Source organism: Roseateles sp. (assembly GCF_046300915.1).
Taxonomy (GTDB): Bacteria; Pseudomonadota; Gammaproteobacteria; order Burkholderiales; family Burkholderiaceae_C; genus Kinneretia.
The window spans coordinates 1-55,649 of record NZ_JBKCLH010000010.1 but is presented as its reverse complement, the minus strand read 5'-3'; the positions used below and the strand labels follow the sequence as shown (position 1 = coordinate 55,649).

Annotated in this window: 50 protein-coding genes, 2 tRNA genes and 1 riboswitch (1 of these 53 running past the window's edge); of the genes, 33 read left to right on the top strand and 19 right to left on the bottom strand. The window is 68.4% G+C overall.

The genetic code is table 11. From position 1 onward, the window contains the following. Positions 1-888, bottom strand: the 5' portion of a protein-coding gene (locus ACK5F2_RS00820) for an amino acid ABC transporter substrate-binding protein (protein WP_409862094.1). 3 nt of this gene lie to the left of the window's left edge; 888 of the gene's 891 nt are visible here — the first part of the coding sequence; the start codon lies at positions 886-888; the stop codon falls past the left edge of the window. A 246-nt stretch (positions 889-1,134) separates the two neighbouring features. Beyond that, the gene (locus tag ACK5F2_RS00815) at positions 1,135-2,061 is read right to left on the bottom strand and encodes a LysR substrate-binding domain-containing protein (RefSeq protein ID WP_409862093.1); all 927 of its coding nucleotides are present in this window, start codon (positions 2,059-2,061) and stop codon (positions 1,135-1,137) included. 173 nt (positions 2,062-2,234) lie between these two features. On the opposite strand from ACK5F2_RS00815, the gene ACK5F2_RS00810 reads away from it, so the two are divergent. Then, positions 2,235-2,882, top strand: coding sequence for a PEP-CTERM sorting domain-containing protein (locus ACK5F2_RS00810; protein ID WP_409862091.1), 648 nt, complete (start codon positions 2,235-2,237; stop codon positions 2,880-2,882). A 76-nt stretch (positions 2,883-2,958) separates the two neighbouring features. Here ACK5F2_RS00810 and ACK5F2_RS00805 read toward each other — a convergent pair whose 3' ends face one another. Then, positions 2,959-4,800, bottom strand: a complete 1,842-nt coding sequence (locus ACK5F2_RS00805) for an ABCB family ABC transporter ATP-binding protein/permease (protein ID WP_409862090.1) — start codon at positions 4,798-4,800, stop codon at positions 2,959-2,961. 189 nt (positions 4,801-4,989) lie between these two features. On the opposite strand from ACK5F2_RS00805, the gene ACK5F2_RS00800 reads away from it, so the two are divergent. Together ACK5F2_RS00800 and ACK5F2_RS00795 are read left to right on the top strand one after the other, a co-directional pair. After that, positions 4,990-5,427, top strand: a complete 438-nt coding sequence (locus ACK5F2_RS00800) for an acyl-CoA thioesterase (RefSeq protein ID WP_409862088.1) — start codon at positions 4,990-4,992, stop codon at positions 5,425-5,427. 4 nt (positions 5,428-5,431) lie between these two features. After that, on the top strand, positions 5,432-6,610 hold the full coding sequence (locus ACK5F2_RS00795; protein ID WP_409862087.1) for an NAD(P)/FAD-dependent oxidoreductase: 1,179 nt from the start codon (positions 5,432-5,434) through the stop codon (positions 6,608-6,610). Here the strand turns inward: ACK5F2_RS00795 and ACK5F2_RS00790 are convergent. From ACK5F2_RS00790 to ACK5F2_RS00755, 8 genes are read right to left on the bottom strand one after another with little or no spacing between them, the layout of a single operon-like run. Continuing rightward, positions 6,607-7,365, bottom strand: coding sequence for an SGNH/GDSL hydrolase family protein (locus tag ACK5F2_RS00790; RefSeq protein WP_409862086.1), 759 nt, complete (start codon positions 7,363-7,365; stop codon positions 6,607-6,609). The two genes, ACK5F2_RS00795 and ACK5F2_RS00790, sit on opposite strands and share 4 nt — an antisense overlap. Before the next feature lie 11 nt (positions 7,366-7,376). Continuing rightward, positions 7,377-8,141 carry an enoyl-CoA hydratase gene (locus tag ACK5F2_RS00785; protein ID WP_409862084.1) on the bottom strand — a complete coding sequence of 255 codons (765 nt, stop codon included), beginning with the start codon at positions 8,139-8,141 and terminating at the stop codon, positions 7,377-7,379. Positions 8,142-8,168: 27 nt separating this feature from the next. Beyond that, a complete protein-coding gene (locus ACK5F2_RS00780; protein ID WP_409862082.1) occupies positions 8,169-9,023 on the bottom strand; it encodes an alpha/beta fold hydrolase in 855 nt (284 codons plus the stop codon). A gap of 57 nt (positions 9,024-9,080) precedes the next feature. Then, positions 9,081-10,295, bottom strand: a complete 1,215-nt coding sequence (locus ACK5F2_RS00775) for an acetyl-CoA C-acyltransferase (RefSeq protein WP_409862081.1) — start codon at positions 10,293-10,295, stop codon at positions 9,081-9,083. Between the two features lie 27 nt (positions 10,296-10,322). Then, positions 10,323-12,719: a 3-hydroxyacyl-CoA dehydrogenase/enoyl-CoA hydratase family protein gene (locus ACK5F2_RS00770; RefSeq protein ID WP_409862079.1), complete on the bottom strand. Its 2,397-nt coding sequence runs from the start codon at positions 12,717-12,719 to the stop codon at positions 10,323-10,325. A gap of 36 nt (positions 12,720-12,755) precedes the next feature. Then, positions 12,756-13,196: a DUF2147 domain-containing protein gene (locus tag ACK5F2_RS00765; protein WP_409862077.1), complete on the bottom strand. Its 441-nt coding sequence runs from the start codon at positions 13,194-13,196 to the stop codon at positions 12,756-12,758. 44 nt (positions 13,197-13,240) lie between these two features. Continuing rightward, the gene (locus ACK5F2_RS00760) at positions 13,241-15,031 is read right to left on the bottom strand and encodes an acyl-CoA dehydrogenase C-terminal domain-containing protein (protein WP_409862075.1); all 1,791 of its coding nucleotides are present in this window, start codon (positions 15,029-15,031) and stop codon (positions 13,241-13,243) included. Between the two features lie 21 nt (positions 15,032-15,052). After that, a complete protein-coding gene (locus tag ACK5F2_RS00755) occupies positions 15,053-15,781 on the bottom strand; it encodes a TetR/AcrR family transcriptional regulator (protein WP_409862102.1) in 729 nt (242 codons plus the stop codon). A 270-nt stretch (positions 15,782-16,051) separates the two neighbouring features. Here ACK5F2_RS00755 and ACK5F2_RS00750 point away from each other — a divergent pair, with 270 nt between their 5' ends. From ACK5F2_RS00750 to ribA, 3 genes are all read left to right on the top strand, one after another. Beyond that, the gene (locus ACK5F2_RS00750; RefSeq protein WP_133603298.1) at positions 16,052-16,609 is read left to right on the top strand and encodes an HNH endonuclease; all 558 of its coding nucleotides are present in this window, start codon (positions 16,052-16,054) and stop codon (positions 16,607-16,609) included. Positions 16,610-16,728: 119 nt separating this feature from the next. Next, on the top strand, positions 16,729-17,220 hold the full coding sequence (locus ACK5F2_RS00745) for a glycine zipper 2TM domain-containing protein (protein WP_246030762.1): 492 nt from the start codon (positions 16,729-16,731) through the stop codon (positions 17,218-17,220). Between the two features lie 92 nt (positions 17,221-17,312). Further along, positions 17,313-17,948, top strand: coding sequence for a GTP cyclohydrolase II (gene ribA / locus ACK5F2_RS00740; RefSeq protein ID WP_409862073.1), 636 nt, complete (start codon positions 17,313-17,315; stop codon positions 17,946-17,948). A 36-nt stretch (positions 17,949-17,984) separates the two neighbouring features. Here the strand turns inward: ribA and ACK5F2_RS00735 are convergent, their stop codons facing one another. Continuing rightward, the gene (locus ACK5F2_RS00735) at positions 17,985-18,875 is read right to left on the bottom strand and encodes an acyltransferase (RefSeq protein ID WP_409862071.1); all 891 of its coding nucleotides are present in this window, start codon (positions 18,873-18,875) and stop codon (positions 17,985-17,987) included. A 426-nt stretch (positions 18,876-19,301) separates the two neighbouring features. Between ACK5F2_RS00735 and ACK5F2_RS00730 the strand changes: the two genes are divergently transcribed. From ACK5F2_RS00730 to ACK5F2_RS00715, 4 genes are read left to right on the top strand one after another with little or no spacing between them, the layout of a single operon-like run. Continuing rightward, on the top strand, positions 19,302-19,619 hold the full coding sequence (locus ACK5F2_RS00730; RefSeq protein ID WP_409862069.1) for a BON domain-containing protein: 318 nt from the start codon (positions 19,302-19,304) through the stop codon (positions 19,617-19,619). Between the two features lie 11 nt (positions 19,620-19,630). Then, positions 19,631-19,792, top strand: a complete 162-nt coding sequence (locus ACK5F2_RS00725; RefSeq protein WP_409862068.1) for a DUF1328 domain-containing protein — start codon at positions 19,631-19,633, stop codon at positions 19,790-19,792. A 24-nt stretch (positions 19,793-19,816) separates the two neighbouring features. Continuing rightward, complete coding sequence (locus ACK5F2_RS00720) at positions 19,817-20,008, top strand: hypothetical protein (protein ID WP_409862066.1); 192 nt, start codon at positions 19,817-19,819, stop codon at positions 20,006-20,008. Between the two features lie 16 nt (positions 20,009-20,024). Continuing rightward, a complete protein-coding gene (locus tag ACK5F2_RS00715) occupies positions 20,025-28,370 on the top strand; it encodes a GH36-type glycosyl hydrolase domain-containing protein (RefSeq protein WP_409862065.1) in 8,346 nt (2,781 codons plus the stop codon). Positions 28,371-28,386: 16 nt separating this feature from the next. Here the strand turns inward: ACK5F2_RS00715 and ACK5F2_RS00710 are convergent, their stop codons facing one another. From ACK5F2_RS00710 to ACK5F2_RS00700, 3 genes are all read right to left on the bottom strand, one after another. Further along, the gene (locus tag ACK5F2_RS00710; RefSeq protein WP_409862064.1) at positions 28,387-28,653 is read right to left on the bottom strand and encodes a BON domain-containing protein; all 267 of its coding nucleotides are present in this window, start codon (positions 28,651-28,653) and stop codon (positions 28,387-28,389) included. An 87-nt stretch (positions 28,654-28,740) separates the two neighbouring features. Further along, positions 28,741-29,448, bottom strand: coding sequence for a Crp/Fnr family transcriptional regulator (locus tag ACK5F2_RS00705; protein ID WP_409862063.1), 708 nt, complete (start codon positions 29,446-29,448; stop codon positions 28,741-28,743). 83 nt (positions 29,449-29,531) lie between these two features. Beyond that, entirely contained in the window at positions 29,532-29,909 is a 378-nt protein-coding gene (locus tag ACK5F2_RS00700) for a hypothetical protein (protein WP_409862062.1), read from the bottom strand. A gap of 347 nt (positions 29,910-30,256) precedes the next feature. Here ACK5F2_RS00700 and ACK5F2_RS00695 point away from each other — a divergent pair, with 347 nt between their 5' ends. The 3 genes from ACK5F2_RS00695 to ACK5F2_RS00685 all read left to right on the top strand — a co-directional run bounded on the left by ACK5F2_RS00695 (position 30,257) and on the right by ACK5F2_RS00685 (position 33,158). Next, on the top strand, positions 30,257-30,958 hold the full coding sequence (locus ACK5F2_RS00695; RefSeq protein WP_409862060.1) for a GGDEF domain-containing protein: 702 nt from the start codon (positions 30,257-30,259) through the stop codon (positions 30,956-30,958). A 254-nt stretch (positions 30,959-31,212) separates the two neighbouring features. Next, complete coding sequence (locus ACK5F2_RS00690; protein WP_409862059.1) at positions 31,213-31,935, top strand: Crp/Fnr family transcriptional regulator; 723 nt, start codon at positions 31,213-31,215, stop codon at positions 31,933-31,935. 266 nt (positions 31,936-32,201) lie between these two features. Then, entirely contained in the window at positions 32,202-33,158 is a 957-nt protein-coding gene (locus ACK5F2_RS00685) for a carbohydrate kinase family protein (RefSeq protein ID WP_409862058.1), read from the top strand. Positions 33,159-33,206: 48 nt separating this feature from the next. Here ACK5F2_RS00685 and ACK5F2_RS00680 read toward each other — a convergent pair. Both ACK5F2_RS00680 and hrcA read right to left on the bottom strand, forming a co-directional pair. Further along, positions 33,207-33,283 (bottom strand) — tRNA-Ile (locus ACK5F2_RS00680). Positions 33,284-33,336: 53 nt separating this feature from the next. Further along, positions 33,337-34,353 carry a heat-inducible transcriptional repressor HrcA gene (hrcA, locus tag ACK5F2_RS00675; RefSeq protein WP_409862057.1) on the bottom strand — a complete coding sequence of 339 codons (1,017 nt, stop codon included), beginning with the start codon at positions 34,351-34,353 and terminating at the stop codon, positions 33,337-33,339. Positions 34,354-34,427: 74 nt separating this feature from the next. Between hrcA and ACK5F2_RS00670 the strand changes: the two genes are divergently transcribed. The 3 genes from ACK5F2_RS00670 (at position 34,428) to rapZ (ending at position 38,072) form a co-directional block, all read left to right on the top strand. After that, entirely contained in the window at positions 34,428-35,312 is an 885-nt protein-coding gene (locus ACK5F2_RS00670; RefSeq protein ID WP_409862055.1) for an NAD kinase, read from the top strand. Positions 35,313-35,451: 139 nt separating this feature from the next. Next, complete coding sequence (gene recN / locus ACK5F2_RS00665) at positions 35,452-37,164, top strand: DNA repair protein RecN (RefSeq protein ID WP_409862054.1); 1,713 nt, start codon at positions 35,452-35,454, stop codon at positions 37,162-37,164. Continuing rightward, positions 37,161-38,072, top strand: a complete 912-nt coding sequence (gene rapZ / locus ACK5F2_RS00660; protein WP_409862053.1) for an RNase adapter RapZ — start codon at positions 37,161-37,163, stop codon at positions 38,070-38,072. The genes recN and rapZ overlap by 4 nt, the downstream gene beginning before the upstream one ends. A 23-nt stretch (positions 38,073-38,095) precedes the next feature. On the opposite strand, the gene mutY is transcribed toward rapZ, so the two are convergent. Then, positions 38,096-39,142 carry an A/G-specific adenine glycosylase gene (gene mutY, locus ACK5F2_RS00655; protein WP_409862052.1) on the bottom strand — a complete coding sequence of 349 codons (1,047 nt, stop codon included), beginning with the start codon at positions 39,140-39,142 and terminating at the stop codon, positions 38,096-38,098. Continuing rightward, positions 39,139-39,966, bottom strand: coding sequence for a bifunctional DNA-formamidopyrimidine glycosylase/DNA-(apurinic or apyrimidinic site) lyase (gene mutM / locus ACK5F2_RS00650; protein WP_409862050.1), 828 nt, complete (start codon positions 39,964-39,966; stop codon positions 39,139-39,141). Before mutM ends, mutY begins: the two co-directional genes overlap by 4 nt. A 123-nt stretch (positions 39,967-40,089) precedes the next feature. Here mutM and ACK5F2_RS00645 point away from each other — a divergent pair, with 123 nt between their 5' ends. The 17 genes from ACK5F2_RS00645 to ACK5F2_RS00565 form a co-directional block, all read left to right on the top strand. After that, on the top strand, positions 40,090-41,829 hold the full coding sequence (locus ACK5F2_RS00645; RefSeq protein WP_409862049.1) for a tetratricopeptide repeat protein: 1,740 nt from the start codon (positions 40,090-40,092) through the stop codon (positions 41,827-41,829). Next, positions 41,826-42,353 (top strand): outer membrane lipoprotein LolB, encoded by a 528-nt coding sequence (locus ACK5F2_RS00640; protein WP_409862048.1) that lies wholly within the window; start codon positions 41,826-41,828, stop codon positions 42,351-42,353. Before ACK5F2_RS00645 ends, ACK5F2_RS00640 begins: the two co-directional genes overlap by 4 nt. A gap of 17 nt (positions 42,354-42,370) precedes the next feature. Next, positions 42,371-43,339, top strand: a complete 969-nt coding sequence (gene ispE, locus ACK5F2_RS00635; protein ID WP_409862047.1) for a 4-(cytidine 5'-diphospho)-2-C-methyl-D-erythritol kinase — start codon at positions 42,371-42,373, stop codon at positions 43,337-43,339. A gap of 42 nt (positions 43,340-43,381) precedes the next feature. After that, positions 43,382-43,458: transfer RNA gene (locus ACK5F2_RS00630), tRNA-Gln, on the top strand. Between the two features lie 186 nt (positions 43,459-43,644). Beyond that, positions 43,645-44,607 carry a ribose-phosphate pyrophosphokinase gene (locus tag ACK5F2_RS00625; RefSeq protein WP_290296197.1) on the top strand — a complete coding sequence of 321 codons (963 nt, stop codon included), beginning with the start codon at positions 43,645-43,647 and terminating at the stop codon, positions 44,605-44,607. A gap of 134 nt (positions 44,608-44,741) precedes the next feature. Next, a complete protein-coding gene (locus ACK5F2_RS00620; RefSeq protein WP_409862046.1) occupies positions 44,742-45,365 on the top strand; it encodes a 50S ribosomal protein L25/general stress protein Ctc in 624 nt (207 codons plus the stop codon). A 108-nt stretch (positions 45,366-45,473) separates the two neighbouring features. Beyond that, on the top strand, positions 45,474-46,133 hold the full coding sequence (gene pth, locus ACK5F2_RS00615; protein ID WP_409862045.1) for an aminoacyl-tRNA hydrolase: 660 nt from the start codon (positions 45,474-45,476) through the stop codon (positions 46,131-46,133). Positions 46,134-46,154: 21 nt separating this feature from the next. Further along, positions 46,155-46,649, top strand: a complete 495-nt coding sequence (locus ACK5F2_RS00610; protein ID WP_409862043.1) for a hypothetical protein — start codon at positions 46,155-46,157, stop codon at positions 46,647-46,649. Continuing rightward, positions 46,645-46,895: riboswitch (cobalamin riboswitch) on the top strand. (Overlaps the previous gene by 5 nt.) Positions 46,896-46,967: 72 nt before the next feature. Continuing rightward, complete coding sequence (locus tag ACK5F2_RS00605; protein WP_409862041.1) at positions 46,968-48,917, top strand: TonB-dependent receptor domain-containing protein; 1,950 nt, start codon at positions 46,968-46,970, stop codon at positions 48,915-48,917. A gap of 20 nt (positions 48,918-48,937) precedes the next feature. Continuing rightward, entirely contained in the window at positions 48,938-49,495 is a 558-nt protein-coding gene (gene cobU / locus ACK5F2_RS00600) for a bifunctional adenosylcobinamide kinase/adenosylcobinamide-phosphate guanylyltransferase (RefSeq protein WP_409862040.1), read from the top strand. Then, complete coding sequence (locus ACK5F2_RS00595) at positions 49,492-50,415, top strand: ABC transporter substrate-binding protein (protein ID WP_409862039.1); 924 nt, start codon at positions 49,492-49,494, stop codon at positions 50,413-50,415. Before cobU ends, ACK5F2_RS00595 begins: the two co-directional genes overlap by 4 nt. Next, positions 50,415-51,422 carry a FecCD family ABC transporter permease gene (locus ACK5F2_RS00590; protein WP_409862038.1) on the top strand — a complete coding sequence of 336 codons (1,008 nt, stop codon included), beginning with the start codon at positions 50,415-50,417 and terminating at the stop codon, positions 51,420-51,422. Before ACK5F2_RS00595 ends, ACK5F2_RS00590 begins: the two co-directional genes overlap by 1 nt. After that, on the top strand, positions 51,419-52,204 hold the full coding sequence (locus tag ACK5F2_RS00585) for an ABC transporter ATP-binding protein (protein WP_409862037.1): 786 nt from the start codon (positions 51,419-51,421) through the stop codon (positions 52,202-52,204). The genes ACK5F2_RS00590 and ACK5F2_RS00585 overlap by 4 nt, the downstream gene beginning before the upstream one ends. A gap of 9 nt (positions 52,205-52,213) precedes the next feature. Then, positions 52,214-53,512 carry a cobyrinate a,c-diamide synthase gene (locus ACK5F2_RS00580; protein ID WP_409862035.1) on the top strand — a complete coding sequence of 433 codons (1,299 nt, stop codon included), beginning with the start codon at positions 52,214-52,216 and terminating at the stop codon, positions 53,510-53,512. 33 nt (positions 53,513-53,545) lie between these two features. Beyond that, the gene (gene cobO / locus ACK5F2_RS00575; RefSeq protein WP_409862033.1) at positions 53,546-54,115 is read left to right on the top strand and encodes a cob(I)yrinic acid a,c-diamide adenosyltransferase; all 570 of its coding nucleotides are present in this window, start codon (positions 53,546-53,548) and stop codon (positions 54,113-54,115) included. Positions 54,116-54,123: 8 nt separating this feature from the next. After that, complete coding sequence (cbiB, locus tag ACK5F2_RS00570; RefSeq protein WP_409862101.1) at positions 54,124-55,047, top strand: adenosylcobinamide-phosphate synthase CbiB; 924 nt, start codon at positions 54,124-54,126, stop codon at positions 55,045-55,047. 13 nt (positions 55,048-55,060) lie between these two features. Further along, on the top strand, positions 55,061-55,649 hold a 589-nt coding region (locus ACK5F2_RS00565), incomplete at its 3' end, for an aminotransferase class I/II-fold pyridoxal phosphate-dependent enzyme (protein WP_409862032.1).

Here is a 55,649-nt window from a genome sequence, read left to right as displayed (position 1 = left end):
CTTCTTGGCGTACTCTTCCATCGGCTTGTCGTTCGGGTTGGACCAGGCTGCCTTGGTGTTGTCGTTGGCAGCCATGCCGACCTTGGTGTTGGACGGCGGGATGGGCTGCTCGAACCACTTGGTCCACAGCTTGGCGATCTCGCCGGACTTCATCATGGCCTTGATGCTGTCGTCCACGGCCTTCTTGAAGGCGGGATCGTCCTTGCGCATCATGATGGCGATCGGCTCCACCGACAGCACCTCGCCCACGATCTTGAACTCGGCCGGATTCTTGGCCTTGGCGATATTGCCGGCCAGGATGGCACCGTCCATCACGAAGGCGTCGGCACGGCCCGACTCCAGCAGCAGGAAGCTGTCGGCATGGTCCTTGCCGAACACTTCCTTGAAGTCCACACCGGTGGCGCGCTCATGCTTGCGCAGAGTCTGCACCGAGGTGGTACCGGTGGTGGTGGCAACCGTCTTGCCATTGAGCTGGGCAATGTTGTTGATGCCGGCGTTGGCCTTGACGGCAATGCGCACTTCCTCCACGAAGGTGGTCACGGCAAAAGCCACGTCCTTCTGGCGGGTGGCATTGTTGGTGGTCGAGCCGCACTCGATGTCCACGGTGCCGTTCTGCACCAGGGGGATGCGGTTCTGCGAGGTCACGGGCTGGTACTTCACGTCCAGCTTGGCCAGGCCCAGCTGCTTCTGTACATCGGCCAGCACCTTCTGGCAGATTTCCACGTGGTAGCCGACGTACTTGCCGTCGCCCAGCGTGTAGGACAGAGCCCCGGAGGACTCGCGCACGCCCATGGTGACCGAGCCGCTGTCCTTGATCTTCTTCAGCGTGTCGGCATGCGCAACACCGGCAGCGGCAGCAACGGCCAGCACAAGCAATGTCTTCTTCATAAGAGCTCCTGGTTCAAGTTCAATCCCGAGGTTTGAAGCAGACCATGGGCCCGCTTCTTGCCAGGTACGCAGTTTTACGCATTTGAGCCTGAGCTTCACAACTTGCCGAAGATTTTTTCCGGCACAGCTCAGATCAGGCGGGCAACGAGAAACAAGCGCCGCACTCTAGCGACAGCATCAAGGGCCGCCCAATGCAGAAACTGCATCTCCGTCATGCCAAGCCAACATGACCGCCTGGGGAAAACACTAGCGCACCAACCCCGCCTGGAACAGAAAGTCCCAGAGCGACTGAGCAGCTGGTTTGCTGCGACGTGCCACCTCGGGACGCTCCCGGTAGATGCGCAGATCCATGCTCAGTTCAAAGGCGCCCGAAGGGGCTGCCTGAACCAAGCGGCGAGCTTTCAGCTCCTTCTTTACCGAACTCGCCGGCAGAAAGGCCAGACCATGCCCTTCCAGCGCCATTGCCTTGAGCCCCTCGGCCATATCCGTCTCGTAAATGGCGTCCAAATTCAGGGCCAGCGGCGCATCCTTGACGATCAGTTCCACCAAACGCCCCAGATAAGCACCCGAGGCATAGCTGAGAAACGGAATTTTCTGCCCTGGGTGCCCCGGCAAGTTGAAGAGGGGGTGGCCATTGGCATCGGCCTTGGCATAAGCAGCCAAGGTCTCGGTGCCCAGCGAGGCCATTTCGTAGCGTTCCGGGTCCAGCTGCAGAGGCTGGCTGGGATGATGGTAGGCCAGCAGCAGGTCGCAGTTGCCCTCACTGAGCTGCATCATGGCGTCATGCACATTCAGCGCATTGAGCCGGGTCTTGACGGCGCCGAAACGCTGGCGCAACTCCATCAGCCAGTGCGGGAAGAAGCTGAAGGCCAGGGAGTGTGGCACGGCGAACTCGATCATGTCCTGGCCGGCGGCCTGGTGGCTGCGCAGCATATTGCGCGTGGCCTGCAGACTACCCAGGATCTCAATGGCCTGATCCAGCAGGGTCTCGCCGGCGGCCGTGAGTCGGGTCGGATAGGAGGATCGATCCACCAGGTCCACCCCCGCCCAGGCTTCCAGCGCCTGGATGCGCCGCGAGAAGGCAGGTTGGGTCACATGCCGGAGCTGGGCCGAACGCGAGAAGCTGCGCGTTTCGGCCAAGCTGACGAAGTCTTCAAGCCACTTGGTTTCCACGCGGGCAGTGTAGCCCGCCCGGGCAAACCCCCATTTGCGGGCCTCCCACGCCCCAAGCACCCCCTGGATGGAGGGGGGCCAGGTCATGCTTTCTCGGAACGCTTGAGTACAGTCAACGCAGCTGGGTCAGGCTAGCGCAGACCGTCCAAACAACCCATCTCGGGGCATCTACCATGAAGCTCATCCAGGCCGCGATCGCAACCCTCACATTGGCAGGCGCCTCGGCCGCCATGTCCGCCCCGGTGCTCAACTTCGAGAACCTGATCACCGACTCGCCCAACAGCCTGCTGCGATTGAGCAATCAGTACGAAAGCAGCGGCGTGCTGTTCGAGAGTGACGGCTGGGTGCTGAACGCCCGCGGGGCCGGCGGCCTGGGCAACTTCAGCAATACGCCCTCGGGCATCGCGGCGGCCACCCTGATTTCGGACGCCATGAGCGGCCCGACCAGCCTGCTGGCGCGCGTCAAGGGCGGCTTCCAGAACAGCCTGACCCTGAGCTACACCACGGACCAGATCGATGTGGGCGTGAGCCTGCTGGACGAGAACAACAAGGTGCTGACGAGCTTCCTGCTCAATAGCGTGAGTCAGGCCGGCTGCCGCCCCTTGGACCTGTGCAACTGGAGCCGCGACACCAAGCTCAGCTTTGATGGCACGGCCTACGCCGTGCGCTTCAGCGGCGAGAGCGGCCAAGCCTTCTTCGACGACATCAGCTTCGGCAGCGGCGGCCACCAGACCGTGCCCGAACCCGCCAGCCTGGCCTTGTTGATGGCCGGCTTGGCCGCCGCCGGCTGCGCCCGCCGCCGCAGCGCCAGCGCCGCCTGAGCCTTCGCCGCTCCAGCCCAAGAGGCCACGCCATGCGTGGCCTTTTTCGTGGGCGTTCGCAGCCTAGCTGCCGCCCTCAGCCGCCCTCGCCCGACTGCTGCAGCTGCCACATCTGGGCATAGCGGCCCTGGCGCGCCAGCAACTCGGCATGGCGGCCGCGCTCGACGATGCGGCCGGCCTCCATCACCAGGATCTCGTGCGCGTCCACCACGGTGGAGAGGCGGTGCGCGATCACCAGCACGGTCTTGTTGCGGCCCACCGCCTCCAGCTCGGCCTGGATGGCGCGCTCATTGCGCGAGTCCAGGGCCGAGGTGGCCTCGTCAAAAATCAACAGGGGCGGGTCCTTGAGCAGGGTGCGGGCAATGGCCACGCGCTGCTTCTCGCCACCGCTGAGCTTGAGCCCACGCTCGCCCACCAGGGTCTCATAGCCCTTGGGCGAGGCGGCGATGAAGTCGTGGATGTGGGCGGCGCGCGCCGCCGCCTCGATCTCCTCGCGCGTGGCGCCGGGGCGGCCGTAGGCAATGTTGTAGGCCACCGTGTCATTGAAGAGCACCGTGTCCTGGGGCACGATGCCTATGGCCCGGCGCAGCGAGGCTTGGCTCACCGCGCGGATGTCCTGGCCGTCGATGCTGATGCGCCCGCCGTCCACATCGTAGAAGCGGTAGAGCAGCCGGGCCAGGGTGCTCTTGCCCGCGCCGCTGGGCCCCACCACCGCCACCTTCTTGCCGGCCGGGATCTCGAAGCTGAGCTCCTGCAGGATGGATCGCGCCGCCTCGTAGCCGAAACGCACCGCCTCGAAGCGCACCGTGGCTCCCGCCAGCTGCAGTGCGGGCGCGCCGGGGGCATCCGCCACCTCGCGCTCGCGCTCCAGCAGGCCGAACATCTTGTCCAGATCGGTCAGGCTCTGCTTGATCTCGCGGTAGATCACGCCCAGGAAGTTGAGCGGGATGTAGAGCTGGATCATGAAGGCATTGATCATGACCAGATCGCCCAGGCTCATGCGCCCCTCCACCACGCCCTGGGTGGCGCGCCAGAGCATGGCCACCAGGGCCGCGGCGATGATGAGCTGCTGGCCGCTGTTCAGCAGCGACAGGGTGGTTTGCGACTTGAGCTGGGCGCGGCGCAAGGCCTCCAGGCTCTCGTCGTAGCGACGCGCCTCGAAGTCCTCGTTGTTGAAATACTTGACCGTCTCGTAGTTCAGCAGGGAGTCGATGGCCTTGGTGTGCGCCACCGAATCCAGCTCATTGAGCTGGCGGCGGAACTTGGTGCGCCACTCGGTCACGATGATGGTGAAGGCGATATAGACCACCAGGGCGCCCACCGTGATCCAGGCAAACATCGCATCGAACTTGTAGGCCAGCAGGCCCAGCACCAGGCCCACCTCGATCAAGGTCGGCAGGATGCTGTAGAGCGAGTAGGAGATCAGGGAGTGCACCGCCCGGGTGCCACGCTCGATATCACGGGTCATGCCCCCGGTCTGGCGCTCCAGGTGGAAGCGCAGACTCAGGTCATGCAAATGCCGAAAGACCTGCAGCGAGATGGAGCGCGCCGTGCCCTCGGTGGCCTTGGCAAAGATCAGCTCGCGCAGCTCGGTGAAGAGCGAGGTGGACAGGCGCAGCCCCCCATAGGCCAGCAGCAGGCCCACCGGCAGCACCAGCAGGGCGCGGGCATCGCCCGGCGCCAGGCTCAGGCTGTCCACCAGGTTCTTGAGCAGCACCGGCACGCCCACATTGGCCAGCTTGGCACCCAGCATGAAGGCCAGGGCCAGGCCCACGCGCCAGCGATAGCGCCAGAGATAAGGCAGCAGCTTGGCGATGGTGGCCCAGTCCGAGCGCGCCGGCGCTGAGGCCGAGGCAGAAGCTGGAGCATGAGATTGGGCGGAGTCTTGGGGTGGGGGCTGGCTGGCGCGGGCTCGCATGGCGTGCAATTTGCTGGGGACTTGGGCAAGCGCTGCCACACCATGGCGCCAGCCTCGGGCTGGCGCCGGAGGACAATAGCGTCAAGCCGCAACAGGCCCCAAGCTTCCCATGTGGAGGCTCAAGGGTCTTGGCAATTCTTGTTCTAACCCTCATTTTCACAGGCTTGCCACGCGCCGGCCTCAAGCACCATGTCCGACCTTTCTTCTTCCGCCGCCTCCCCCGCCTTAGCCCCGGCTCATCCGCGCGAACTGGTGATGCGCGTCATGCCCATGCCGGCCGACGCCAATGGCAATGGCGATATCTTCGGCGGCTGGATCATGGCCCAGGTCGACCTGGCGGGATCGGTGCTGCCGGCTCGCATCACCCGCGGCCGCGTGACCACCGTGGCCGTCAATGAATTCATCTTCAAGCAGCCGGTCTCGGTGGGCGATCTGTTGTCCTTCTACGCCAGCGTGCGACGCATAGGCCGCACCTCGGTCACCGTGCATGTGGAGGTGGTGGCCGAGCGCAATCCCGCCAATCCGCAGGTGGTCAAGGTCACCGAGGCCAATCTCACCTATGTGGCCATCGACCGCGAGGGCAAGCCCCGCCCCTTCGCCGAAGCGGCCACCAGCCCGGCGGCCTGAGCCCATGCGCGGCCAGCCTGCCGCCACCGGCGCCTCGGTGCTGATCCTGGGCGGCGGCGCCATCGGCAGCGCCGTGGCCGCCCAGCTTGCCGCGCTGCGCCCCGATCTGCGCCTGCAGGTGCTGGAGCGCGACCCCAGCTACGAGCTCGCCTCCTCGTCACGCTCCGCCGCCTCCATCCGCCAGCAGTTCAGCACGCCGCTGAACATCGCCCTGTCCCTGCACGGCCTGGCCGTGCTGCGCGAGCTCGGCCCCGAAGCCGCCCTGGTGGAGCGCGGCTACCTCTATCTGGCCGATAGCGAGGCGGGCGCCCGGGGCCTCGCCGAGCTGCACACCCTGCAGACCCAGGCCGGCGCCGAGATCGAGCTGCTCGCGCCTGCCGCACTGCGCGAGCGCTGGCCCTGGCTGACCACGGACGATCTGCGCCTGGGCGCCTGGGGCCGCCGCGGCGAGGGCTGGTTCGACAGCTGGGGCCTGCTGCAGCACTACCGACGCCAGGCCCTGGCGCGGGGGGTGCGCTACCTGGCCGACGAAGCCCTGGCCCTGGAACGCGACGCCCAGGGCGCGCTAATCGGCGTGCGCTGCCACTCCGGCACGCGCCTGCAGGCCGATCTCTATGTGCTGGCCTGTGGTGCCTGGTCCGGCACCCTGGCCGCCAGCGCCGGCCTGCAGGTGCCGGTGGCGGCCAAGCGCCGCAGCGTCTATGCCTGTCGCACGCCCGAGGCGGCCGGCGGCTGCCCCTTGGTGATCGACCCTTCCGGCCTGTGGTTCCGCCCCGAGGGTGAGGGCCAGTTCATCTGCGGCGGCCCGCCCCTGGACCCGGCCGATCCGAGCGACCTGCCCCTGGACCCCGAGCCGGATCTTTTCGAGGAACGGCTCTGGCCCGCCCTGGCCGCACGCGTGCCCGGCTTCGAGCAGCTGCGCCAGCAGCGCGCCTGGGCGGGTTACTACGAAATGAACAGCTTTGACCACAACGGCCTGCTGGGCCCGCTGGAGGATCAGGGCTGCGCCAATCTCCTGCTGGCCTGCGGCTTCTCCGGCCACGGCCTGCAGCATGCGCCGGGCGTTGGTCGCGGCCTGGCCGAATGGATTGCCCATGGCGAATACCGCAGCCTGGATCTGAGCCCGCTGAGCCCACGTCGCTTGGCACTGGGTCTGCCGTATCTGGAGCGCAATGTGATCTAGGCAGAGCCCTGACCGCGCTCGATCGACCGCCACTCCCGCGCCAGACGTGCCGCCAGCACCTCGGCCCACAGGGCGTAGCCGGCGGGGCTGGGGTGAAAGCCGTCCGCCGCCATCAGCCCGGCGGCTGAGTCATCGGCCTGAAGTTCCTGAGGCAAGGCCTGCACACCGCGCACCGGGCTCGCCGCAAGCTGTCGGAACAAGGCCCGGTTCAGGCTCGCGGCACGCCCGCCCAGCCACCAACGCAGGGGCTGTGGCAGCAAGGGGAAGGCATGCATGGGCGGCACGGCACTGTGCAAGGTATAGCGCACGCCGGCGCGCTGAACCGCCAACGCGTGCAGACGATCCAATTGCTGCATCCAGCGCGCGGCAGAGAGCCCCGCGCTCACATCATTGACCCCAAGGGCCGTGACCATCACATCGGCCGCCAGCACGCGCTGTGCCTGAGCCAGCTGGGCCAAGGCATCGGCCGTGCTGTGCCCCGTCTGCCCCAGCAGTTGCCAGCGAACCTGAAAGCCCAAGCGCTGCGACAGCGCCCGGCTGAGCTGCTCCGCCAGAGCCTCGTCCTGGGTACGTGCGCCCACGCCCGCAGCGGAAGAGTCACCCACGATCAGCACCCGCAGGCATTGCACCCCCTGCCCTGCACAGCCCTCACGAGGGCCGGCCGCCTCGGGCAGGCGCAGGGCCTGGCGCCGCACCCGGCGGCCCTGCCACAGCAACAGGGGCGCCAGCGCCACGCCGGCCAGGGCGGGGATCATCGCGCCGAGGCTCAGTCGAACTTGCTGAAGTCCGGCTGGCGCTTCTGGAAGAAGGCCTGGAAGGCCTCCATGGCCTCGGGGCTGCGCAGACGGGCGCCGAAGATCTCGGCCTCCTGGCGGATCACCGCTTCCAGCTGCTCGGCGTGCGGGGCGCGCATCAGGCGCTTGCTCTCGCGCACCGCGCTGGGCGCCAGATTGTTGAAGCGCTCGGCCACGCGGCGGGCCTGGTTCACCACCTCGCCGGCCGGCAGCACCGCATTGGCAATGCCGCATTCCACGGCCTCGGCGCCGGTAAAGGGGTCGCCCAGCAGCAGCTTCTCGGCCGCCTTCACATGGCCCATCAGGCGCGGCACCACCAGGCTGGAGCCGAACTCCGGCACCAGGCCCAGGGCCACGAAGGGCATGGCCAGGCGGGCGTCGTCGGCCACATAGACGAAATCGCAGTGCAGCAGCAGGGTGGTGCCGATGCCAATGGCCGCACCGTTGACGGCGGCAATGACCGGCTTCTCGCAGCCCAGCAGGGCGCGCATGAACTGGAACACCGGGGCGTCCTCGTCCCGCGGCGGGCTGGCCATGAAGTCCTCGATGTCATTGCCCGAGGTGAAGATCTGGGGCTGGCCCTGGATCAGGACGGCGCGCACGCTCTTGTCCTCATTGGCACCCACCAGGGCATCGGCCATGCCTTGGTACATGGCGCGAGTCAGCGCGTTCTTCTTCTCGGGGCGGGCGATCTCTATCGTCAGCACGCCGTTGACGGTGGCAGTCTTGATGCTCATGGGGTCTCCTTGATGTGTTGTGCTGGATCATGCCAGCCAGTGGCTGACCTGGGGCCAGAGACTGGCCTCGAAATGCTTGCGGAAGAAACCGAAGTGGCCGATGCGGCGCACGCCCACATCGGCCGGCGCGATGCGCCGCAGCTCGGGCTGCGCCCCGGCGTAGAAGCCATGCAGGGACTCGGTATTGCGACGCGACATGAATTCGTCGTCGGTGAAGGCCAGGGACAGCATGGGGGTGCGCAGTGCCGCGTACTGGGCGCGCAGCGCGGCACCGCCCTCGCCCATCATGTAGTCGCGGTCGAGGCACCAACGCCGCCACTGCGCCATCACGCCGCGCGGCAGATCGCCCACCTTGCGCAGCCGGCGGCCCGGGAAGTAGCCAAAGAGCGGCAGGCTCAGCGGCACGACCACGTACCACAGCCACCAGACATAGCGGCGCAGGCCGGCCGCGTTCTCGCGCCAGTAGCCGCTGCCCGTGCCCACGGTCACGGCGCGGCTCACGCGCTCGCGGTTGGGCAGCAGGCCCAGGATCTGGCCGCCCAGGCTGTGGCCCAACCAGTGGATGGGGCGCTCGCCCGCACCCAGGCGACGGTCCAGTTCGTCGAGGGCCGCGCTGGCATCGCGCTCGGCCCAGAGCCGGATGTCCGCCTCCAGGCCCTTGAGCGAGCCGCGCATCGCGGCCGGGCGCGAGGCGCCCATGCCACGGTAGTCGAAGCTCAGCACCAGCCAACCCTGCGCCGCCATCCAGTGGGCGAAGTCGGCGTAGTAGCGCTGCTCCACACCCATGGCCGGCGCGATCAGCAGGCCGGCCCGGGCCGTGCCGGGGTCGCCATAGACATGGCCCTTGAGCTCGAAACCGTCGCTGGCGCGAAAGCTGATCATGGCGACCCTCCGGGAAAAGAAAAAAGCGCGGCCTGAGCCGCGCTTGCCGTGGAGCGCTTACAGGCGCTCGATGATGCCCGCGGCACCCTGGCCGGCGCCCACGCACATGGTCACCATGCCGTACTTGCCGCCGGTGCGGCGCAGGCCGTGGATCACCGAGGCCGCGCGGATGGCACCGGTGGCGCCCAGCGGGTGGCCCAGGGCGATGGCGCCGCCATTGGGGTTGACCTTGGCGCGGTCCAGCACAATGCCCTTGCTATCCAGATCGTTCAGCACGGCCAGGCTCTGGGCGGCAAAGGCTTCGTTGAGCTCCACCCAGTCCAGATCGGCGGCGCTGATGCCGGCGAGCTTGAGCGCGGCGGGAATCGCCTCGATGGGGCCGATGCCCATGATCTCGGGCGGCACGCCGCGCACGGTGAAGGACACGAAGCGGGCCAGCGGGGTCAGGCCGAAGCGCTTGACCGCGGCTTCCGAGGCCACGATCAGGGCGCCGGCGCCGTCCGAGGTCTGCGAGCTGTTGCCGGCGGTGACGCTGCCCTTGGCGGCGAAGACCGGCTTGAGCTTGGCCAGGCCTTCGGCCGAGGTGTCCTTGCGCGGACCTTCGTCGATGTCCACCACACGCTTCTTCACGATGACACCGTCACCGCTCAGGTCGGGCTGGCGCTCCACGATCTCGAACGGCGTGATCTCGTCCTTGAAGAAACCGCCTTCGATCGCGGCCAGGGCGCGGCGGTGCGATTCCAGGGCAAAGGCGTCCTGGGCCTCGCGCGAGACCTTCCACTTCTCGGCCACCTTCTCGGCGGTCAGGCCCATGCCGTAGGCCAGGCCGATGTTCTCGTCACGCTCGAAGATGGCGGGCGGGAAGCTGGGCTTGTTGCCGCCCATGGGCACCATGGACATGGATTCCACGCCGCCGGCGATCATCACCTCGGCCTCGCCGACGCGGATGCGGTCCGCCGCCATGGCCAGGGCGGTGATGCCCGAGGCGCAGTAGCGGTTGATGGTCACGCCGCCCACGGTATTGGGCAGGCCCGACAGCACCGCGGCGACGCGGGCGATGTTCATGCCCTGCTCGCCCTCGGGGAAGGAGCAGCCGATGATGGCGTCTTCAATCGCGGCGGGGTCAAGACCCGGCACCTGGGCCAGCGCGGCCTGGATGGCGCGGGTCAGCATCTCGTCCGGACGCGTGTTCTTGAAATAGCCCCGGCCCGACTTGCCGATGGGCAGGCGGGTGGCGGCGCAGATATAGGCTTCTTGAACTTGCTTGCTCATGATGTGATTTCCTTCTAGGCCGCTGAATCAGTTGCGCACCGGCTTGCCGGTCTGCAGCATGCCCATGATGCGTTCCTGGGTCTTGGGGTGCTCCAGCAGCGCGCAGAAGTGCTTGCGCTCCAGGGCCATCAGGTATTCCTCGGTGACCAGGGCGCCGGCCTCGACATCACCGCCGCAGACCACGTCGGCGATCAGCGAGGCCAAGTGGAAGTCGTGCTGGCTGATGAAGCCGCCGTCACGCATATTGGCCAGCGAGGACTTGACCGTGGCAATGCCCGAGCGGCCCGCAACCGGGAACTTGGTCTTGAGCGGCGCGCGGTAGCCCGAGTCGGCCATGGCCTTGACCTGGGCGCTGGCGACGAAGAGCAGCTCGTCCTTGTTCGGCACGATGATGTCGCTGTCCAGCAGATAGCCCAGCTTCTGCGCTTCCAGGGCCGAGGTCGCGACCTTGGCCATGGCGGCGCTGGTGAAGCCGTCCTTCAGGAAGGCGAAGATGTCGGCATTGGCGTTGCCGGCTGCCGCCATCTCGGCCGCACGGCGGGCGATATAGGTCAGGCCGCCGCCGCCGGGGATCAGGCCCACGCCCACTTCCACCAGGCCGACATAGCTTTCCATATGCGCCACGCGACGGGCGCAGTGCACCGCCAGCTCGCAGCCGCCGCCCAGGGCCAGGCCACGCATGGCAGCGACCACCGGCACATTGGCGTAGCGGATGCGCAGCATCATGTCCTGCAGCTTCTTCTCTTCCGGGGCAATGCCCTTGGCGCCCTTGGTCATGAAGACCGGCATCAGCGCTTCCAGGTTGGCACCGGCGGAGAACACATCGTCCGGGCTCCAGATCACCAGGCCCTTGTAGCCGGCCTCGGCGATCTCGACAGCCTTGAGCAGGCCTTCGGTGACGGTGGGGCTGATCAGGTGCAGCTTGCAGTTGATGGAGGCGATCAGCACCTCGCCGTCCAGGGTCCAGACGCGCACTTCCTCGTTCTTGAAGAGCTCGGTGCCGGCCTTCAGGGGCTCGACGGCACCTTCGCCCACCAGGGACTCGGGGAAGGCCTGGCGCTCATAGACCGGCAGCTTGGCGCGCGGCTTGAACTTGCCCTCGGCGGCGCTCCAGGAGCCGTCCTTGCTGTGCACACCGCCGTTGTCGGCGACCGGGCCCTCGAACACCCAGGCGGGCAGCGGGGCGCTGGACAGGGTCTTGCCGGCGTCGATGTCCGCCTTCACCCACTCAGCCACCTGCTTCCAGCCGGCGGCTTGCCACAGCTCGAAGGGGCCTTGTTGCGAGCCGAAGCCCCAGCGCATGGCGAAGTCGATTTCGCGGGCGGTATCGGCCACCGTGTCCAGATGCACGGCCACATAGTGGAAGCTGTCGCGCAGGATGGACCACAGGAACTGGGCCTGCGGGTTGCTCGACTCGCGCAGCAGCTTGATGCGGTCGGCAGCCGGTTTTTTGAGCATGCGGGCCACGATCTCGTCGGCCTTCTTGCCGCCGGCGACGTATTCGCCGGTCGCGAAGTCCAGGCGCTGGATGTCCTTGCCGACCTTCTTGTAGAAGCCCGCGCCGGCCTTCTGGCCCAGGGCGCCCTTCTCGATCAGACCGGCCAGCACCTTGGGGGTGGCGTAGGTGCTGTAGAAGGGGTCGTCCTTCAGGTTGTCCTGCATGGTCTTGACGACATGGGCCATGGTGTCCAGGCCCACCACGTCAGCGGTGCGGAAGGTGCCGCTGGAGGCGCGGCCCAGCTTCTTGCCGGTCAGGTCGTCCACCACGTCGACCGACAGGCCGAACTTCTCGGCCTCGATCATGGTGGCCATCATGCCGGCGATGCCCACGCGATTGGCCACGAAGTTGGGCGTGTCATTGGCGCGCACCACGCCCTTGCCCACGGCGGTGGTGACGAAGCTTTCCAGCTGGTCGATCACTTCCGGACGGGTGGTCGGCGTGTTGATCAGCTCGACCAGGTACATATAGCGCGGCGGGTTGAAGAAATGGATGCCGCAGAAGCGCGGCTTGATTTCTTCGGGCAGCACTTCGGAGAGCTTGGTGATGCTCAGGCCCGAGGTGTTGGAGGCCACGATGGCATGCGGGGCGACGAAGGGCGCAATCTTGGTGTAGAGATCCAGCTTCCAGTCCATGCGCTCGGCGATGGCCTCGATGATCAGATCGCAGTCCTTGAGCAGTTCCAGATGCTCTTCATAGTTCGCCTGCTGGATCAGGGCGGCGTTCTCGGCCACGCCCAGGGGTGCGGGCTTGAGCTTCTTGAGCCCATCGACGGCCTTGCTGACGATGCCGTTCTTGGGGCCTTCCTTGGCGGGCAGGTCGAACAGCACGACCGGCACCTTGACATTGACCAGATGGGCCGCGATCTGCGCGCCCATGACGCCGGCGCCCAGCACGGCCACCTTGCGAACTTGGAATCGACTCATGATGAATCCTTTGATTGTTGAATGACGTCGTGCTGTTTATTCGACGCGAATCCAGGTCTGGGTGCGACCGAACATGGGGGCTCCCATATAGCCGCGCACTTCCAGCTTCTTGCCCGCCTCGATAGGCGTGATCCTGACCTTGTAAATCTTGCCCTTGGCGGAATCCAGAATGGTGCCGCCGCCCCCCCACACCTCGCCGTCCTTGGCAACGCTGCGGATGATCTCCAGGCCCACCATGGGCTTGTCCTTGCGATCATCACTGCACTTGTCGCACTTGGCGTCGGGCTTGGCATCGGCGGCCAGCAGCTTCTCGATCCGGCCGCTGAGCATCCCCCCACCCACCTCCGTGATGCGCACCAGCGCCTTCTCGGTCTTGGTTTCGTCGTCAATGGTCTTCCACAGGCCCACAGGCGTGGCCTGAGCTTGAACAAGACCGGACACAAGGCCCAGAGCGGTGGCGGCAATCAGCTTCTTCATGGTGTCTCCTGGTGTTTTTGTGGGGGATGCTCAGACTGCTGTTCTTAGAACAGGGCTTCGTCCATTTCCATCAGCGGCGAGAGGCCGGCGCGGCAGCTGCGGATCAGACCGGCGGTCTCGGGCAGCAGCTTGGCGAAGTAGAAGCGGGCGGTGGCCAGCTTGGCGGTGTAGAACGGGTCGCCCGAGTCCTTCTTCTCCAGCGCGATCTTGGCCATGCGGGCCCAGAAGTAGGCGAAGGTCAGGTGACCCACCACGCGCAGATAGTCCACGGCGGCGGCGCCCACCTCGTCGGGGTTCTGGAAGGCCTTCATGCCGATCTCGGTGGTCAGCTTGGTGACCTTGTCGCCGATGTCGGCCAGGGGGTTCACGAACTCCTGCATGGCCTCATCTGTGCCCTCTTCCTCGACGAACTCGGCGATCTTCTTGCCGAACTTCTTCAGCGTGGCGCCGTTGTTGGCCAGGATCTTGCGGCCCAGCAGATCCAGGGACTGGATGGTGTTGGTGCCTTCATAGATCATGTTGATGCGCGAGTCGCGCACGAACTGCTCCATGCCCCACTCGTGGATGAAGCCATGGCCGCCGAAGACCTGCATGCAGTGCGAGGTGGCGATCCAGCCGTTGTCGGTGATGAAGGCCTTGATGATGGGTGTCAGCAGGGCGACCTCGGCATCGGCTGACCGGCGCTCGTCCTCATCGTCCGAGGCCAGGGCCTTGTCCAGCTGCAGGGCCACATAGGTGGCCAGGGCGCGGCCGCCCTCGGCATAGGCGCGGGCGGTCAGCAGCATCTTGCGCACATCGGGGTGCACGATGATGGGATCGGCCGGCTTGTCCGGTGCCTTGGGGCCCGACAGGGCGCGCATCTGGATGCGGTCCTTGGCATAGGCCACGGCGTTCTGGTAGGCCACTTCGGTCAGGCCCAGGGACTGGTTGCCCACGCCCAGGCGGGCGGCGTTCATCATCACGAACATGGCGGCCAGGCCCTTGTTGGGCTGGCCCACCAGGGTGCCCACGGCACCTTCCAGCACCATCTGGCAGGTGGAGTTGGCGTGGATGCCCATCTTGTGCTCCAGGCCGGCGCAGAAGATCGGGTTGCGCGCGCCCAGGGAGCCATCGGCATTCACCAGGAACTTGGGCACCACGAAGAGCGAGATGCCCTTGGAACCTTCGGGGGCGTCCGGCAGGCGGGCCAGCACCAGGTGGACGATGTTCTCGGCCATATCGTGCTCGCCGGCCGAGATGAAGATCTTGGCGCCGGTGATCTTGTAGGTGCCGTCAGCCTGAGGCTCGGCCTTGGTGCGCAGCAGGCCCAGGTCCGTGCCGCAGTGCGGCTCGGTCAGGCACATGGTGCCGGTCCACTCGCCGCTGGTCAGCTTGGGCAGGTAGGTGGTCTTCTGCTCGGGCGTGCCGTGGGCATGCAGGGCCTCGTAGGCGCCATGGCTCAGGCCCGGGTACATGGTCCAGGCCTGGTTGGCCGAGTTCATCATCTCGTACATGCACTGGTTCACCAGCACGGGCAGGCCCTGACCGCCGAACTCGGGGTCGCAGGACAGGGCGGGCCAGCCGCCTTCCACATACTGCTTGTAGGCTTCCTTGAAGCCCTTGGGCGTAGCGACCTCGTGGCTGCTCTTGTCCAGCTTGCAGCCCTCGGCATCGCCGGAGAGGTTCAGCGGGGCAATCACTTCCGAGGCGAACTTGCCGCCCTCTTCCAGCACCGCGTTGATGGTGTCGGCATCGACCTCAGCGTGCGCGGGCAGCAGCTTCAGCTCGTCAACCACGTTCAGCAGCTCGTGCATCACGAACTTCATATCGCGCAGCGGCGGGTTGTACTGGGGCATGTCTTACTCCTCGGTTTGATTTCAGGCGGACAAACGCTTTTTTCGGGAAGCGCTGGTAGTTTTACCGGACTCAGGAATGGCCGCACCGGCAGCAAGGCCGGCCGGCGTGGCGTAGAAACTGACGATGCGCTCGAAGCCCTGGCTGGCACGGGCCAAGGCGCCCGGACGGCGCAGAAAACGCGCATCGTGGTGAAGGGACAGGATCAGACCGTGCAGCTCGAACAGCATCTGATCCACATCGGCCTCGGGCTTGAGGTGACCGGCCTGCTTGGCCAGCACGATGGCTTTCTCGAGGGCCGCGTGCCAGGCCTTGACCATGGTGACCAGGGCATCGCGCACCGGCCCGGGACGGTCATCAAACTCGACCGCACCACTGATATAGATGCAGCCGGAGTCGATTTCCACCGACACCCTGCGCACCCAGCGACCAAACAGAGCACGCAGGCGAGGCAGGCCGCGCGGCTCGCGGATCGCCGGGAAGAAGACCTCTTCCTCGAACTTGGCGTGATATTCAGTCACCACGGCGATCTGCAGCTCCTCGCGCGAGCCGAAGTGGGCAAAGACGCCCGACTTGCTCATCTTGGTGACGTCAGCCAGGGCGCCGATGGACAGCCCCTCCAGCCCCATATGGGAGGCCAGACCCAGCGCCGCGTCCAGGATGGCGGCCCGGGTCTGCTGCCCCTTCTGGAGGGTGCGCGCAGAACGCCGGCCACCATCGGCGGCGCCAGACTTGTGCTGAGTTTCGGGCAGGGCGGACACGGCGGCAGGATCCAGGATCTTGGGCTGAGAGAGTCTGAATAATAAAACGAACGGTCGTTCTATTTTCCAGAGTTCCGCGAAAAAAAGGCGCCGGGCCGGACCCGCTTTTTAGGGGCAGCCGCCTAAACCCGGCCCAGGCTGATCGGCGGGCGTGACAGGCCGATGAAGCCGTTGTGCGGCATCCACGCCGGCGCGGACAGGGCTTGCGCCCTTGAGTCGGCACCCACTGATGCAGTACGCTGGCGCTCGGAGGTCAACGCTGTGGATGTTCTTCAACTGGATATCTCCGGCCGGCCGCAGGCCTGGATCACGACCAAGGAAGCCGCGGTGATCTATGCCAGCGACGGCGTCGCCTGGACCCTGGGCAGCCCCTGCCATGTGATGCGTGGCGGGCTGCAGCGCGTCAGCGGGCTGCAGTCCCGCATCGAGGTGCACCCCATCATCGCGGTGCGGGGCGCCGTGCCCAGCCGGGCCTGGCGGCAGATGCCCGCCCTCTCCAATCACAAGCTTTTCGCGCGCGATCGACATGTCTGCGCCTATTGCGGCCACAGCTTCCACCCGGACGACCTGACCCGGGAGCACATCATCCCGACCTCGCGCGGCGGCGCCGACAGCTGGATGAACTGCATCACGGCATGCCGGGGCTGCAATGGGCGCAAAGGCAATCGACTGCCTGAAGAAGCACGCATGAGCCTGCTCTATCTGCCCTATGTGCCCAATCTGCACGAGGACATGATCCTGCGCGGCCGCCGCATCCTGGTCGACCAGATGGAGTTTCTGCTGGCCAGCGTGCCACGCAGCAGCCGCCTGCACGCCTGAGTGCAACGCCCTCGACCGCCGCGTCTCCTGTAAAGACTTGTTGCTCGCAGCGAGCCTGCGGTCAACGGCCGCACAATGGCAAGCGTTGGGCAGCCCATCTGCCTGAGGAGATGAGTTCCATGATGATTCGCAAACTGATGCTGGCCGCCGCTGTCGTGACCCTGGCCGCCTGCTCCACCACCAGCCCCGATGTGGTCAAGCGCGGCGACGCGCAGCGCCTGTCCCAGGTGCAGGATGCCACCGTGCTCTCGGTGCGCGCCGTGACGGTGGAAGGCTCGCAAAGCGGCGCGGGCGCCGTGACCGGCGGCGTGGTCGGCGCCATCGCGGGCTCCAGCGTGGGCGGCAAGCGCGAGGGCCAGATCGTGGGCGTGCTGGGCGCCGTCGCCGGCGCGGCCCTGGGCAATGCCATTGAGCGCAATGTCACCAAGGAAGATGCCGTGGAAGTGCTGGTGCAGCTGCGCAATGGTGAACGCCGCGCCATCGTCCAGGCCAAGGGCAATGAAACCCTGAACCCTGGCGACGCCGTCATTCTGGTGAGCACCGGCGGCAAGACCCGCGTGACTCGCGCGCCTTATGGCAGCGCCCCCAGCGCACCGGCCGAAAAGAACTGAGGCCGGGCGAGACCGCACGGCGGGCGCTACCATAACGCCCTCAGGCGCCCGCTGTGCCCCGGCGGGCGTCCTCATTTATAGAGCCTGCTCGCGTGATTCAGCCGTCCCCGCCCACCCCTGCCCTCCCTGCTGCCAAGGTTCAGCGCGTCTCCAGCGCCCGCCTGCCCACCAAGCACGGGGAATTCATGGTCCATGTCTACAAGGCGGCGGACCATCCTGACGAACATGTGGTCATCGTCAAGGGCGAGGTATCGGGCTGCGGCGAGGTGCTGCTGCGCATGCACTCCGAGTGCTTCACCGGCGACATCCTGGGCTCCCTGCGCTGCGACTGCGGCGAGCAACTGGCCCTGGCCCTGCAACGCATTCAGGCCGAGGGCGGCATCGTCATCTATCTGCGCGGCCACGAGGGCCGTGGCATTGGTCTGGCCCAGAAGCTGCGGGCCTATGCCCTGCAGGACACCGGACTGGACACGGTCGAGGCCAATCTGGCGCTGGGCCTGCCGATTGACGCACGCCGCTTTGATGCCGCCGCCGACATCCTGCGCGACTTGCAGGTGCGCTCCGTGAGGCTCATGAGCAACAACCCCTTCAAGGAAGCGGCGCTCAACGAGCTGGGCATCGAAGTCGTGGCCCGAGAAGGCCACGAGGTCGAGTCCAACGAGGAAAGCGGCCGCTACCTCAAGACCAAGCGCGAAAAGCTGGGCCACCAGCTGCACATGCTGCCCTGAGCCTCCCTTTGGGCGGCCCCGCCGCCGCTCGGGAACTCAGGCAGAGGGCTGCCGGGCTTCGAGCAGCTCGCCGATCAGCTGGTCCTTCTCCACCCACTGGGCCTCGATCCAGCGCCCGGTCTGGACCAGCACCTTGCGATCGTGCTGCGGATCACGCCCCACCAGCTCGGCCGGGATCTCGCGGCGCTGGATGCGCACGCTCACCGGGCCGACCCGGCCACACAGCAGATCCCAGAAGCTGGGCGTGCCCTCGGGGTACACCAGGGTGACATCCAGCAGGGCCTCGAACTGATCGCCCATGGTGGCCAGGGCCACGCTCAGCGCCCCCACCTTGGGCTTGAGCAGATGCGTGTACGGCCCGCCCTGGGCGGCATGCTTGGCGGGCGTGAAGCGCGTGCCCTCCACGAAATTGATCACCGTGGTCGGCGTCTTCTTGAACTTCTCGCAGGCTTTGCGGGTGGTGGCCAGATCGGCGGCCTTGGCACCCTTGCCGCGGCCGCGCTTCATGAAGGGAAAGTCCAGTGCCCACCAGCACAGCCCGATCACCGGCACCCAGATCAGCTCATGCTTGAGAAAGAACTTCAGGAAGGGGATGCGGCGGTGAAACACCCGCTGCAGCACCAGGATGTCCACCCAGGTCTGGTGATTGGGTGACACCAGATACCACCCCTGCGGGCTCAACCCGTCCAGGCCCCGTACATCCCAGTCCGCCGCGCCCACACCGGCGATCCAGGCATTGTTGAGCGCCACCCAGCCGGTGGCAATGCCGCTGATGAGGCGGGTGCACAAGGCCCGCACGCCTTCCAGGGGAATCAGCAGCTTGAGCAGCGCGGGCAGGATCATCAGCGCAAACCCGATCAGGGTGCCCAGGCCCAGCAGGGTGGCAGCGAGCACCCCGCGCAAGGGGGCAGGAAGAAATCTCAACATCGAAAACAGTCTGACAGCAAAAGGTCCGACATCATGCCGCAGACCGCCCCCCCGCCTCCCGGGACCGGGTCTGGCCACCTCGGGGGGCTTGCGTCAGCTCAAGCCCCGCACATTGCCATTCAAGCGGACGGCGCGGCGGCCTGGTGCTCTGGGAGCTGGGCTTGCGGCCCTTCAATCTGCTGGCAGCCGGCCTGGGCGAGAGCCAGCCAGCCAAGCCCCCAAGCCGGCCGCACAGCGTGATGACGCCAGCCCCTCCTCCTTGAAGCCGATCACGCGCCGATCGCGCGCTGATCCCGCCCACTGTGCTCTGGCGTACCGACGCACAGCCGCCCCCCGGTCATGCTGGGTCCAGCCGAAACGGTTCAAGCGCCTTTCGAGTGTTTGGCATGACCTGCGGTTCTGCGTCCTCGCAACAAGGAGTTCCTCATGTCCCACGACATCATTCGCCGCAGCGCGCTGGCCCTGCTGCTCGTCTCCACCCTGGCCTTTGCCGCCTGTGCCTCGGGGCCACGCCGCGAGGGCAGCGGGGAGTATGTGGATGACACCATGATCACCACCAAGATCAAGGCTGCCGTGTTCAATGACGCCAGCCTGAAGTCTGCCGAGATCAATGTCGAAACCTTCAAGGGCCGGGTGCAGCTCAGCGGCTTCGTCGGATCCCAGGCCGACATCCAGCGCGCCCTGGAACTTGCGGGCCAGGTGCCAGGCGTGAAGTCCGTCGTCAACGACATGAAGCTCAAGTAGGGGAGGCCACCATGCTGCACTATGCCCTTGTCTTTCTGGTCATTGCCCTGATCGCCGCACTCTTCGGCTTTGGCGGCATTGCCGCCAGCGCGGCCAGCATCGCCCAGATCCTGTTCGGCGTGTTTCTCATCCTGGCCATCGCCAGCTTCCTGCTGGGTGTGCTGCGGCGCTGAGCGGCCCCAAGCCTGAGCAAGCCCATGCACCCCCTACAGCCCGCACCGGATCTGGCCAGCACCGCCGGCCTGGCCAGGCACTGCCGCCAATGCCGGCAGGCGTGGGGCCGACGCCACGATCTGTACTGCCTGATCGAGTGGCTGGATGCCTGCATGGCGCCGCGCTTCGTGAGCAGCGTGGCCCTGCTGGCACTGCTGCTGCTCATGCTGAGCTGAGGTCACGGAATACACCGTGAGCGCCTCCCGCCGGCGAGACCACCCGCCCGGAGCCAGCCATGAGACGCTGGCCCTGCTTGATGCCAAGCGCGGCGCATTGGAGCCGCCCATACGCTCACAGATCTTCGGGCTGGCACGCTTTCAGCAGCATGGTCAGAGCCTGGGCGCAGCCCATACCGCCACCCGGCAGACCGCAGACTCGGCCAGCTTCTTCCCCCGCCTGCACGAGAACATCAAGGTGCTGGGGGAAGCACACCGCTACCTTGGGACGCAGCAGCGCTTTGAACAGGCGGTCAGCCCCGCGGGCGAATGGCTGCTGGACAACTTCCATATCGTGCAGGCCCAGCTGACCGAGGTACGCAGCGCCCTGCCGCACCGCTACTTCCGTCACCTCCCGGTGCTGCTGGACGAACACCTGGCCGGTCTGCCGCGTGTGTACGGCATCGCCTGGGCCTTCGTGGCCCACACCGACAGCGTGATTGATGAGGAACTGCTCAGCGGCTTCCTGGAGGCCTACCAGCGCACGCGCGAGCTGAACCTGGGCGAACTCTGGGCCCTGCCGACCTGCCTGCGGGTCGTGCTGATCGAGAACCTGCGGCGCTTGGCCGAGCGGGTGGCGGCCTGCAAGGCCGCCCGCGAACTGGCCCACCTGAGCTGTGAGCAGCTGGATGTGCAGGACCGGGCGGGCTGGCAAGAGCGCTTCGAGCGGATGCGCCAGCGCGGGGTGCTGGACGTGTTCGCGCTGCAGCTGCTGCAGCGCCTGCATCCCGATCTGGGCCTGGCCTCGGCCGACCGCTACCAGGCCGCACTACGTGAAGCCGGCACGGAGGCCCCCTTGGCACTGGCCCTGGCGCAGGCCCTGCCGGACCCGGCCGCGGCGCACAGCCGGCAGCAGGCCGAGGAGGTGGCCGACAATCTGAGCGTGGGCAATGCCATCAATGCGCTGCGCCTGCTGGCCGACATCGACTGGCGCACACTGATCGCCCGCTGCAGCCTGCTGATGAGCACCATGTCGCGCTCGCCAATCTTCATGGCCGAGCGCGACGACACACAGGACAGCACCCTGCACGCCATCGAGGCCCTTGCCCGCCGCAGCGGCAGCAGCGAGTTGCGTGTGGCGCAAGCCCTGCTGGCACTGATGGAGCTGCCCAACCGAGAAGAAGCCGCCTGGGTTGTCGCGCCCAGCTACTGGCTGCGGGGGCCTGGTGCCTCGCGCCTGCGCCACAAGCTGGGCCTGCCTCAGCCCTGGCTGCCCCAGGCAGCTCGGATGCTGAGCGTCCTGCGCCTGCCTCTATACCTGGCCATGCTGGGCCTGGGCAGCCTGGGCTTGAGCCTGGCTCTGATCGACAAGCTGGCCGCGCCGGGGATCTCGGGTGCCTGGCTCGGCCTGCTCCTGCTATGCACCCTCTTCCCGGTCAGCGAGGCCCTGCAGGCCGTTCTGACCCGCCTGGTCAGCGAATCCCTGCCGCCGCACAAGCTGCCCCGCTTGGCCTTGCCTAGCGGCATTCCACCCGAGCACCGGGTGCTCGTCGTGCTGCCGGTCCTGATCCACCGCGAGGCGGGGTTGCCCGCCCTGCTGGCGCAACTGCAGCGGCACTATCTCTCCAACCGCGAGCCTCAGGCCCAGTTCGCGCTGTTAAGCGACTTCGCTGATGCCCCCAGCCAGCACCGCGCCGAAGATGGCCCCCTGCTCGCTGCCGCCCGTCGCGGCATTGAGCAGCTGGAAGCCCAGCATCGGAGGGCGGAGGATCCCGCGGGATCGCGTCGCTTCCTGCTGCTGCACCGCGAGCGCCGCTGGAGCGAGAGCGAGCAGTGCTGGATGGGTTGGGAGCGCAAGCGCGGCAAGCTGGAGCAGCTGCTGTGCTGGATGGCACAGGGGGGTGCCTCCCCGTTCCTGGCCCTGGGCGCCTGCTCCCAGCCACGGGATGGAACCCCTTATGTGCTGACCCTGGACAGCGATACCGGGCTGCCCCCGGGCGCCTTGCGCGAGCTGGTGGCCGTCGCGGCGCACCCGCTGAACCAGCCGCAGCTGGACCCGCTGCAGCGCCGCGTCATCGCGGGCTACGGCATCCTGCAGCCGCGCCTGCTCAGCCAGCGCCCGCTCGCACCCGGGGCCAGCCTGTATCAGCGGCTCTTTGCCGCCCATGGCGGCATGGACCCCTACGGCGCGCCCAGCTCCGAGGTCTACCAGGATCTGTTCGAGGCAGGCAGCTTCACCGGCAAGGGTCTGCTGAATGTGCAGGCCATGCACAAGGTGCTGGGCGGACGTTGGCCCGAGGGCCAGATCCTGAGCCATGACCTGATCGAAGGCGCCCTGGCCCGCTGTGCCGGCGTGAGCGAGCTGAGCCTGCTTGAAGATCCGCCCGGGCATCCCGATGTGCAGGCCTCACGCCTGCATCGCTGGACGCGGGGGGACTGGCAGCTGCTGCCGCTGCTGCTGCGGCCCGGCGCGCATGAACTGGACCTGCTCAACCGCTGGAAGCTGCTGGACAATCTGCGCCGCTCCCTGGTCGCCCCCTTCAGCCTGGGACTGATTCTGCTCAGTCTGGTGCCGGGCCTGCTGCCGGTCGGCGCTGCCCTGTGGCTGGTGACAGCCGCCTATGGCGCCGGCCCGCTGCTGGGGGCCGTGGCGAGCCTGGCCCCCAGCCGGGACGATATCGCCCTGTGGCGCTTCTATCGCCAGGGCCTGCTGGACCTGCTGCGGGTGGCTGCGGCCACGCTGTGGCAGCTGGCCCAGCTGGCCGGACAGGCAAACCTGCAGATCGATGCCGTGCTGCGCGCGCTCTACCGCATGAGCATCAGCCACCGGCGGCTGCTGCAATGGACCACGGCCGAGGCCGCACAGGCCGCTGCCGCCCAGCATCTGGCCGGTCTGCTGCGCCAGCACGGCCGCGACAGCCTCGCCCTGCTGCTGCTCGGCGCCCTGCTTCTGCTGGCCGAGGGCCTGGGCCTGGCGCCCTGGCAGCCCGTCTGGACCCTGGGCTTGTTTGCCTTGTGGGCCAGCAGGCCTTTGTGCATCTGGCTGTCGACACGTCCCCTGGCCCGCGCCGTCGGCCCCCCGGCGCTCGCGCCGCAGGACCGCGCCTATCTGCAGGGCGTGGCCCGCGATACCTGGACCCTGTTCGAGCGCCATGTCGGCCCCCAGAGCCCGCACCTGCCGCCCGACAATGTGCAGACGGTTCCCGAGCTGCTGGTGGCGCATCGCACCTCGCCCACCAATATGGGCCTGTATCTGCTGAGCCTGGCCTGCGCCCAGCGCTTCGGCTGGATCAGCCTGGAAGCGATGCTCGACCGCGCCGAGCTGACCCTGGCCAGCATGGCCCGGCTGGAGCGCCACCAGGGGCATTTCCTGAACTGGTACGACACCCGCAACGGGCTCGCGCTGGCGCCGCGCTATGTCTCCACCGTGGACAGCGGCAATCTCTGTGGCCATCTGCTGGCCCTGGCCGGCGCCTGCGAGGCGCTGCAGGACCAGGCCCTCGAGTCGCACGGCCGCCTGCGCCTGCTGGCCCTGGCGGCCGAATGCCGGCAACTGGCCGAGCAGGCGCAGTTCGGCTTTCTCTACGACGCGCGGCGACGCCTGCTGCATATCGGCTACCGGCTGGACGAACAGGCGCTGGACGCCAGCTGCTACGACCTGCTCGCCTCCGAGGCCCGGCTGGCCAGCTTCTGGGCCCTGGCCAAGGGCGATGTGCCCCTGGTCCACTGGAAGGCCCTGGGCCGTCCCTTCTTCGGCAACGGCGCGCAATTGGGCTTGTTGTCCTGGTCCGGCTCGATGTTCGAGTACCTGATGCCCAGCCTGATCCTGGACGAGCCGCCGGGCACGGTGCTGGCCAGTGCCGCCCACGCGGCCCTGGTGGCGCAGATGGCCCATGGTCAGGCTCTGGACCTGCCCTGGGGCGTGAGCGAGTCGGCCTATGCCACGATGGATCAGAGCCTGGCCTACCAGTACGCCCCGCAGGGCATCGCCGCCCTGGCCCTGCGCCGCACACCGCCCGACGAGCAGGTCGTCGCGCCCTATGCCAGCGCGCTCGCGGCCCTGCTGATGCCGGGCGCTGCGGTGGCCAATCTGCGGCGCATGGAGGCGCTGCAGGCGCGCGGCGAGCTGGGCTTTGTCGAGGCCCTGGACTACACCGCCGAGCGCCAGCCCGCGGGCGCGTCGCTCACCCTGGTGCGCACACATATGGCCCATCACCAGGGCATGTGCATCGTGGCACTGGCCAATGTGCTGCTGCAGGAGGCGCCACGACGCTGGGCCATGGCCGATCCGCGCCTGGACGCCATGGCCCCGCTGCTGCATGAGCGGCTCCCGCAAGAGGTACCGCGGCGACACACACCACCGCCCGCCCTGGCCCGCAAGGACCGGCGTCAGACCACCGCGGGACCGGCACGCCGGCTGCTTCCCGGCACCACCGGTCTGCAGCCCACCCAGTTGCTGTCCAACGGCCGCTACAGCCTGGCCCTGCGGCCCAATGGCGCGGGCTGGAGTCGCTGGCGCGGGCTGGACATCACTCGCTGGCGCGATGATGCGCTGCGCGATGCCTATGGCAGCTTCCTCTACCTGCGGCGCTCTCCGGAGCAGGCCCTGGTCTCGCTGAGCCAGCACCCGGCGCCCGATCCCGCGGCCCACTACCAGGCGGAGTTCCACGACGACCGGGTGGTGCTGGAGGCGCAGTGGCCCGATCTGCGCAGCCGCTGCACGGTCTGGATCAGCCCCGAGGACGATCTGGAGCTGCGCCGGCTGGAGCTCTGGAATGAGGGCGAGACACCGCTGATGCTGGAGCTCATCTCCATGTTCGAGCCCAGCCTGTGCGCCTCGCGGGCGGACGCCGAGCATCCCGCCTTCTCCAATCTCTTCGTCAGCGCCGACTGGTGCGCGGCCGACCGGGCCTTGTACCTGCAGCGCCGGCCCCGGCTGAGTGGCGAGCCCGCCCTGCATGCGGTGCACTTCCTGGCGCAGGCCGACGGCCATTTGCGGCAGGTTCGCGTGCAGACCGACCGGGCGCAGTGGACCGGACGCGGCCGCGATGCCAGCCAGCCGCTGGCGAACTTCGAGCCCGCCAGCCCTGAATCCGGCCCGCGCCCGACCGGCCTGGATCCCGTGGCGGCACTCAGCCTGCATCTGCAGCTGCCGCCCCGGGCCCTGCTCAGCCTGACCCTGGCAACCGCCGCCGCAGCCGATCGCGCCGCGCTGGAGACCCTGGTCGACCGCTATGCCCAGGCACCCGTGGTCGAGCGTTCCTCCATGATGGCCGCCACGGTGGCGCGCCTGCGCTGGCGCGAGATGCGCATGCCGGCGCAGGAAGTGGCCGCCCTGCAGCAGATCACCAGCATGCTGGTGCACCTGCTGTCGCGCCCGCCGCCGCGCCGCCAACCGGTGCTCGGGCCTGCCCTGGACGAGCGCCTCTTCGACCGGCGCGAGCTTTGGCGCTTCGGCATCTCCGGGGAACTGCCGCTGCTGCTGGTGCAGATCAACAGCCTGCAGGGCCTGCGACTGCTGCGCAGCCTGCTGCAAGGTCACCGGCAGTGGGCATGGGCCGGCCTGGCCTGCGAGCTGGTGATTCTCAGCGGCGAGCCCCGCTCCTATCTGATGCCCTTGCAGCAGGAGCTGAACTTCCTGCTGGAGCGCCAGGCCCGCGAGGCGGAAGAAGGCCCCGCGCCCGGGAGCTGCCGTCTGCATCTGCTGCACGCCGATGAGCTGTCCGAGGCGGGCCGCGTCGCGCTGATGGCCCTGGCGCGTCTGCGCCTGGTGGCCGACGGGCGTGCCCTGAGCCAGCAGATGGCGGAGATCGGCGCCTGGCACGAGCAGGCCTTGGCGCGCCGCGACGAGCAGCTGGGCAGCGGATTGACGCCGGCGATTCGCGCCCTGACAGCCGGACCGGAAGCCGGACCGGACGCCACGAGCCGGCCCCAGTTCGGAGGCGAGTTCGAGGCCGGTGGTGCGGTCTACCGCTTCGCGGTGCAGGGCGAACAGCGGCCACGCAAGCCCTGGATCAATGTGCTGGCCAATGCGCGCTTCGGCTGCCTGCTCACCGACAGCGGCGCCGGCTACAGCTGGGCCGTCAACAGCCGTCTGCAGCAAATCACCCCCTGGTCCAACGATCCCCTGAGCGATCCGGGTTCTGAAGGGATCTATCTGCAGGATCTGCACAGCCATGAGGTCTGGAGCGCAGGTGCCGCCGAGGTGGCGGGCGGCCCCCGCTACACCGTGAGCCATACCCAAGGCCGCAGCAGCATCAGCCACCAGCGCGGTGCGATCGCCGTGGCGGCCAGTTGGTGTGTGGATGCCGAGCTGCCACTCAAGCAGCTGCGGCTCACCCTGCACAACCAGGGCACGCGCCGCCGGGCCCTGCGCGTGCTGGCCAGCATCGAGTGGATGATGGGCGCCCAGCGCGCCGACCGCGCCGGTGTGCGCTGCGCCCACGAGACCCTGCGCCAGCCGGGCTGGCGCTGCGAGTTGCTGCTGGCCCTGCAGGCCGATGCGCATGCGGGCTTCGGCGGCAGCACGGCCTTTGCCCTGCTGCATGAACCGGCGCGCCCCGACACCTTGCTGACCGACTGGAGTTGCGACCGGCGCGAACTCTTCGACGCGCGGGGTCAGCGCTGCTTTCCGGACATCCTGGGTAGCCAAGCCGGCGCGGGACTGGACCCCTGCGCCGCCCTGTCCCGGCAGCTCGATCTGCTTCCCGGCGGCCGCGCCGAACTGGTGCTGCTGCTGGGCCATGGCGAGACGCCGGACGCCGCGCGCGAACTGGCCCGCCAGGCCGTGGACGGACTGATGCGCCAGGCGCCCTCGGCGCTGGCTCGCGAAGAGCTGGCCCTGGCGGCCTGGGATGCAAGGCTGGCGCCGGTGCAGGTCAAGACCCCCGACCCGCTCTTCGATGCCTTGGTCAACCGCTGGCTGCCCTACCAGACCCTGGCCTGCCGGCTGTGGGCGCGAAGCGCCTTCTACCAGGCGGGCGGTGCCTACGGCTTCCGTGACCAGTTGCAGGACGCCATGGCCCTGGCCCTCAGCGCCCCGGAGCTGCTGCGCGAGCAGGTGCTGCGCGCAGCAGCACAGCAGTTCCCCGAGGGCGATGTGCTGCACTGGTGGCATCCGCCCGGTGGCGCGGGGGTGCGCAGCCGCATCTCCGATGACCGGCTCTGGCTGCCCTATGCCGTCACCCGCTATCTGCAGCTCAGCGGCGACGTCGGCCTGCTGGACGAAGGCCTGCCCTTTCTGGAGGGCGAGCCGCTCGCGGCGGAGCAGGAAGACCGCTACTTCGAACCTCGCCCCGGCGCGCAGTCTGCCAGCGTCTATGAACACTGCGCCCGCAGCCTGGACCACAGCCAGCAGGTGGGCGCACATGGCCTGCCCCTGATGGGCAGCGGCGACTGGAACGACGGCATGAACCGCGTCGGCCATCTGGGCCGGGGCGAGTCGGTCTGGCTGGCCTTCTTCCTGTGCCATGTGGTGCAGGGCTTTGCGCCCACGGCGCGCGCCAGAGGCGATATCGAACGCGCCCAGCGCTGGGAACTGGCCGCCGCACGCTGGCGCCGCGCGCTGGAGCACAGCGCCTGGGACGGCCAGTGGTTTGTGCGCGCCTTCTTCGACGATGGCTCCGCCCTGGGCACGCGCCAGCGCGCCGAGTGCCGCATCGACCTGATCGCCCAGGCCTGGAGCGTGATCTCGGGCGCGGCCAGCCCGACCCGGCAGCGCAGCGCCATGGACGCGGTGGCGCGAGCGCTGATCGATGAGTCGCAGGGGCTGATCCGCCTGCTCGATCCGCCCCTGCAGCATGCGCAGCCGGAGGCCGGCTACATCCAGGCCTACCCGCCCGGCGTGCGCGAGAACGGCGGGCAGTACTCCCACGCCGGGGTCTGGGCGCTAATGGCGCAGGCGGCGCTGGGTGATGCCAATGCGGCCTATCGCAGCTTCACCCGCCTCAGCCCCGCGCACCGCAGCGCCGACCCCAGCCAGGGGCGGGCCTACCTCGCCGAGCCCTATGTGATGGCGGGCGACGTCTACACGCAGCCGCCCTATGCCGGTCAGGCGGGCTGGAGCTGGTACACCGGATCGGCGGCCTGGATGTACCGCGCCGCGCTGGAAAGCCTGTGCGGACTGCAGCTACGGGCCAACCGGCTCTGCCTGGAACCCTGTCTGCCTTCGCACTGGCAGGGCATCAGCCTGCGTCTGCAGCGCGAGGGACGGCGCCATGAGTTCATCCTGTGCACCGCCCTGAACCGGGCCGAGCTCGCACGCGCGCTGGCGCGCCGTGCCATCCCGCTGAGCCGGGGCGAGTGGATCGACCTCAGGACATGCGGCGACGACAGCTGTCATCTGCTGATGCTGGACGCGCGCCCCGCGCCCTCGCGGCGGTGACCCGTCTCAAGGCAGCTCAAGTCACGCCAGGCCGTCCCCGCAGGGTGATGCGGTTCTCGATACCCAGGATCCCGGGCAGGCTCCGCACGCAGTGACTGGCGTCCTGACGCTGATAGTGCCAGAGCACCTCGCCGCTCAGGGTCAGATAGCCCCGATACACATAGGCCGTCACCGCGCCATGGGGCAGGGAGCGGTTCCAGTTCAGCAGGCGTTGCGCCAGGCCGGTGAGCTCCGGATCGCTACGACCGCCGAGGCCGTTCGGTTCAGGGGGTGTGGTGTGCATGGTGGACCTCGACGCAAGAGCCGACTGTCAGACTGAACGCGGGCCATGCCCGCAGTCTGTGCGCTACGCCTCCCGCCGACCAGATCTTCAGGCTGCTGCTGATCCGTGCGCACTCGGGACCGGGAGCAGATCGACGCGTTCCTGCCGGTAGCAGACACAGGCCAGCGCCTGCAGACCGGCACGGTCATCGATTCGCAACCAGGCCCGCCGATGCTGCAGAAGCCCGGCGCTCTGGAGTTGGCCGATGGCCATGGACACGCCCGCCCGCCGCACGCCCAAGAGCTGGCCCAGCTCAATCTGCGTCACATGGAAACCCTCGCCCTGCAGCCGGTCCTGGGCCATCAGCAGCCAAAGGGCCAGTCGTTGCTGCAGGGTGTGGAAGTGCAGACAGGCCGCCCTTGTGGCCAGGGCCTGGCGCTGCCGCAGCTGGTAGCGATCCTGCAAGCCTTCCAGCGATGGACTGGCCCTGGCCGCCAGGCGCTGTGCAGATGCCGGCAAACACCAGGCCTGGCCCGCTTGCTGAACCTGCACGCCCATGGACGCAAGCGCAGGCCCCAGCAGCCAGGCCGACTCGACGAGGCCCTCACGACCCACCATGCCCAGCTGCAGCGGCGCATGGGCCTCCAGACGGGTCACCAGGCAGAGCATGCCGCTCAGAGGAAACAGCAAGGCGGGCGGCGGCTCGTGGGGCGGTAGAAGCAGGGAACCTGCGGGTACGGCGATCTGCTCACCCAAGGGCAGCAGGCGCGTCAGCTCCTCGGGAGGCAGGCATTGGAGCAGCAGGTTGGCAATCATGACCCATTCCGAGCGCCGAGCAGGCAGTCTCGCGGTACGGCAGCGCAACCGGACACGGGGGCAGCAGCCCGGCGCCGACGGCGCTAGCGCCAGCCGCGGGCCCGGCACAGCCGGGCATAGTTCTCCGCATCCTGCATGCGTTCATAGCGATACAGGCCGAAGTGATAAAGCCCCTTGGCGTAGCGAACATCCAGAGCCGCCATGCGCGCCAGGTCGGCGGGGCTGGGAACCGGCTCAATGGCGCTGGAGCCCGAGGAGCTGGCATCCGGCGGCTCCTGGGCGGGTCTGAGCCGCATCAGCTTGGCATAGTTCACAGCGTCGGCGAGGCGCTCGTAGCGGTAGCCGGCAAAGAGGTAGCGCTGCCCGTCAAAGCGGATGTCGAACTCCTGCATCAGCAGGGCCTCATCCGGCTCGACCTCGGCGCCGCGAGGGTCCATCTGATCTCGGTAGCGGCGGTGCATGTCAAGAGCCTCCTGAATAGTCATGGCACAGCCTGAGCGCACGTGGCAGCGGCGTCTGTTCGGCAGCGCGCAGTCCCTGATCCCCAAGGCCCGGATGACAGGGCGGGCTGGTTGACGACAAGCCGCCGGGCGCGCCCGGCGAAACCGGCGCATCTGGCGAAACCGGCCAACCCGGCCAACCCAGCTAGACGCAGCGGACACAGATAGATGGCCCGCGATGGTGTTCGCTATCGAACAGACCAAGGCGGGGCACCTCTGGGACGCTTGCCCACAGGCACGCAAGCTAGGGGCTCATCAGGCCAGCCACGCGAAGCATCCGAACCATTCAAGCAGCAAGGAGGACGAGCATGAACATACTGGGTAGCTCCCCAGCCAATTCGCTCCGCGTCTTGGGACCGGACTCGCAACGCTGGGCTGCACGCCCGGAGGCCAACGTCATCGAGGCACAGACGGGCCTGCAGGAACCTTTGCTACACCTGCTGGCAGAAAACCAGCAGCTGCGCCGGGAGCGCGACCACGCGCTCGCCTCGGCCAGAACGGCAGAATCGGCCCTGGAACGGGCGGTGCAGGCCTCGGGGACCGACGTGCTGACCGCCCTGCCCAACCGCCTCATCCTGCAGGACAGGCTGGCGCACGAAGTCCTGTTGGCCGAGCGCCATGACACGCCCCTGCTGCTGCTCTACATCGATGTCGACGACTTCAAGCAGGTCAACGACCGCTACGGCCACCCGGTGGGTGACGCCTTGCTGCAGGGCATCGCCAGGAGGCTGCAGGCCGCGGTGCGTGTCAGCGATTCGGTCTGCCGCATGGGCGGCGACGAGTTCGTGGTGCTGATGTCCGCCATCGACCCCGCCGAGGCCGAGCGCGTGGTCCGGAAGGTGGTCGAGGCCGTGGAGCCTGCGCTGGCGATCGAGGAGCACATCCTGCACCCCCGGGTCAGCATAGGCTTTGCCCTCTACCCCCGCGACGGGCGCACGCCGGCGCAGCTGATCCGCAGCGCCGATGCCTGCATGTATCGCATCAAGCAGATGCGACACCGAGCCGCTTGATCATCACAGGGGGTTTGCGCACAGCAATGCGATCCAGCGAACAGGATGCCGCAGCGCCTGAGCAGGCCATGGCCACCTTGCCTATCGCCGCGCCCCAGCACAGCACGATGCCGGTGGCGCGGGTCGGAAGGGCGGCTGATGCGGCTGGCGCGCCGGCATTTTTTCCGGCCTTGTGTACGCTAACGAACACTTCAGCGACCGGGTCTCGCCTAGTATGTCCCACCTAGCTACAGGGCTTTCAGGGAGGGATCTGCATGGCGAGAAACGCGCTGAATCCACGCGAGAACCAACTGCTTGCAGCCCTGCCGGACGAGGAGTGGGCGGTCTGGTCTGCACGGCTGGAGCATGTGCCCCTGGAATTGGGGCAGGTTCTGTACGAGCCTTTCAGGCCGCAGAGCCATGTCTATTTCCCGACCACCGCCATCGTCTCCCTGCTTTACCTGCTGGAGAACGGTGCCTCGGCCGAGGTGGCTGTGGTGGGCTATGAAGGCATCGTCGGCGTCTCCCTGTTCATGGGTGGCGAGACCACGCCCAGCCGCGCCGTGGTGCAAAGCGCAGGCTCTGCCTTCAGACTGGCCGCGCCTGACATCAAGCTGGCCTTCAGCCAATACGGCATCGGCATGCACCTGCTGCTGCGCTACACCCAGGCCTTGCTGACACAGATGGCGCAGACGGCGGTGTGTAACCGGCATCATCTGCTGGAGCAGCAACTCTGCCGCTGGCTGCTTCTGAGCTTGGACCGTATCGACGGCAGTCATCTCGTGATGACCCAGGAATTGATCGCCAATATGCTGGGTGTGCGGCGTGAGGGCGTGACCGAGGCAGCCTTGCGACTGCAAAAAAACGGCCTGATCGAATACGTCCGGGGCCACATCACGGTGAAGGATCGCAACGGTCTGGAGCAACGCTGTTGCGAGTGCTATGCCGTCGTGAAACGCGAGTACGACCGCCTCCTGACTCAGCCCCTGCCTCGCTAGCCTGGCGCTGATTCACCTTGTCGACGGGCGGTGCAAAGCCCACTCGATTGAAGCGGCGCAAGGGCAGGCCGCAGACAATGAGATTGGGAGTGGTACAAGAAGCTCTGGGCCTATAGCTGGCGCCGTTGTATCGACCACCAGCACCTTGCCTGGTTCCGGCTGCTCGCGCGGGACAAGATCAACACCACCGACGCGAAAAGCCCGGCCGGCACGATAAACGATCACAGCACCGGCGCCCGCTACGCCATCTCAGCCGCACCTGCCTCATGAGCCTCTCCCAAGCTCTGCCTCAATTCGTCGCCCTGGGCGAAGCCCTGACCGACATGATTCGCGCAGCGCCGCACAGCGAGCGCTGGCTGGCCCGCAGCGGCGGATCGGGATGGAACGTGGCCCGTGCCGCCGCGGCCCTGGGCCTGCGCAGCGCCTTCGCCGGCGCCATCAGCCAGGACTGCTTTGGCGACGAGCTCTGGCGGGACAGCGAGGCCGGCGGGCTGGACCTGCGCTTCCTGCAGCGTGTGGACCAAGCGCCTTTGCTGGCCATGGTGCCGCAGGCGCACCCGCCGGACTACTTCTTTCTGGGCGAGAACAGCGCCGATCTGTATTTCGACCCCGACCTGCTGCCCGCAGGCTGGCCCGAGCAGGCCAGCTGGGCCCATTTCGGTGGCATCAGCCTGGCCCGCCCGCCCCTGTCCCAGCGCCTGATCGCCTTGGCTTCATCGCTGGCCGCCCGGGGTTTGGACATTGCCTACGACCCCAATCATCGCAAGGCCATGGGCGAAGACTACCGGGCTAGCTTTGAGCAGATGTGCCGCATCGCCAGCATCATCAAGCTCTCCGACGAGGATCTCGCCGCCCTGATGCCCGGCATGGAGGCCGGTGCAGCGCTGAAGCTGCTCCGCTCCTGGAACCCCCAAGCGTGGTGGCTCTACACCGAGGGTGCGGCGGGTGCCAGCCTCTATGCGCCGAACGGCGTCTGGCAGGCCAAGCCCCCCATCATCGAACTTGTGGATACCGTGGGCGCGGGCGATGCCGCCATGGCCGGCCTGCTGGCAAGCCGCATGCAGGCCGGTACGGCTCGCACGGAAGCCCAGCACCTGGCCTTTGCCGTCGCGGCCGGCAGTGCCGCCTGCACCCTGGCCGGGGCGCAAGCGCCCAGCCTGGAGCAGGTGATGGCCTTGATGCCCCAGGTGTGCCTAGTGTCGGGCGAGGCGCCAGCGACTTGAAGTCCAGCGGCGCCGGGGGCGTGGTGGGCTGAGTCGCCGCACTGTATTTGGTAGGCCGTACAGGACTTGAACCTGTGACCAAGGGATTATGAGTCCCCTGCTCTAACCAACTGAGCTAACGGCCCGGAGCGCGCGATTGTAAGGGCAGCAACACGCCGCACCGGCAATACCGCTGGCGCTACTTCTGCGACAGGGCCTGGCTCACCATGCGCGAGGTGATGTCCACGATCTGGATCATGCGGTCGTAGGCCATGCGGGTGGGGCCGATCACGCCCAGGGTGCCCACCACCTGGCCGTCCACCTCGTAGGGGGCGGAGACGATGGACAGTTCCTCGAAGGGCACGACCTGACTCTCACCGCCGATATAGATGCGCACGCCTTCGGCACGGCTGGACACGTCCAGCAGGCGCATCAGCTGGGTCTTCTGCTCAAAGAGGTCGAAGAGCCGGCGCAGGCTGCCCATATCGTGACTGAAGTCCTGCACGGTGAGCAGATTGCGCTCGCCGGAGACCACCACGCGATCTTCCTCATGCTGCATGGCCTCGGTGCCGACCTGCACGGCCGCACTCATGAGCTGGGCGATCTCGCCGCGCAGCGCATCCACCTCGCTCTTGAGCTTCTCGCGCACCGACTCCAGGCTCAGGCCGGCGTAGTGCGCATTGAGTCGGTTGCTGGCCTCGGCCAGCTCGGCCTGGCTCAGGTCCTGGGCGGTGAAGATCACACGGTTTTGCACATCCCCATCGGGGGCCACCATGATGACCAGCACCCGGCGTTCGCCCAGGCGCAGGAATTCGATGTGGTGGAAGACGCTGGGCTTGCGCGGCGCGGTGACCACGCCCACAAAGCTGGAGAGGTTGGACAGCAGCTGAGCCGCGCTGGCGATCACGCGCTGCGGCTGGTCGGGCTGCAGCTGCTGCTCCAGCGGACGGGTGTCGGCCACAAGCCCTGGGGCCGCGGTGAGCATGGTGTCCACAAAAAGCCGGTAGCCCCGGGCCGTGGGCACGCGGCCCGCGCTGGTGTGTGGGCTGGCGATCAGGCCCAGCTCCTCCAGGTCGGCCATCACATTGCGGATGGTGGCCGGGCTCAGCTCCAGGCCCGAGGCCTTGGAGAGCGTGCGTGAGCCCACGGGCTGGCCATCCGCGATATAGCGTTCAACCAGGGTCTTCAGCAGTGATTTGGATCGCTCGTCGAGCATGTTTTCATTGTAAGGACTGAGCACCAGCCCTCAGAGGTCCGTCATATCGCTGTGGTGTAATTCTGCGCATGGTCATGACGTCCTCTCAAACGCCTTTCCGACATGCGGCCATCGTGGGCAAACACCAAGCCCGCGGCATCCGGCCGGTGCTGGAGGAGATTGCCGAATTCGTGACCTCCCAGGGATTGGAAGTTTCCCTGGAGCGCGACACCGCCGAGAACACCGGCATCACCGACTACCCCGCCCTGTCCACCGAGCAAATGGGGGCGCAATGCGATCTGGCCATCGTGGTGGGGGGCGACGGCACCATGCTGGGCTTTGCCCGCGACATGGCCCGCCACGGCATGCCCTTGGTGGGCATCAACCAGGGGCGCCTGGGCTTCATCACCGACATCTCGCTGGAACGTTTTCGCGAATCGCTGGCGCCCATTCTGCGCGGCGATTACGAGCGCGAACAGCGCGCCATGCTGGAAGGCGCGGTCTGGCGCGATGGCGAGGTGATCTTCGAGGGCCTGGCCCTCAACGATGTGGTGGTCAGCCGCGGCGCCACCGCGGCCATGGTGGAACTCAAGGTGGATGTGGGCGACGAGTTCGTGGCCAATATGCGGGCCGACGGCGTGATCGTGGCCTCGCCCACCGGCTCGACGGCCTACTCGCTCTCGTCAGGCGGTCCCATCATGCACCCCAGCATCGCCGGCTGGGTGGTGGTGCCCATTGCCTCGCACACCCTGTCCAACCGGCCCATCGTGCTGCCCGACTCGGGCGAGGTGCGGCTGGAGATCGTGGCCGGCCGCGATGCCAGCGTGAATTTCGATATGCAGAGCCTGGCCAGCCTGCTGCACGGCGACCGCATCACCGTGCGCCGCTCGGCCCACCAGGTCTGCTTCCTCCACCCCAAGGGCTGGAGCTACTACGCCACGCTGCGCCGCAAGCTGCGCTGGTACGAGGGAGTCAGCTAATGAGCTCCCCCCCTACGGCCTTCGGCCGCCCCCTCGAGGGGGCACACCCGCAGGCCCGGCGAAGCCGGATCCTCGGGTGTCGCTCGATAGGTTTGCTTTACTCGGACGAGCTCGCCTGTTGGCGACATGGAGAACTTTGATGCTTAGGCGCCTGAGCCTGCGCGATTTCGTCATCGTGCCCTCGCTGGAGCTGGACTTCGAGGGCGGCTTTGCCGTGCTCACCGGCGAGACCGGCGCGGGCAAGTCCATCCTGATCGATGCGCTGCAGCTGGCCCTGGGTCAGCGCGGCGATGCGGGCGTGGTGCGCGAGAGCGCCAGCCGCGCCGAGATCACGGCGGAGTTCGACAGCCCGCCCAGCCTGCAGCCCTGGCTGGACGAGGCCGGTTTCGAGCCCGGCGAGACCCTGCTGCTGCGCCGGGTGATCGACGCCCAGGGCAAGAGCCGCGCCTGGATCAATGGCAGCCCGGCCACCGTGGCCCAGCTGCGCGAGACGGCAGGCAGCCTGCTGGACATCCACGGCCAGCACGCCTGGCAAGGCCTGACCCGCCCGGCCTCGATGCGCGCCCTGCTGGATGCCTTCGCACGCCTGGACACCGCCGCACTGGCCCGCACCCACGCCGCCTGGCGCCAGGCCAGCGAGCGCCTGGAGGCCGCCCAGACCCGCAGCGAGGAACTGACCCGCGAGCGCGAGCGCCTGGCCTGGCAGCTGGAAGAAATTGGCCGCCTGGCGCCCGGCGCGGACGAGTGGGACGAACTCAATGCCGAGCACCAGCGCCTCTCGCACGCCGCCTCCCTGATGGAGGCCGCCCGCCTGGCCCTGGAGGCCCTGACCGGCGCCTCGGGCGAGGCCGAGCAGAGTGCCGAGAGCCTGACCGAGCAGGCCGTGGACAAGCTGCAGGACGTGCTGGCCTTCGACGCCCGCCTGGCCCCGGCCATCGAGGCCCTGCAGGGCGCCCAGGCCCAGCTGCAGGACGCGGCCCACACGCTCAACACCTATCTGCACGGCGCCGAGCAGGAACCCGAGCGCCTGGCCGAGCTGGACGAGCGCCTCTCCGCCTGGATGGCCCTGGCGCGCCGCTACCGCCGCCCCGCCGCCGAGCTGCCCGCCCTGCATGCGCAGTGGAAGGCCGAGCTGCAGGCCCTGGACGAGGCCGGCGATCTGGCCGCCCTGGAGCGCGCGCTGCTGGAGGCCCGCAAGGCCTACGACCAGGAGGCCCAGCGCGTCAGCCGTGCCCGCGCCCAGGCCGCGCCGGCCCTGGCCGCCGCCGTGACCCAGGCCATGCAGCAGCTCGGCATGGCCGGTGGCGCCTTCGAGGTGGCCCTGCTGCCTCAGGAACAACCGCAGAGCTTTGGCCTGGAAAGCGCCGAATTCATGGTGGCCGGCCACGCCGGCAGCACACCGCGCCCCCTGGGCAAGGTGGCCTCGGGCGGCGAGCTCTCGCGCATCGCCCTGGCGATTGCCGTCACCACCTGCCAGCTGGACGAGGGCGGCGCCGCCACTCTGATCTTTGACGAGATCGATGCCGGCGTGGGCGGGGCCGTGGCCGAGACCGTGGGCCGCCTGATGAAGCAGCTGGGCCGCCAGCGCCAGGTGCTGGCCGTGACCCATCTGCCCCAGGTGGCGGCCTGTGCCGACCATCATTTCGTGGTGGCCAAGGCCCTGCGCGAGGATGGCGCCACCGCCAGCGATGTCAGCCCGGTGCAGGGCGAGGCCCGCGTGCAGGAGATTGCCCGCATGCTGGGCGGCGAGCGCCTGTCCTCGGCCAGCCTGGCCCATGCCCAGGAGATGCTGGTGCAGTCGGCACTCGGCAGCCCCGAAACCTCCTCCAGCTCCCGCAAGGCCCGTTCATGAGCACCGAAGCTTCACAGTCTGCAGGCGATCTCGGCGAGGTGGTGCTGATCACCGGCATGTCCGGCGGTGGCAAGTCGGTGGTGATGCACGCGCTGGAAGACGCTGGCTTCTTCTGCGTGGACAACCTCCCTCCCGAGCTGCTGCCCCATTTCCTGGCGCTGGAAAAGCAGCGCGGCGAGCGGCGCGTGGCCATTGGCGTGGATGTGCGCAGCGAAGGCTCCCTGCCCCATGTGCTGCCGCATCTGAAGCAGCTGCGCGCCCAGGGCGTGCGGGTGCGCTCGGTGTTTCTGGATGCCAATGACGAGGCCCTGCTGCGGCGCTTCTCGGAAACGCGGCGCCCCCACCCACTGCGCAGCGGCGAACTGGGCGCCGACCAGGATGGAGCCGACGCCCATCGCGCCCTCGTCGAAGCCATTGCCCTGGAGCGCGAGCTGCTGGCCGGCCTGCGCGCCGAGTCCACCGTGATCGACACCAGCCTGCTGCGGGCCGCCCAGCTGCGGGCCTGGGTGCGGGACCTGGTCTCGGTGAGCGGTGAGTCGCTGACCCTGGTCTTCGAGTCCTTTGCCTTCAAGCATGGCGTACCCAGCGACGCGGACTTTGTGTTCGATGTGCGCGTGCTGCCCAACCCCTATTACGACCGCGAACTCCGCCCCCTGACCGGACGCGATGCACCGGTGGCCGACTTCCTGAACGCCCAGCCCGAGGTAGGCCTGATGCTGGGCCAGATCAGCGGCTTTCTGCGCCAGTGGCTGCCCAGTTTCGCGGCGGACCAGCGCAGCTACCTCACCGTGGCCATTGGCTGCACGGGCGGCCAGCACCGCTCGGTCTATCTGGTCGAGACCCTGGCGAGGCAGTTCGCCAGCCACGGCCATGTGCTCAAGCGTCACCGCGAGCTGGACGCACGCTGAGACCCGCCACCTCAGCCGAGCGATCAGCCCTGGATCAGCCGCTTCAATGGGGCGGGCAAGGCATAGGCCGCCAGGTCTTCGCGGGCGACCCAACGCCCTTCGCCAGGCGGATTGCCGCTGACCGAGCTGGCACGGCGCGGGTGCAGCACCCAGTCAAGATGCGTCAGCGCATGTTCGATGCGTGGCATGAGCTCCAGCTCCGCACTCAGCGCCGCGGCCTGGGCCGATAGTGCGGCCTCGTCATCGAAAAGAGGCAGGGTCCAGAGCCCGGCCCAGACCCCGGTCTCGGGTCGCTGCTCCAGCCAGATGCGGCCCTCATGCTCCAGCCACAGCCACCAGTTCTCGCGCCGGCTGCGCTTGAGCTTGCGGGTCTTGATGGGATAGCGCGTGGGCTCGCCGCCGGCCCGGCCCCGGCAGAGCTCGCTCACCGGGCAGAGCAGGCATTGAGGGCTGCGCGCCGCGCAAAGGCTGGCGCCCAGGTCCATCAGGCCCTGGGTGTAGGCCGGCATATCGGCCTCGCGCGCGGGCAGCAGGGCCTGGGCATGGGCCCAGAGCTGCTTCTCGGCGGCGCTGCCGGCCAGATCGCCCTCGAAGGCCAGCAGGCGCGAGAGCACCCGCTTCACAGTGCCGTCCAGAATGGCCACGCGCTCGCCGAAGCAGAAAGAGGCGATGGCCGCCGCCGTGGAGCGGCCTATGCCCGGCAGCTCCTGCAGGGCGGCCGCGCTCGCCGGGAACTCGCCGCCATGCTGGGACGCCACCGCCTGGGCGCAGCGGTGCAGATTGCGCGCGCGGCTGTAGTAGCCCAGGCCCTGCCAGAGGGCCAGCACCTCGTCCAGCGGCGCGGCAGCCAGGGCCCGCACATCGGGGAATCGCTGCAGGAAGCGCTGGTAGTAGCCCAGCACGGTCGTGACCTGGGTCTGCTGCAGCATGATCTCGGACAGCCAGACGCGGTAGGGGTCGCGGGTGTTCTGCCAGGGCAGCTCGTGGCGGCCATGGCGGCGCTGCCAGGCCACGAGCAGGGTGGCGAACTCGCGCGGCAGTTCCACATCGGGCTTGATGGCCGGCGTCATTTCTTTTGGCAGCTGGGGCAGAAAAAAGTGGAGCGCTGGCCCTGCACGATGCGGCGTATGGGCGTGGCGCAGACGCGGCAGGGCTCGCCCTCGCGGCCATAGACCTGGGCCTGCATCTGGAAGCTGCCGGCCACGCCATGGGCATCGCGGAAGTCGCGCAAGGTGGTGCCACCCGCTTCAAGCGCGCGGCCCAGCACGCCGCGCACCGCCTGGGCCAGGCGTTCGCTGCGTGGGCCGCTCAGACGGTGGGCGGGCAGGCGCGGGTCGATGCCGGCCAGGAAGAGCGCCTCGCAGGCGTAGATATTGCCGGCCCCCACCACGATGTCGCCGGCCAGCAGGGCCTGCTTGATGGCCACGCGCCGGCCCGAGAGCCCGATCTTGAGGTACTCGCCATTGAAGCGCGGATCGAAGGGCTCCAGGCCCAGGCGCGCCAGCAGGGGCGCGGCCGGTGCCCGGTCCAGGCCGGCGGACCACAGCACGGCGCCGAAGCGCCGCGGGTCATGCAGGCGCAAGAGGCCGCGGTCGGTGCACAGGTCAAAGTGATCGTGCGGCCCGGGCGCCGAGTCGCGCGGCGTGAAGGCCAGGCTGCCGGACATGACCAGATGCATCAGCAGGCCGCCGTCCAGGCGCGTGTTGCGCAGCGGCAGCCAGAGGTATTTGCCGCGGCGCTGGACCGCGCCCACGCGGGCATCCTGCAGCTCGTCCGGGTCCAGACCCAGGGGCCAGCGCAGGGGCTTGCCCAGACGCACCTCCAGCACGCGGGCGCCCTCGATGGCGTCGGCAAAGCTGCGGCGGGTGACTTCGACTTCGGGCAATTCCGGCATGGCGGGGCGCATGATAAGCGCCGACCCAAGCCCCGGCGCGCCCCTGGGGCACTTCTAGAATCGAACACAATCCAGCCATACGGCGCCAGCATCATGGCGGACGCCGTCGATCCAGGAGCCCGCATGCCCAAACACACCCTGACCGCCCTGGCGATGAGCAGCCTGTTGTTGCTGCTCGGGCCGGCACAGGCCCAAGCCGCGACGCCGGCCAGCGCTCCAGCGGTTAAGAACTCCGATCTGGATGCCCCCTTGTTCTATCAGCTGCTGGTGGGCGAGATGGAGCTGCGTGCCGGCCAGCCCGGCGTGGCCTTCCAGGTGCTGCTGGATGCGGCGCGCCGCACCGGTGACAGCGAGCTCTATCGCCGTGTGGTCAATATCGCCCTGCAGGCCCGCGCCGGTGATCAGGCCCTGATCGCGGCCAAGGCCTGGCGCGAATCGGTCCCCAGTTCCATTGAAGCCCACCAGACCATTCTGCAGCTGCTGGCGGCCCTCAACCGCCCGGGCGAGGTGGCTGCGCCGCTGCAAAGCCTGTTGAACCTCACACCCGAGGCCCAGCGCAATGCGGTGCTGGCTTCCCTGCCCCGACTCTTCCAGCGCTCACCCGAGCCCGCCCGTGTCTACACCGCCCTGGCACCGGTGCTGGAAAGCGCCAGCCAGCAGGCCGCAACCCGCATGATGGCGCTTCTGGTGCAGGCCCGCATGGCCCTGAGCGCCGATCAGGCCGACAAGGCGCTGGTCCTCACGAACAGCGCGGCGCAGGACTTTCCCAATGCCGACGAAGTGGCCCTGATGGCCATGGATCTGATGCCGGAACGCCCGGCAGCTGAGGTCCTGATCAGTGCCCGGTTGCAGCGTCAGCCCGACAACCATGTGCTGCGCGTGGCCTATGGCCGCACTCTGGCGGGCATGCAGCGTACGGCAGATGCGGCGCGCGAGTTCCGTCTGGTCACGCAGGCCGCGCCGGACAGCGCCCCGGCCTGGTACGCCTTGGGTGCGCTGGAACTGGATCTGCGCCACCCCGAGGAGGCCGAGAAGGCCTTGCTGACCTATCTGTCCAAACTGGACAAGCTGCCGGCCGACGACGCCGAGACCCACAAGGACTCGCGCCAGCAGGCCTGGCTGCTGCTGGCGCAGGTCGCGGAAATGCGCGGCGATCTGCGCAGCGCCGAAGGCTGGCTGGCCAAGGTCGACGCGCCTCAGCGACTGATGGAGGTCAGCTACCGCCGTGCCTCGCTGATGGCCCGCCAGGGACAGCTGGCCAAGGGACGAGCCTTGCTGCAGGCCCTGCCCGCCGAGCGGGACGAGCAGGTTCGCGCCAAGCTCATGGCCGAGGCCCAGTTGCTGCGAGAAGTGCAGCAGTGGGAGGCCGCACTGGCGGTGCTGGAGCAGGCCGGCCAACGCTTTCCCGAAGACGCCAACATCGTCTACGAACAGGCCATGATGGCCGAGAAGCTGAACCGCCTGGAACAGATGGAGACCTTGCTGCGCAAGGTCATGGCGATCAAGCCCGACTACTACCACGCCTACAACGCCCTGGGCTACTCGCTGGCGGAGCGCAATCTGCGCCTGGAAGAGGCCAAGAGCCTGATCGCCAAGGCCCTGCAGTACGCGCCCAGCGAGCCCTTCATCGTGGACAGCCTGGGCTGGGTGGAGTTCCGTCTGGGCAATCACCAGGAGGCTCTGCGCCTGCTGCGCCAGGCCTATGCCTCGCGGCCCGATGCCGAGATCGCCGCCCATCTGGGTGAGGTGCTGTGGACCATGGGCGACCGCGAGGAAGCACTGCGCATCTGGAACGAGGGCGCCCGCCGCGATCCCAAGAACGAGGCCCTGCGCGAGACCCGTCAGCGCCTGAAGGCCCGATGAGCTGGCGCGCGGCAGCGGCCATCTGCCTGGCCGCTTTGCTCAGCGCCTGCGCCGGCCTGCAGCCCGAGACACACCCCCTGCCTGACGAAGCCGGCCTGCGACTGAGCGGACGGCTCTCGGTGCAGGTGCAAGGCCGGGGTGGTGACAGCGCCAGCTTCGAGCTGCTGGGTTCGGCCGCCGCCGGCCGACTGGAACTGAGCACGCCTTTGGGCAGCCTGGTGGCGCGTGCACGCTGGAGCCCGGGCGAGGTGCTGCTGCAGACCCCCGGCGAGGAGCGGCGCTATGAAGACCTCGACGCCCTGACCCGCGAGATGCTGGGCGAGTCCGTGCCTGTGGCAGCCCTGTTCGACTGGTTGCGCGGTCGGCCCTGGCCCGAGAGCCCCTCCGAACCCCTGCCCGAGCCCGCCCGCGGCTTTGCCCAGCTGGGCTGGCAGATCGATCTGTCCCGCTTTGACGAGGGCCTGCTGCTGGCCCGCCGTGCCGCCGAGCCCGTGGTGCAGTTGCGTGCCCGGCTCACCCCCTGACCCTGTTCCCATCTTCGATGCAAGCGCTCTACGACGTCCCGGCCCCGGCCAAGCTCAACCTCTTTTTGCATGTGGTGGGCAAGCGCTCCGATGGCTATCACCTGCTGCAGTCGATCTTTGCCCTGATCGACTGGGCCGACACCCTGCACTTCGAGCGCCGCAGCGACGGTCTGCTGCGCCGCCACGACGGACAGGATGCCGCCGCGGCCCTGCCCGAGGATGATCTCTGCGTGCGCGCCGCACGCCTGCTGCAGGCCGAGGCCGGCCGCAGCGATCTGGGCGTGGACATCCATCTGGAAAAGCGTCTGCCGGCCGGCGCGGGCATGGGCGGCGGCTCCTCGGATGCCGCATCCACCCTGCTGGCCCTGAATCGGCTCTGGAACCTGAACTGGCCGCGCTCGCGCCTGCTGACCCTGGGCCTGAAGCTGGGCGCCGATGTGCCCTTCTTCCTGGGCGGCGACAACGCCTTTGTCGAGGGCATCGGCGAGATCCTGCACCCCATCCATCTGCCCGAACAGGGCTACTTTGTTCTCAAACCGCCCACCAGCATCGCCACCAAGGAAATTTTTTCGAGCGAACTCTTGGCAAAGTCAAAATCTGTGGCTATAGTAGCGGGCTTTCCTGCACACAACAGCAGCGACGCAAACAAGCCGAAACGGCGAGTAAGCGAAGTGGCTGATGGGGCGGAGGGGATTGAAAGTTTTCTGGATGGCTTTGGTCGCAACGACCTGCAAAAGCCGGCCGAAACAATCTGCCCCGAAGTTCGACAAGGCCTGCTGTGGTTGGAAACTCGATTCGGCAACAGCCGCATGACGGGATCCGGCAGCGCAGTTTTCGCGAGAGTGGAAGCTGAGGCAGTGGACGGGAAATATGGCATGTCGCACCAATCCATGGCGACAGTTCCAGAGGGTTTGCCTTCTGGCTGGATTGGGAAAACATGTCGCAGTCTGAAGCAGCATCCTTTGAAAGAATGGGCCTCAGATTGATGCTAGAATACCGGTCGCTGCAGTTTCTGCAGTGTCCTGTGTAGGGGAGTCGCCAAGTTGGTTAAGGCATCGGATTTTGATTCCGACATGCGAGGGTTCGAGTCCTTCCTCCCCTGCCAAAAATTATGATGAAGCCCGCTCTGCGGGCTTTACTCATGATGGGTTCTGCAATGCAGAATTCCACCGTTCGTGAAATGTCTGCTCCGCGGGCATTGTTCGTGCTGAGGCCCGCCGTGCGGGCTTCTGGTTCTGAAAGACCGGGACACGCTGGTTGACCACGGGTCCTTCACAAAGGGATGGCCGCCGTGCTGCTCAACACCGTCCTCTTCACCGGCAACGCAAACCCGGTCCTCTCCCAAGAAATCGCCACCCATCTGGGCCTCGAGCTCGGCAAGGCCGTGGTCGGTCGTTTCTCCGATGGTGAAGTCACCGTCGAGATTCAGCAGAACGTGCGGGCTCGCGATGTGTTCGTGATCCAGCCCACCTGCGCACCGACCAACGAGAACCTGATGGAACTCCTGATCATGGTCGATGCGCTCAAGCGCGCCAGCGCGCGCCGCATCACCGCCGTGATCCCCTACTTCGGCTACGCCCGCCAGGACCGCCGTCCTCGCAGCACCCGTGTGCCGATCTCGGCCAAGGTGGTGGCCAATCTGCTGGAGACCGTGGGGGTCGAGCGCGTGCTGACCATGGATCTGCACGCTGACCAGATCCAGGGCTTCTTCGACATTCCCGTCGACAATATCTACGCCAGCCCGGTGCTGCTGTCGGATCTGAAGGCCCGCAACTACAACAATCTGGTGGTGGTGAGCCCCGATGTGGGTGGCGTGGTGCGCGCCCGCGCCCTGGCCAAGCAGCTGGGTTGCGACCTGGCCATCATCGACAAGCGCCGCCCGGCCGCCAACGTCTCCGAAGTGATGCACGTGATCGGCGAGATCGACGGCCGCAACTGCGTGATCATGGACGACATGATCGACACCGCCGGCACGCTGGTGAAGGCCGCCGAGGTGCTGAAGGACCGCGGTGCCAAGAGCGTGTTCGCCTATTGCACCCACCCCATTCTGTCGGGCCCGGCCATTGAGCGCATCGCCGGTTCGCACCTGGACGAGGTGGTGATCAGCAACACCATTCCGCTGTCTGCGGCCGCCAAGGCCTGCGGCAAGATCCGCCAGCTGTCCGTCGCCTTCCTGTTCGCGGAGACCATCCGCCGCATCTCGGACGGCGAATCGGTCACCTCGCTGTTCTCCGAGCAGAACAACAATTTCTAAGCATTCAGAAGGCTCGGTCGCAAGACCGGGCCTTTTGCTACGCACAAGGCCTTGCCTTGTGTCCGGAAGAGCCTGGTCGCGGGCCTTCCACCCCGGTACGCCATGGTGGCGCACCGGCAATTTTGGAGTTAGTTATGAAATTCACCGCTTTTGAGCGCAAGCTGCAGGGGACCGGAGCGAGCCGCCGCCTGCGTCTGTCGGGCAAGGTTCCCGGCATCGTCTTCGGCGCTGGCGAGCCCACCAACATCGAGCTGGACCACAACGCCCTGTTCCATGCCCTGAAGAAGGAAGCCTTCCACAGCACCATCCTCGAGATGGAACTGAACGGCAAGGTCGACCAGGTCCTGCTGCGCGATGTGCAGTACCACCCGTACAAGCCGCTAGTCCTGCACGTGGACTTCCAGCGCGTGGACGACACCACCAAGATCACCAAGAAGATCCCCCTGCACTTCAAGGGCGAAGCGGACTCCGTGGCCGTCAAGAACGACAAGTGCACCGTGGATCATGTGATCACCGAGCTGAACATCACCTGCCTGGCTCGCCAGCTGCCTGAGTTCATCGAAGTGGATCTGAGCGGTCTGACCCTGGGTCACTCCCTGCATGTCAACGACCTGACGCTGCCCGCCGGCGTCAAGGTCGTGGTGCACGGCAAGCCGAACCCGGCCGTCGCTACTGCTGTGGCCCCCAAGGCCGAGGAAATCGTCGTTGTCGCCGCCCCGGCCGCCGACGACAAGACGGGCAAGAAGGGCAAGAAGTAAGCCCTTTCGGTCCTCCCAGGACAAAAGCCCCGGGCGCCTCGGCAGCCGGGGCTTTTTTCATGTCCAGCCGTCTGCGCGTCCACCTCGGTCCCCAGGAATAATCTCGCCATGATTCGCTTGTTTGTCGGCCTGGGCAACCCAGGTCCTGAGTATGAGGACACCCGCCACAACGCGGGCTTCTGGTGGATAGACCTGCTGGCCCGCCGCCTGGGTGGCAGCCTGCAGGTGGAGCGCAGCTATCACGGCCTGGTGGCGCGCATCAACAACGCGCCCGGCGCCAGCGGCCCCATCTGGCTGCTGGAACCCATGACCTATATGAACCTCAGCGGCAAGTCGGTGGCCGCCCTGGCGCGCTTCTTCAAGATCGCGCCCGAGGAGATCCTGGCCGTGCACGACGAGCTGGATCTGTTGCCCGGCGAGATGAAGTTCAAGCAGGGCGGCGGCAATGGTGGCCACAACGGGCTGAAGGACATGCAGGCCCAGCTGGGCTCGGCCAATTTCTGGCGCCTGCGCCTGGGCATCGGCCACCCCGGCATCAAGTCCGAGGTGGCGGGCTATGTGCTGCGCAAACCTCCACAAGCCGAACGCGAGAAGATCGAGGACTGCATCGCCAAATCCCTGGAGACGGTCGAGCTGATGTTGAAAGGCGAGATGGAGCGAGCCATGATGAAGATTCATGCCAAGCCTCCCCGGCCCAAGCCGCCCAAACCGCCCCGCAGCGGCGGTCCAGAAGCGGCAGAGCCCGAGAGAGGTCTCGATCAACCCTAGGTCCGCTCGGAGGGCTTCGCCATGCGAGCCTCATCCCGAACTGCCCTGTGTCCGCGCCGCCTCTGGCGCAAGCGTCAAGCGCTTCTTGCGCTGCTGGCCGCCGGCCTCTGCAGCCTGAGTGCGGCGCAGACGCAGAGGCAAAGCACCACCCTCTGGCGTTGCGGCCCCGAGGGCCGCGAACTGCGCGATGCCCCTTGTCCCGAGGCCCTGCACAAGCCCGGCCAGCGCCTGGACTACGACGAGCCTATCGCCGCCCAGCGCAGCGAGGCCCGCAGGATGGCGGAGCGCGATGCGCGCCTGGCCCGGCAGCTGGAAAAGGAAAGGCGCGAACTCGAGACCCGGCCGCCCGGCAGCGTCGCCGCCATCCACGGGCGGGCCGGGCCCGCGGCGGTAGCGCCGGCCGCATCGAAGCCGGCAGCCCAGCCTGTCTTCAGCAGCAAGCCGCCCAAGACCCAGAAGCCGCGCACCACCAAGCCCAGGCCACCGGCCACGAATGCGGCCGCCGCCTCCGGCTAGAATCCGCCCCGTTGGTGCTCGCGCGCGTCTTCCGGACTCGCGCAGTTAAACGGGAATCAGGAGGGTGCGCGCCCACGGCGCAAGCCTAACCTGAGCTGTCCCCGCAACGGTAAGCGGATGAGATTGCCCCAGCGGCAGCCTCCAGCCTCTGCACAGCAGTCCACTGGCCCCTCGCAAGAGGGCTGGGAAGGACGCAGCAGGCCAGATCCGCCAGCCCGGATACCGGCCAACAGGTGAGGCCCCGCCAAGATGGGGCCTCGTTTCACAGGGGCCTGCGGGGAAGCTGGCGCCTGGTCAAACCGCTGATCCCTTCTCCTCATGAAGTCCCCTGCCCGGCGTCCCGCACGCCTGCCTCGCGCCATGCTGCGCGCGCTCCCGCTCGCCCTGACCGCCTCACTGGGCGCCAGCCTGAACGTCCAGGCCCAGGTCGCCCCCAACAAGCTGGACCAGGTCATGGTCACCGCCACCCGCTCCAAGCTCAGCCTGGACCGCGTGCTGGCCGACACCACGGTGCTGACCCGCGCCGACATCGAACGCCAGGGCTATGGCAATCTCGTGGACCTGCTCAGCCGCCAGGGCTGCTTCGAGATGGTCCGCAACGGCAACCCCGGTAGCTTGACCCAGCTCTATCTGCGCGGCGCCCATAACCAGCACACCCTGCTGCTGGTGGATGGCGTGCGCATGGACACGCAGAACGGCTCCGGCGGCGCCGCCTGGGAGGCCATTCCCCTGTCCCAGATCGAGCGCGTGGAAATCGTGCGCGGTGCGGCCTCCGGCGTCTACGGCTCGGATGCCGTGGCCGGCGTGATCCAGGTCTTCACCCGCCAGGGCGGCGACGGCGCCCAGCTGGAACTCGGCGGCGCCCTGGGCTCCCTGGGCCTGGGCAAGGGCGATATGCACCTCAGCGGCCGCCTGGGCGACTTTGATTACGCCCTGGGTGCGGCCCTGGAGCGCGCCAGCGGCTTCAACACCCGCCCGGTGCTCAATGACCCGCGCTACGAGCCCGATCGCGACGGCTGGAGCCAGGAGAGCTTCAATGGTCGCCTGGGCTGGCAGATCAATGCCCAGCACCGCCTCGAGGCCCTGCATACCCAGGCCGACAGCGATGCCGCCTACGACGCTATGGCCAAGCCAGCTCCCGGCGTGGATGACCGCAATCTGCACAAGACCCAGATCTCGCGCGCACTCTGGGCCGCGCAATGGGCCAAGACCCTCAGCACCGAGCTCAGCAGCGGCCAGTCCACCGAACGCTACGAAACGACCACCAACGGCCGCAGCACCTACCTCACGGAAACCAAGGTGCGTCAGCACTCTCTGGGCGCCAGCTGGCAATGGGCGGCAGGTCAGCAGCTCAATCTGTTGATGGAGCGCCGCGCAGACCAGCTCGTCAACTCCGGCCTGCGACCCGCCGTCGCCGGCCAGGGCAGCCGCGACCAGAAGGCCCTGGCCGCCAGCTACCTCTTCAGCCAAGGCCCTTGGGATGCGCAGCTGCATGTCCGCCGCGACGACGACAGCGACTTCGGTGGCGTCAACACCGGCACCCTGGCCGCGGGCTGGCGCCCGGCCACGGGCTGGCGCGTCTGGGCCAGCGCCGGCAGCGCCTTCCGCGCCCCGACGCTTTACCAGATCTTCAGCCAGTACGGCCCCAAGGACGGCGGCGCCGCCCTCAGGCCCGAGCATGGCCGCAACCGCGAGCTGGGTCTGAGCTATGAGCAGGGTGTGAACCGTGCCAGCCTCACCGTCTACAACAACCGCATCAAGGATCTGATCAGCTACGACGCCGGCTTCATCGGCCAATGCCCGGCCTATCCGGTCGTCGTGCCCAAGCCCGGCACCTGGGACGGCTGCTACGGCAATCTGGCCCGCGTGCAGCTGCGCGGCGTCAGCCTGCAAGGTGGCACCGAGCTGCTGGGCCTGCAATGGCAGGCGGGTCTGGACTGGCAGGACCCACGTGATCTGGCCACCGACAAGCGCCTGGGCCGGCGCGCCAAGCAACTGGCCAATCTGCGTGTGAGCAAGCAGGTTCAGGACTGGACCGGCGGCGTGCAGCTGCGCGGCGTGGGTTCGCGCTTTGACGACCATGCCAACACCCGTACCCTGGGCGGCTACGGCCTGCTGGACCTGGACCTGGGTTATCGCGTCAACTCGCAAGTGCGTCTGCAGCTCAACCTGGACAACGCCCTGGACAAGGTCTACCAGACCGCCAGCGGCTACGCCCAGGCCCCGCGCACCCTGATGTTGAGCGTGCGCCTCAACCCCAAGCTCTGAGCCTGGCCGAGCCCACAGCGATGACCGTGCCCCACCACCTCATCGTCGGCGGCCAGCGCAGCGGCAAGTCGCGCCAGGCCGAGCGCCTGGCGCTTGCCTGGCAGCGCAGCGGCGGCGAGGTCGCGGTGCTGGCCACGGCACTGGCCTTTGACGCGGAGATGCGCGAGCGCATCGCGCGTCACCAGGCCGACCGGCCGGCGGGCTTTGCCACCGTGGAGGCGCCGCTGCACCTGACGGCGGCCCTACAGGCGGCGGCCCGCCCCGGCCGCCTGCTGCTGGTGGACTGCCTGACGCTGTGGCTCACCAACTGGCTGATGCCCATGGAGGGCCAGCCCGATCTGGCCGCCTGGGCCACAGAGCGTGCGGCCCTGCTGCAGGCCCTGCCTGAGCTGCCCTCACCCGTGCTCTTCGTCTCCAACGAGGTGGGCTGGGGCGTGAGCCCCATGACGCGCGAGGCGCGCTTTTATGTGGACGAGCTGGGCCGGCTGAACCAGGCCGTGGCCCAGCGCTGTCAAAACCTGACCCTGATGGTGGCCGGCCAGGCCTGGACCCGCCCCGTGGAGAGGACGAGCGAATGAGGATACGAACGGCTCTTGCGGCGCTGTCGCTGCTGGCGCTGAGCGCGCTGGCATCGGCCGCGCCCATCGCCATCAAGGACGACCGCGGCGCCAGCGTCACCCTGCCCGATGTGCCCAAGCGCATCGTCAGCCTGCTGCCCTCGCTGACCGAGACGGTGTGTGAGCTGGGCGACTGCGCCCGGCTGGTGGGCGTGGACCGCTTTTCCGACTACCCGGCCAGCGTGCGCGCCCTGCCCAAGCTGGGCGGCCTGGACGACACCAGCGTCGAAGCCCTGGTGGCGCTCAAGCCCGATGTGGTGCTGCTGGGCGTCTCGGCTCGGGTGATTGACCGCCTGGAGGCCCTGGGCCTCAAGGTCATCGCCCTGGAGCCGCGCAGCATGGCCGATGTGCAGCGCGTGCTGGGCACGGTGGCCCAGGTGCTGGGCAAGCCCGATGACGCACGCCGCATCTGGAACCGCATCGACGGCGCCATCTCCCTGCAGGCCCAGCAGCTGCCGCCCGCGGCGCGCGCGCTGAGCGTCTACTACGAGGTCGATGCCGCGCCCTATGCCGCCGGCCGCGCCAGCTTCATCGGCGAGATCCTGGACCGCCTGGGCCCGCGCAATGTGGTGCCGGCAGAGCTTGGCCCCTTCCCCAAGCTCAACCCCGAGTTCGTGGTGCGCGCCGACCCCCAGCTCATCATGGTGGGCCAGCGCAGCGCCAACGGCCTGCCCACGCGACCGGGCTGGCACAACATCCGCGCGGTGCGCGACAAGAAGATCTGCGTCTGGGTGCCGGGCGAATCGGACGTGCTGGTGCGCCCCGGCCCCCGCATGGGCGAGGCCGCGGCCCTGATGGCGCGCTGCCTGCGCCAGGCCGCCACCGGCCCCGTGCCCTGGCCCACCACGCCCTTCAACGCCCCGCCCGGGGGCATGCGCTGATGAGCGGGCGTCAGCCCCTGTGGCTGCTGATGCTGCTGCTGGCCAGCGCCGCCCTGCTGGGCCTGGGCCTGGCCATAGGCAGCACCGGCTGGAGCCCCTGGCTGGGCGCATCGGCGGGCGATGCGGCCATGCAGCTCATCCTCTGGGACATCCGCGCCCCGCGCTCCCTGGGCGCCTGGCTGGCCGGCGCCCTGCTGGCCCTGGCCGGGGCCATTGCCCAGGGCCTGTTCCGCAACCCGCTGGCCGACCCCTATCTGCTGGGCTGCTCGGCCGGCGCCTCCCTGGGCGTGGCCCTGCTGCTCTTCTGCGTGGTGGGGCTCTCGCCCGCGGCCACGGCCCTGGCCCTGCGCGTGGGCATGACGGGCGCGGCCTTTGCCGGCGCCGTGGGCGCGGTGCTGCGGACCCTGCTGCTGGCCCGCGGCGTGGAGCAGACCCTGCGCCTGCTGCTGGCCGGCGTGATCGTGGGCGTGGTGCTGGGCTCGGGCTCGGCCCTGCTCACGCTGATGAACCCAGACATCCTGCGCGCCATGCAGGCCTTCATGCTGGGCAGCACCGGCTATGTGGGCTGGAGTGCGGTACAGATCATGGCCTGCACCCTGCTGCTGTGCCTGCTGCTGGCCCAGGGCTGTGCGCGCACCCTGGACGCCCTGAGCCTGGGCGAGGCCACGGCCCGCTCCCTGGGCGTGCGCCTGGCGGCGGTGCGTCTGCTGCTGATCGGTGCCCTGGCCCTGGCCACCGGCGCCGCCGTGGCGCAGTGTGGCCTGATCGCCTTCGTGGGCCTGGTGGCCCCGCATCTGGTGCGCAGCTGGGGCCCCTGCACCCACCGCGCCCTGCTGCTGCTCGCGCCCCTGGCCGGCGGCGTGCTGCTGCTGGCGGCCGATGTGCTGGCGCGCTGGGTGATCGCCCCGCAGGAGCTGCCGGTGGGCGTGGTCACGGCCCTGCTGGGCGGCAGCTATCTGCTGTGGCTGATGCACCGCCGCCCGCGCGGCCTGGGAGTGGCGCGATGAGCCCCGGCACACCGCGGCTGCAGCCGGCCCATCAGAGCCTGCGCCTGCACCAGCTCAAGCTGGGCGGCACGCCCATCCTGCATCCCCTGGACTTCGCCCCCGCACCCGCGGCCTGGACGGCCATCGTGGGACCCAACGGCGCCGGCAAGTCCACCCTGCTGCGCGCGCTGGCCGGCCTGTTGCCCTTCGAGGGCAGCCTGCAGCTGCAGGGCCGCGACTGGGCCGACTGGCCGGCCCGCGAGCGCGCCCGCCAGGTGGCCTGGCTGGGACAGAACGAAAGCGTGGCCGAGGAGCTCAGCGCCTACGAGGTGGTGATGCTGGGCCGTCTGCCCCACCAGGCCTGGCTGGCCCCGCCCAGCGCCGAGGACCGCGCGGCGGTGGAACAGGCCATGCGCCAGACCCAGAGCTGGGAATGGCGCGAGCGCGCCCTGGCCCGGCTCTCCGGCGGCGAGCGCCAGCGCGTGCTGCTGGCCCGCGCCCTGGCCGTGCAAGCCCCCCTGCTGCTGATGGACGAGCCCCTGGCCCATCTGGACCCGCCGCACCAGAGCGACTGGGTGCAGATCGTGCGCGAGCGCGTGGCCGCAGGCGCCGCCGTGGTCTCGGTGCTGCATGAACTCAATATCGCCCTGCAGGCCCAGCAGCTGGTGGTGATGGACGGCGGCCGCATCCTGCACCGCGGCGCGCCCCACGACAGCGCCACCCATGCCGCGCTGCAGCAGGTCTTCCAGCAGCGCCTGCAGATCCTGCAGGTGGGCGCACGCTGGATCGCACTCAACACCTGACCCCACTTCATGACAAGCTGCCCCGCCCTGATGATCAGCGCCCCGGCCTCCGGCCAGGGCAAGACCAGCGTCACCGCTGCCATCGCCCGCCATGCGCGCAACGCAGGCAAGAAGGTGCGCGTCTTCAAGACCGGCCCCGACTATCTGGACCCCATGATCCTGGAGCGCGCCAGCGGCCATCCGGTCTACCAGCTGGACCTCTTCATGGGCGGGCTGGCACATTGCCGCGCCCTGCTGCTGGAGGCCGCCGGCCAGGCCGACCTGATCCTGGTCGAGGGCGTGATGGGCCTGTACGACGGCGCGCCCAGCAGCGCCGACCTGGCCGAGGCCTTCAATCTGCCGGTGCTGGCCGTCATCGACGCCGGTGGCATGGCCCAGACCTTTGCCGCCCTGGCCCTGGGCCTGCAGCGCTACCGCGAAGGCCGCATCCGCCTGTGTGGCGTGGTCGCCAACCGCGTGGGCAGCGAGAGCCATGGGCGCATGGTGGCCGAGGGCCTGCCCGCCGACCTGCCCCTGGTGGCCGCCCTGCAGCGCCGGCAAGACCTGGCCCTGCCCGAGCGCCACCTGGGCCTGGTCCAGGCCCGCGAGCTGCCGGGGCTGGACGCCCAGCTGGACGAATGGGCCCGCGCCTGGGCCGCGGCCTCGGCCGGCTTCGAGTTCGCGCCGGTGGACTTCGCGGCCGCAGGCTTCGCGCCCGAGCCGGCGCCGGCTCCGCTGCTGGCGGGCAAGCGCATCGCCGTGGCGCAAGACAGTGCCTTCTCCTTCATCTACCCGGCCAATCTGGACTGCCTGCGCCGCCTGGGCGCCGAGGTTCTCCTGTTCGCGCCGGCCGAGGGCGAGCACCTGCCCGATTGCGATGCGCTCTGGCTGCCCGGCGGCTACCCCGAGCTGCATGCCCAGGCCCTGCGCGCCAACAAGGCCTTCTTCAGCGGCCTGCGCGCGCACCTGGCCGCCAACAAGCCCCTGCTGGCCGAATGCGGTGGCATGCTGGCCCTGGCCGTGAGCCTGACGGACGCCCAGGGCCAAGAGCACGCCATGGCCGGCCTGCTGCCCGGCCAGGCCCGCCGGGAGCCGCGCCTGGCCGCCCTGGGCCTGCAGGCCATCGCCTGGCCCGAGGGTGAGCTGCGCGGCCACACCTTTCACTACTCCAGCTTCGAGACGCCGCTGCCGCCCATCGCCCGCGCCAGCAATCCCAATGGCGGCAAGGCGGCCGAGGCGCTCTACCAGCAGGGCTCGCTGCGCGCGAGCTATGTGCACCACTACTTCCCTTCCAACCCCGAGGCCATCGCCGCTTTCTTTGCCGGCTGATCACGCCCACCCAAGCGCTCACAGCGCCAAGCCATGCAGATTGAAAAACCCCCGGTCGACCGCGAACGCATCATCCCCACCGCCGAACGACGCGGCCTGATCCTGGTCCACACCGGCGACGGCAAGGGCAAGAGCACGGCCGCCTTCGGCCTGGCCCTGCGCGCCCATGGCCGCGGCAAGGCGGTCAAGATCTACCAGTTCATGAAGGTGCCCAGCGCGCGCTTCGGCGAGCACCGCCTCTTCGAGCAGCTGGGCGTGCCCATCGAGGGCCTGGGCGACGGCTTCAGCTGGAAGAGCAAGGACCTGGAGCACAGCGCCCAGCTGGCACGCGACGGCTGGGCGCGCGCCGCCGCAACCATCGCCGCGGGCGAGCATTTCCTGGTGGTGCTGGACGAGATCATGTACCCCCTGCGCTACGGCTGGCTGCCGCTGGAGCCGGTGCTGCAAGCCTTGCGCGAGCGCCCCGCCCATGTGCATGTGGTGCTCACCGGCCGCGGCGCGCCGCAAGAGCTGATCGACCTGGCCGACACCGTGACCGAGATGACGCTGATCAAGCACCATTTCAAGGCCGGTGTGCCGGCTCAGCGCGGCATCGAAGACTGATGAGCCTGATGCCCCTGCTCCTGCCCCTGGCCATGCTGATCGCGCTGCTGGTGGACCGGCTCTTCGGCGAGCCGCCCGCGCGCCTGCATCCGGTAGTGGGCATGGGGCAGTACCTGGGCTTCTTCGGCCCGCGCCTCACGGCCCTGCGGCCGGGGCCGGCCTTTGTCGGCGGAGCCCTGGCCTGGCTGCTGGGTGCCCTGCTCAGCGCCGCCCTGGCCCTGAGCCTGGAGATGCTGCTGATGCAGGCCCTGCGGCCCTGGGCCAGCCTGCCGGGCCTGCTGCTCTGCGCCCTGGCGCTCGGCCTGCTGCTCAAGCCCCTCCTGGCCTGGCGCATGCTGGCCGAGGAGGTGCAGGCCGTGGAAGCGGCACTGCAAGAGTCGCTGGAGGCCGGCCGCGCCCGCCTGGCCCGCCTGGTGAGCCGCGATACCCGGGCGCTGAGCGCGGCCGAGGTGCGCGAGGCCGCCATCGAGACCCTGGCCGAGAACCTCAATGACTCGGTGGTGGCGCCGCTGTTCTGGTTCGCCCTGGCCGGCCTGCCGGGCGCCGCGCTCTACCGCTTCGCCAACACCGCCGACGCCATGTGGGGCTACCGCGATCAGCGCGAGTGGTCCGGCAAGTTCGCGGCCCGGGCCGACGATGTGCTGTCCTGGCTGCCGGCCCGGCTCACCGGCCTGCTGATGATTCCGCTGTGGCAGTTGCCGCGCCTGCTGCGCGAGGCGGTGCGCACGCCCTCGCCCAATAGTGGCTGGCCCATGGCGGCCATGGCCCTGGACCTGGGGCTGAGCCTGGGCAAGCCCGGCGTCTACCGTCTCAATGCCGAGGGCGTGGCGCCCGAGTCCGCGCATATGGCCCTGGCCCTGCGGCGCGCCCGCCTCGCCCTGTGGCGCGGCAGCGGCCTGCTGGTGCTGCTGGCCCTGGGCTGGCGCCTCTGAAGACGCCATCGCGATGACCGGACCCACACCTCACATCCCGCTGCTGCCCGTGCACGGCGGGCCCGACGGCGGCCCGCCCATCACGCACGACTTCTCCACCAATGCCAACCCGCTGGGGCCGCCCCTGGGCCTGATCCGCGCGGTGCAGGCCGCTGACCGCAGCCGCTACCCCGACCCGCAATACCTGACCCTGCGCGCACAGCTGGCCGCGGGCGAGGGCCTGAGCGCGCCGGAGCAGGTGCTGGTGGCCAGCGGCGGAGCCGAGGCCATACGCAGGCTGACCCTGGCGGCCCTGCTGGCGCGTGACTGCCGCGAGGTCTGGGTGCCTTGCCCGGGCTTTGGCGACTACGCCCTGGCCGCCCAGGCCCTGGACCTGCGGGTGCGGCCCTACGGCCCCGATGAGCTGCCGCGCCCCAGGGGCCCGGCCCTGGTCTGGGCCTGCGAGCCCTGCAACCCGACGGGCGGCAGCATGGGCAGCGCCGCCCTGCAGGCCCTGGTCGAGCTGCCCGGCGTGACCCTGGTGGTGGACCGCGCCTACGAGACCCTGCGCCTGGACGGCGAGGCGCCGCCCCTCCCGGCCCAGGGCCTTGTTGGGGCAGACC

Bases quoted from the DNA above. Each gene is read 5' to 3' on its own strand.
- ACK5F2_RS00645 (WP_409862049.1), top strand. From the start codon at position 40,090: ATGCCCAAACACACCCTGACCGCCCTGGCGATGAGCAGCCTGTTGTTG.
- ACK5F2_RS00695 (WP_409862060.1), top strand. From the start codon at position 30,257: ATGAACATACTGGGTAGCTCCCCAGCCAATTCGCTCCGCGTCTTGGGA.
- ACK5F2_RS00765 (WP_409862077.1), bottom strand. From the start codon at position 13,196: ATGAAGAAGCTGATTGCCGCCACCGCTCTGGGCCTTGTGTCCGGTCTT.
- cobU (WP_409862040.1), top strand. From the start codon at position 48,938: ATGACCGTGCCCCACCACCTCATCGTCGGCGGCCAGCGCAGCGGCAAG.
- ACK5F2_RS00620 (WP_409862046.1), top strand. From the start codon at position 44,742: ATGAAATTCACCGCTTTTGAGCGCAAGCTGCAGGGGACCGGAGCGAGC.
- ACK5F2_RS00810 (WP_409862091.1), top strand. From the start codon at position 2,235: ATGAAGCTCATCCAGGCCGCGATCGCAACCCTCACATTGGCAGGCGCC.
- ACK5F2_RS00705 (WP_409862063.1), bottom strand. From the start codon at position 29,448: ATGATTGCCAACCTGCTGCTCCAATGCCTGCCTCCCGAGGAGCTGACG.
- mutM (WP_409862050.1), bottom strand. From the start codon at position 39,966: ATGCCGGAATTGCCCGAAGTCGAAGTCACCCGCCGCAGCTTTGCCGAC.
- ACK5F2_RS00760 (WP_409862075.1), bottom strand. From the start codon at position 15,031: ATGCCCCAGTACAACCCGCCGCTGCGCGATATGAAGTTCGTGATGCAC.
- ACK5F2_RS00725 (WP_409862068.1), top strand. From the start codon at position 19,631: ATGCTGCACTATGCCCTTGTCTTTCTGGTCATTGCCCTGATCGCCGCA.
- ACK5F2_RS00780 (WP_409862082.1), bottom strand. From the start codon at position 9,023: ATGATCAGCTTTCGCGCCAGCGACGGTTTCGAGCTCAAGGGCCATGTC.
- ACK5F2_RS00605 (WP_409862041.1), top strand. From the start codon at position 46,968: ATGAAGTCCCCTGCCCGGCGTCCCGCACGCCTGCCTCGCGCCATGCTG.
- pth (WP_409862045.1), top strand. From the start codon at position 45,474: ATGATTCGCTTGTTTGTCGGCCTGGGCAACCCAGGTCCTGAGTATGAG.
- ACK5F2_RS00795 (WP_409862087.1), top strand. From the start codon at position 5,432: ATGCGCGGCCAGCCTGCCGCCACCGGCGCCTCGGTGCTGATCCTGGGC.
- hrcA (WP_409862057.1), bottom strand. From the start codon at position 34,353: ATGCTCGACGAGCGATCCAAATCACTGCTGAAGACCCTGGTTGAACGC.
- ACK5F2_RS00785 (WP_409862084.1), bottom strand. From the start codon at position 8,141: ATGAGCATCAAGACTGCCACCGTCAACGGCGTGCTGACGATAGAGATC.
- ACK5F2_RS00720 (WP_409862066.1), top strand. From the start codon at position 19,817: ATGCACCCCCTACAGCCCGCACCGGATCTGGCCAGCACCGCCGGCCTG.
- ACK5F2_RS00800 (WP_409862088.1), top strand. From the start codon at position 4,990: ATGTCCGACCTTTCTTCTTCCGCCGCCTCCCCCGCCTTAGCCCCGGCT.
- ACK5F2_RS00595 (WP_409862039.1), top strand. From the start codon at position 49,492: ATGAGGATACGAACGGCTCTTGCGGCGCTGTCGCTGCTGGCGCTGAGC.
- ACK5F2_RS00775 (WP_409862081.1), bottom strand. From the start codon at position 10,295: ATGAGCAAGCAAGTTCAAGAAGCCTATATCTGCGCCGCCACCCGCCTG.
- ispE (WP_409862047.1), top strand. From the start codon at position 42,371: ATGCAAGCGCTCTACGACGTCCCGGCCCCGGCCAAGCTCAACCTCTTT.
- ACK5F2_RS00585 (WP_409862037.1), top strand. From the start codon at position 51,419: ATGAGCCCCGGCACACCGCGGCTGCAGCCGGCCCATCAGAGCCTGCGC.
- ACK5F2_RS00640 (WP_409862048.1), top strand. From the start codon at position 41,826: ATGAGCTGGCGCGCGGCAGCGGCCATCTGCCTGGCCGCTTTGCTCAGC.
- ACK5F2_RS00790 (WP_409862086.1), bottom strand. From the start codon at position 7,365: ATGATCCCCGCCCTGGCCGGCGTGGCGCTGGCGCCCCTGTTGCTGTGG.
- ACK5F2_RS00690 (WP_409862059.1), top strand. From the start codon at position 31,213: ATGGCGAGAAACGCGCTGAATCCACGCGAGAACCAACTGCTTGCAGCC.
- ACK5F2_RS00670 (WP_409862055.1), top strand. From the start codon at position 34,428: ATGACGTCCTCTCAAACGCCTTTCCGACATGCGGCCATCGTGGGCAAA.
- cobO (WP_409862033.1), top strand. From the start codon at position 53,546: ATGCAGATTGAAAAACCCCCGGTCGACCGCGAACGCATCATCCCCACC.
- ACK5F2_RS00710 (WP_409862064.1), bottom strand. From the start codon at position 28,653: ATGCACACCACACCCCCTGAACCGAACGGCCTCGGCGGTCGTAGCGAT.
- ACK5F2_RS00745 (WP_246030762.1), top strand. From the start codon at position 16,729: ATGATGATTCGCAAACTGATGCTGGCCGCCGCTGTCGTGACCCTGGCC.
- ACK5F2_RS00735 (WP_409862071.1), bottom strand. From the start codon at position 18,875: ATGTTGAGATTTCTTCCTGCCCCCTTGCGCGGGGTGCTCGCTGCCACC.
- ACK5F2_RS00590 (WP_409862038.1), top strand. From the start codon at position 50,415: ATGAGCGGGCGTCAGCCCCTGTGGCTGCTGATGCTGCTGCTGGCCAGC.
- ACK5F2_RS00770 (WP_409862079.1), bottom strand. From the start codon at position 12,719: ATGAGTCGATTCCAAGTTCGCAAGGTGGCCGTGCTGGGCGCCGGCGTC.
- mutY (WP_409862052.1), bottom strand. From the start codon at position 39,142: ATGACGCCGGCCATCAAGCCCGATGTGGAACTGCCGCGCGAGTTCGCC.
- ACK5F2_RS00580 (WP_409862035.1), top strand. From the start codon at position 52,214: ATGACAAGCTGCCCCGCCCTGATGATCAGCGCCCCGGCCTCCGGCCAG.
- cbiB (WP_409862101.1), top strand. From the start codon at position 54,124: ATGCCCCTGCTCCTGCCCCTGGCCATGCTGATCGCGCTGCTGGTGGAC.
- ACK5F2_RS00805 (WP_409862090.1), bottom strand. From the start codon at position 4,800: ATGCGAGCCCGCGCCAGCCAGCCCCCACCCCAAGACTCCGCCCAATCT.
- ACK5F2_RS00700 (WP_409862062.1), bottom strand. From the start codon at position 29,909: ATGCACCGCCGCTACCGAGATCAGATGGACCCTCGCGGCGCCGAGGTC.
- rapZ (WP_409862053.1), top strand. From the start codon at position 37,161: ATGAGCACCGAAGCTTCACAGTCTGCAGGCGATCTCGGCGAGGTGGTG.
- ACK5F2_RS00685 (WP_409862058.1), top strand. From the start codon at position 32,202: ATGAGCCTCTCCCAAGCTCTGCCTCAATTCGTCGCCCTGGGCGAAGCC.
- ACK5F2_RS00610 (WP_409862043.1), top strand. From the start codon at position 46,155: ATGCGAGCCTCATCCCGAACTGCCCTGTGTCCGCGCCGCCTCTGGCGC.
- recN (WP_409862054.1), top strand. From the start codon at position 35,452: ATGCTTAGGCGCCTGAGCCTGCGCGATTTCGTCATCGTGCCCTCGCTG.
- ACK5F2_RS00730 (WP_409862069.1), top strand. From the start codon at position 19,302: ATGTCCCACGACATCATTCGCCGCAGCGCGCTGGCCCTGCTGCTCGTC.